At 67.7% G+C, this 56,839-nt stretch carries 52 protein-coding genes (1 of these 52 cut by a window edge); 33 read left to right on the top strand and 19 right to left on the bottom strand.

What is annotated here, in order from left to right:
* The 7 genes from G5A07_RS12000 to G5A07_RS11970 form a co-directional block, all read left to right on the top strand.
* A protein-coding gene (locus G5A07_RS12000; RefSeq protein ID WP_191863355.1) for a hypothetical protein crosses the window boundary here: on the top strand, positions 1-522 show its 3' portion. It extends 141 nt beyond the left edge of the window; the window shows 522 of its 663 coding nt (coding positions 142-663); its start codon lies off the left edge, out of view; it ends in the stop codon at positions 520-522.
* Between the two features lie 221 nt (positions 523-743).
* Positions 744-836, top strand: coding sequence for a potassium-transporting ATPase subunit F (locus G5A07_RS11995; RefSeq protein ID WP_005407770.1), 93 nt, complete (start codon positions 744-746; stop codon positions 834-836).
* A 12-nt stretch (positions 837-848) separates the two neighbouring features.
* A complete protein-coding gene (gene kdpA / locus G5A07_RS11990) occupies positions 849-2,558 on the top strand; it encodes a potassium-transporting ATPase subunit KdpA (RefSeq protein ID WP_191863354.1) in 1,710 nt (569 codons plus the stop codon).
* A gap of 10 nt (positions 2,559-2,568) precedes the next feature.
* Positions 2,569-4,626 carry a potassium-transporting ATPase subunit KdpB gene (gene kdpB / locus G5A07_RS11985; protein WP_049412117.1) on the top strand — a complete coding sequence of 686 codons (2,058 nt, stop codon included), beginning with the start codon at positions 2,569-2,571 and terminating at the stop codon, positions 4,624-4,626.
* The gene (gene kdpC, locus G5A07_RS11980) at positions 4,623-5,273 is read left to right on the top strand and encodes a potassium-transporting ATPase subunit KdpC (protein WP_143994446.1); all 651 of its coding nucleotides are present in this window, start codon (positions 4,623-4,625) and stop codon (positions 5,271-5,273) included. The genes kdpB and kdpC overlap by 4 nt, the downstream gene beginning before the upstream one ends.
* Positions 5,274-5,324: 51 nt before the next feature.
* On the top strand, positions 5,325-7,985 hold the full coding sequence (locus G5A07_RS11975; RefSeq protein WP_191863353.1) for a sensor histidine kinase KdpD: 2,661 nt from the start codon (positions 5,325-5,327) through the stop codon (positions 7,983-7,985).
* Complete coding sequence (locus G5A07_RS11970) at positions 7,966-8,679, top strand: response regulator transcription factor (protein ID WP_019338804.1); 714 nt, start codon at positions 7,966-7,968, stop codon at positions 8,677-8,679. Before G5A07_RS11975 ends, G5A07_RS11970 begins: the two co-directional genes overlap by 20 nt.
* A gap of 223 nt (positions 8,680-8,902) precedes the next feature.
* Here the strand turns inward: G5A07_RS11970 and G5A07_RS11965 are convergent, their stop codons facing one another.
* From G5A07_RS11965 to coaBC, 3 genes are read right to left on the bottom strand one after another with little or no spacing between them, the layout of a single operon-like run.
* On the bottom strand, positions 8,903-11,248 hold the full coding sequence (locus tag G5A07_RS11965; RefSeq protein ID WP_049412124.1) for a phosphomannomutase/phosphoglucomutase: 2,346 nt from the start codon (positions 11,246-11,248) through the stop codon (positions 8,903-8,905).
* A gap of 12 nt (positions 11,249-11,260) precedes the next feature.
* Complete coding sequence (dut, locus tag G5A07_RS11960) at positions 11,261-11,734, bottom strand: dUTP diphosphatase (RefSeq protein WP_191863352.1); 474 nt, start codon at positions 11,732-11,734, stop codon at positions 11,261-11,263.
* Complete coding sequence (gene coaBC / locus G5A07_RS11955; RefSeq protein WP_191863351.1) at positions 11,731-12,993, bottom strand: bifunctional phosphopantothenoylcysteine decarboxylase/phosphopantothenate--cysteine ligase CoaBC; 1,263 nt, start codon at positions 12,991-12,993, stop codon at positions 11,731-11,733. The genes dut and coaBC overlap by 4 nt, the downstream gene beginning before the upstream one ends.
* Positions 12,994-13,221: 228 nt before the next feature.
* On the opposite strand from coaBC, the gene G5A07_RS11950 reads away from it, so the two are divergent.
* The 4 genes from G5A07_RS11950 (at position 13,222) to G5A07_RS11935 (ending at position 17,350) form a co-directional block, all read left to right on the top strand.
* On the top strand, positions 13,222-13,848 hold the full coding sequence (locus G5A07_RS11950; protein WP_019338987.1) for a response regulator transcription factor: 627 nt from the start codon (positions 13,222-13,224) through the stop codon (positions 13,846-13,848).
* A 70-nt stretch (positions 13,849-13,918) separates the two neighbouring features.
* The gene (gene radC, locus G5A07_RS11945; protein WP_029550913.1) at positions 13,919-14,623 is read left to right on the top strand and encodes a DNA repair protein RadC; all 705 of its coding nucleotides are present in this window, start codon (positions 13,919-13,921) and stop codon (positions 14,621-14,623) included.
* Between the two features lie 114 nt (positions 14,624-14,737).
* Entirely contained in the window at positions 14,738-16,426 is a 1,689-nt protein-coding gene (argS, locus tag G5A07_RS11940) for an arginine--tRNA ligase (RefSeq protein ID WP_010486900.1), read from the top strand.
* Between the two features lie 21 nt (positions 16,427-16,447).
* Positions 16,448-17,350: an SPOR domain-containing protein gene (locus G5A07_RS11935; RefSeq protein ID WP_010486901.1), complete on the top strand. Its 903-nt coding sequence runs from the start codon at positions 16,448-16,450 to the stop codon at positions 17,348-17,350.
* Between the two features lie 127 nt (positions 17,351-17,477).
* On the opposite strand, the gene G5A07_RS11930 is transcribed toward G5A07_RS11935, so the two are convergent.
* Both G5A07_RS11930 and G5A07_RS11925 read right to left on the bottom strand, forming a co-directional pair.
* Positions 17,478-18,230 (bottom strand): SDR family NAD(P)-dependent oxidoreductase, encoded by a 753-nt coding sequence (locus G5A07_RS11930; protein ID WP_010486904.1) that lies wholly within the window; start codon positions 18,228-18,230, stop codon positions 17,478-17,480.
* A gap of 101 nt (positions 18,231-18,331) precedes the next feature.
* On the bottom strand, positions 18,332-18,820 hold the full coding sequence (locus G5A07_RS11925) for a hypothetical protein (RefSeq protein ID WP_019337644.1): 489 nt from the start codon (positions 18,818-18,820) through the stop codon (positions 18,332-18,334).
* Positions 18,821-18,904: 84 nt separating this feature from the next.
* On the opposite strand from G5A07_RS11925, the gene G5A07_RS11920 reads away from it, so the two are divergent.
* Positions 18,905-19,372: a DUF1456 family protein gene (locus G5A07_RS11920; protein WP_005411992.1), complete on the top strand. Its 468-nt coding sequence runs from the start codon at positions 18,905-18,907 to the stop codon at positions 19,370-19,372.
* Here G5A07_RS11920 and G5A07_RS11915 read toward each other — a convergent pair.
* Positions 19,341-20,228: a LysR family transcriptional regulator gene (locus tag G5A07_RS11915; RefSeq protein ID WP_191863350.1), complete on the bottom strand. Its 888-nt coding sequence runs from the start codon at positions 20,226-20,228 to the stop codon at positions 19,341-19,343. The two genes, G5A07_RS11920 and G5A07_RS11915, sit on opposite strands and share 32 nt — an antisense overlap.
* A gap of 144 nt (positions 20,229-20,372) precedes the next feature.
* On the opposite strand from G5A07_RS11915, the gene G5A07_RS11910 reads away from it, so the two are divergent.
* Entirely contained in the window at positions 20,373-21,521 is a 1,149-nt protein-coding gene (locus G5A07_RS11910; RefSeq protein ID WP_329763254.1) for an MFS transporter, read from the top strand.
* On the opposite strand, the gene G5A07_RS11905 is transcribed toward G5A07_RS11910, so the two are convergent.
* Positions 21,518-22,216 carry a TorF family putative porin gene (locus G5A07_RS11905; RefSeq protein WP_053443780.1) on the bottom strand — a complete coding sequence of 233 codons (699 nt, stop codon included), beginning with the start codon at positions 22,214-22,216 and terminating at the stop codon, positions 21,518-21,520. The two genes, G5A07_RS11910 and G5A07_RS11905, sit on opposite strands and share 4 nt — an antisense overlap.
* Before the next feature lie 178 nt (positions 22,217-22,394).
* Here G5A07_RS11905 and G5A07_RS11900 point away from each other — a divergent pair, with 178 nt between their 5' ends.
* The gene (locus G5A07_RS11900; RefSeq protein WP_080398841.1) at positions 22,395-22,784 is read left to right on the top strand and encodes a DUF6165 family protein; all 390 of its coding nucleotides are present in this window, start codon (positions 22,395-22,397) and stop codon (positions 22,782-22,784) included.
* A 6-nt stretch (positions 22,785-22,790) separates the two neighbouring features.
* Here G5A07_RS11900 and G5A07_RS11895 read toward each other — a convergent pair whose 3' ends face one another.
* Positions 22,791-23,480 carry a response regulator transcription factor gene (locus tag G5A07_RS11895; protein ID WP_019337639.1) on the bottom strand — a complete coding sequence of 230 codons (690 nt, stop codon included), beginning with the start codon at positions 23,478-23,480 and terminating at the stop codon, positions 22,791-22,793.
* A gap of 190 nt (positions 23,481-23,670) precedes the next feature.
* The gene (locus tag G5A07_RS11890; protein WP_010486919.1) at positions 23,671-24,243 is read right to left on the bottom strand and encodes an Ax21 family protein; all 573 of its coding nucleotides are present in this window, start codon (positions 24,241-24,243) and stop codon (positions 23,671-23,673) included.
* Positions 24,244-24,453: 210 nt separating this feature from the next.
* On the opposite strand from G5A07_RS11890, the gene G5A07_RS11885 reads away from it, so the two are divergent.
* Complete coding sequence (locus G5A07_RS11885; protein ID WP_191863349.1) at positions 24,454-26,856, top strand: DPP IV N-terminal domain-containing protein; 2,403 nt, start codon at positions 24,454-24,456, stop codon at positions 26,854-26,856.
* A 91-nt stretch (positions 26,857-26,947) separates the two neighbouring features.
* A complete protein-coding gene (locus G5A07_RS11880) occupies positions 26,948-27,307 on the top strand; it encodes a DUF1428 domain-containing protein (protein ID WP_049455507.1) in 360 nt (119 codons plus the stop codon).
* Positions 27,308-27,322: 15 nt separating this feature from the next.
* On the opposite strand, the gene G5A07_RS11875 is transcribed toward G5A07_RS11880, so the two are convergent.
* Together G5A07_RS11875 and G5A07_RS11870 are read right to left on the bottom strand one after the other, a co-directional pair.
* On the bottom strand, positions 27,323-28,015 hold the full coding sequence (locus G5A07_RS11875; protein ID WP_010486925.1) for a hypothetical protein: 693 nt from the start codon (positions 28,013-28,015) through the stop codon (positions 27,323-27,325).
* Between the two features lie 107 nt (positions 28,016-28,122).
* Positions 28,123-29,037: a histone gene (locus G5A07_RS11870; protein ID WP_191863348.1), complete on the bottom strand. Its 915-nt coding sequence runs from the start codon at positions 29,035-29,037 to the stop codon at positions 28,123-28,125.
* 491 nt (positions 29,038-29,528) lie between these two features.
* Between G5A07_RS11870 and G5A07_RS11865 the strand changes: the two genes are divergently transcribed.
* The 10 genes from G5A07_RS11865 to G5A07_RS11820 all read left to right on the top strand — a co-directional run bounded on the left by G5A07_RS11865 (position 29,529) and on the right by G5A07_RS11820 (position 38,043).
* Entirely contained in the window at positions 29,529-30,962 is a 1,434-nt protein-coding gene (locus G5A07_RS11865; RefSeq protein ID WP_049455509.1) for a Do family serine endopeptidase, read from the top strand.
* Between the two features lie 101 nt (positions 30,963-31,063).
* Positions 31,064-31,429, top strand: coding sequence for a hypothetical protein (locus tag G5A07_RS11860; RefSeq protein ID WP_010486932.1), 366 nt, complete (start codon positions 31,064-31,066; stop codon positions 31,427-31,429).
* 8 nt (positions 31,430-31,437) lie between these two features.
* Positions 31,438-31,908, top strand: a complete 471-nt coding sequence (locus tag G5A07_RS11855; RefSeq protein WP_010486934.1) for a phage holin family protein — start codon at positions 31,438-31,440, stop codon at positions 31,906-31,908.
* Positions 31,905-32,372: a hypothetical protein gene (locus tag G5A07_RS11850; protein WP_019337636.1), complete on the top strand. Its 468-nt coding sequence runs from the start codon at positions 31,905-31,907 to the stop codon at positions 32,370-32,372. The genes G5A07_RS11855 and G5A07_RS11850 overlap by 4 nt, the downstream gene beginning before the upstream one ends.
* A gap of 67 nt (positions 32,373-32,439) precedes the next feature.
* Entirely contained in the window at positions 32,440-33,549 is a 1,110-nt protein-coding gene (locus tag G5A07_RS11845; RefSeq protein ID WP_010486939.1) for an AI-2E family transporter, read from the top strand.
* Between the two features lie 91 nt (positions 33,550-33,640).
* Complete coding sequence (locus tag G5A07_RS11840; protein WP_010486940.1) at positions 33,641-34,108, top strand: hypothetical protein; 468 nt, start codon at positions 33,641-33,643, stop codon at positions 34,106-34,108.
* 73 nt (positions 34,109-34,181) lie between these two features.
* A complete protein-coding gene (locus G5A07_RS11835) occupies positions 34,182-34,901 on the top strand; it encodes an HAD-IA family hydrolase (RefSeq protein ID WP_049435194.1) in 720 nt (239 codons plus the stop codon).
* A gap of 3 nt (positions 34,902-34,904) precedes the next feature.
* The gene (locus G5A07_RS11830) at positions 34,905-36,272 is read left to right on the top strand and encodes a M17 family metallopeptidase (RefSeq protein ID WP_054170758.1); all 1,368 of its coding nucleotides are present in this window, start codon (positions 34,905-34,907) and stop codon (positions 36,270-36,272) included.
* A gap of 134 nt (positions 36,273-36,406) precedes the next feature.
* Positions 36,407-37,510, top strand: a complete 1,104-nt coding sequence (locus G5A07_RS11825; protein WP_191863347.1) for a catalase family peroxidase — start codon at positions 36,407-36,409, stop codon at positions 37,508-37,510.
* Positions 37,507-38,043, top strand: a complete 537-nt coding sequence (locus tag G5A07_RS11820) for a cytochrome b (protein WP_043401779.1) — start codon at positions 37,507-37,509, stop codon at positions 38,041-38,043. The genes G5A07_RS11825 and G5A07_RS11820 overlap by 4 nt, the downstream gene beginning before the upstream one ends.
* Positions 38,044-38,600: 557 nt before the next feature.
* Here the strand turns inward: G5A07_RS11820 and G5A07_RS11815 are convergent.
* The 4 genes from G5A07_RS11815 to G5A07_RS11800 are packed head-to-tail and all read right to left on the bottom strand — an operon-like array spanning position 38,601 to position 42,096.
* Positions 38,601-39,203 carry a response regulator transcription factor gene (locus tag G5A07_RS11815; RefSeq protein WP_049480028.1) on the bottom strand — a complete coding sequence of 201 codons (603 nt, stop codon included), beginning with the start codon at positions 39,201-39,203 and terminating at the stop codon, positions 38,601-38,603.
* Positions 39,200-40,414 (bottom strand): sensor histidine kinase, encoded by a 1,215-nt coding sequence (locus tag G5A07_RS11810; RefSeq protein ID WP_043401794.1) that lies wholly within the window; start codon positions 40,412-40,414, stop codon positions 39,200-39,202. The genes G5A07_RS11815 and G5A07_RS11810 overlap by 4 nt, the downstream gene beginning before the upstream one ends.
* Positions 40,415-40,420: 6 nt before the next feature.
* The gene (locus G5A07_RS11805; RefSeq protein ID WP_191863346.1) at positions 40,421-41,203 is read right to left on the bottom strand and encodes an ABC transporter permease; all 783 of its coding nucleotides are present in this window, start codon (positions 41,201-41,203) and stop codon (positions 40,421-40,423) included.
* Positions 41,200-42,096: an ABC transporter ATP-binding protein gene (locus G5A07_RS11800; protein ID WP_191863345.1), complete on the bottom strand. Its 897-nt coding sequence runs from the start codon at positions 42,094-42,096 to the stop codon at positions 41,200-41,202. The genes G5A07_RS11805 and G5A07_RS11800 overlap by 4 nt, the downstream gene beginning before the upstream one ends.
* A 202-nt stretch (positions 42,097-42,298) precedes the next feature.
* Between G5A07_RS11800 and G5A07_RS11795 the strand changes: the two genes are divergently transcribed.
* The 5 genes from G5A07_RS11795 (at position 42,299) to G5A07_RS11775 (ending at position 50,070) form a co-directional block, all read left to right on the top strand.
* A complete protein-coding gene (locus tag G5A07_RS11795) occupies positions 42,299-43,552 on the top strand; it encodes an efflux RND transporter periplasmic adaptor subunit (protein ID WP_159359672.1) in 1,254 nt (417 codons plus the stop codon).
* 102 nt (positions 43,553-43,654) lie between these two features.
* Complete coding sequence (locus G5A07_RS11790; RefSeq protein WP_004137569.1) at positions 43,655-44,344, top strand: ABC transporter ATP-binding protein; 690 nt, start codon at positions 43,655-43,657, stop codon at positions 44,342-44,344.
* A 14-nt stretch (positions 44,345-44,358) separates the two neighbouring features.
* Positions 44,359-45,516, top strand: coding sequence for an ABC transporter permease (locus G5A07_RS11785; protein ID WP_019338655.1), 1,158 nt, complete (start codon positions 44,359-44,361; stop codon positions 45,514-45,516).
* Between the two features lie 13 nt (positions 45,517-45,529).
* Positions 45,530-46,852 carry an ABC transporter permease gene (locus G5A07_RS11780; RefSeq protein ID WP_191863344.1) on the top strand — a complete coding sequence of 441 codons (1,323 nt, stop codon included), beginning with the start codon at positions 45,530-45,532 and terminating at the stop codon, positions 46,850-46,852.
* Between the two features lie 359 nt (positions 46,853-47,211).
* Positions 47,212-50,070 carry a TonB-dependent receptor gene (locus G5A07_RS11775; protein WP_109815124.1) on the top strand — a complete coding sequence of 953 codons (2,859 nt, stop codon included), beginning with the start codon at positions 47,212-47,214 and terminating at the stop codon, positions 50,068-50,070.
* Between the two features lie 117 nt (positions 50,071-50,187).
* Here the strand turns inward: G5A07_RS11775 and rarD are convergent, their stop codons facing one another.
* Positions 50,188-51,081 (bottom strand): EamA family transporter RarD, encoded by an 894-nt coding sequence (gene rarD, locus G5A07_RS11770; RefSeq protein ID WP_019338652.1) that lies wholly within the window; start codon positions 51,079-51,081, stop codon positions 50,188-50,190.
* Positions 51,078-51,983, bottom strand: a complete 906-nt coding sequence (yedA, locus tag G5A07_RS11765) for a drug/metabolite exporter YedA (protein WP_019338651.1) — start codon at positions 51,981-51,983, stop codon at positions 51,078-51,080. Before yedA ends, rarD begins: the two co-directional genes overlap by 4 nt.
* 223 nt (positions 51,984-52,206) lie before the next feature.
* On the opposite strand from yedA, the gene G5A07_RS11760 reads away from it, so the two are divergent.
* Together G5A07_RS11760 and G5A07_RS11755 are read left to right on the top strand one after the other, a co-directional pair.
* Positions 52,207-53,541, top strand: a complete 1,335-nt coding sequence (locus G5A07_RS11760; protein ID WP_019338650.1) for an MFS transporter — start codon at positions 52,207-52,209, stop codon at positions 53,539-53,541.
* Between the two features lie 67 nt (positions 53,542-53,608).
* Positions 53,609-53,905: a hypothetical protein gene (locus G5A07_RS11755; protein WP_010486965.1), complete on the top strand. Its 297-nt coding sequence runs from the start codon at positions 53,609-53,611 to the stop codon at positions 53,903-53,905.
* Positions 53,906-53,943: 38 nt separating this feature from the next.
* On the opposite strand, the gene G5A07_RS11750 is transcribed toward G5A07_RS11755, so the two are convergent.
* Together G5A07_RS11750 and G5A07_RS11745 are read right to left on the bottom strand one after the other, a co-directional pair.
* Positions 53,944-55,596: a M28 family metallopeptidase gene (locus tag G5A07_RS11750; protein WP_191863358.1), complete on the bottom strand. Its 1,653-nt coding sequence runs from the start codon at positions 55,594-55,596 to the stop codon at positions 53,944-53,946.
* A gap of 105 nt (positions 55,597-55,701) precedes the next feature.
* Entirely contained in the window at positions 55,702-56,634 is a 933-nt protein-coding gene (locus tag G5A07_RS11745; protein WP_049409946.1) for an MBL fold metallo-hydrolase, read from the bottom strand.
* Between the last annotated feature and the right edge of the window lie 205 nt (positions 56,635-56,839).

Below are 56,839 nucleotides of genomic sequence, written 5' to 3'. Positions count from 1 at the left end.
TCGCTACCGGCCGATGCGGTCAACCATGCCCGCGAGGAATTCAACGCGAAAAGTGGCCTGCGCAATGCGCAGGTCCAGCGCGCGTTGACCGACGAAGAGCGTGCCGCCGCCAGCACGGTGGCCGCGCAACAGCAGCTGGACCTGATGGCCGAGCAGACCCGCCAGCGCACCGAGCAGGCGATGCTGACCACCTATGGCAGCGAGGACGACCTGCGCCGGGTGTTCGCCGAGCGCCAGGAAGTGCTGGACAACAACCTGAAGACGGCCGAGTACAACGTCACCAGCCTGCGTGAGTCGCTGGTAGCCCTGTTGTCAGCGGCCGGTGACCGCGAACTGGCCGGTGCCAAGGTGGCCGACAAGCAGGCCGAGGCGATCCGCCAGCGGCACGTGCAGCTGCAGGCGCAGCAGCGCCTGCAGGCCGGGTTCCTGCAGCAGCAGCAGGCGTTGAAGGCCGAAATTGAAAGCACCCTGCAGCGCTATCGCGAGCTGAAGGGCGTGGCACCAGCGAGCCAGGCCCCGTGATTCGCTTGTAGAGCCGAGCCCATGCTCGGCTCCGCGTGACCTTGGGAAAGAGCAGCCGAGCATGGGCTCGGCTCTACGGTAGTCGGCGCCTGGTTACGGCCTGGCTCACGAAATTTATGCACTCTTTACGCGTCGGCCCGGTCCGGCGCGTAGTGCGTTTATGGGCGGCAGGGCGACGATGACGACCTGAGGTGGAGGGGTTCCACCAGGACGCTATTGCAATGTCCCCCTGGCTGTCGTTGTTGTGTGGCGTGCTGGTGCTGGTCGCCGCCGCCTATCTTCTTTATGTCGTGCTGCGGCCCGAGTCGTTCTGAGCGGAGCCGGCCATGACTGAGATGCTTGTGATTATTGCCGCCAGCCTGCTGCTGGCGTGGCCGCTGGGCCTGTACCTGGCCCGCGTGATGCGTGGCACGCCGATGAAGGTCGACGTGCTGTTCCACTGGATCGAGAAGCCGCTGTACCGGATGTTCGGTGTTGATCCGGCACGTTCGATGTCCTGGCGCGGCTACGTGCTGGCCTTCGTCCTGAGCAACGTGGTGGTCGCGGTGCTGACCCAGGCGGTGTTCATGACCCAGGCCTGGCTGCCGCTGAATCCGGATCAGATCCCGAACATGCGCTGGGACACCGCGCTGCACACGATGATCTCGTTCCTGACCAACACCAACCAGCAGCACTATTCGGGCCAGGCGCAGCTATCCTACCTCTCGCAGATGACCGGCATCACCGGCCTGCAGGTGGTGACGCCGATGATGGGCCTGGCGCTGGCGGTGGCGACACTGCGCGCGCTGTTCTCGCGTGCGCCGCAGGCTGCGGCCGCCACCGGTAGCGGCGATGACCGCCAAGTGGCGGTGGGCAACTACTACGTGGACGTGGTGCGCCTGTGCGTGCGCTTCCTGTTGCCGCTGTGCCTGGTGTGGACACTGGTGCTGACCAGCCAGGGCGTGCCGTCGACGATGGCCGGTGGGCCACAGGCCACGCCGATCGATGCCAGCGCCGGCATGGCCGGACAGAAGCTGCCGTTGGGCCCGGTGGCGGCAATGGTCGCGGCCAAGCAGCTGGGTGCCAACGGTGGCGGCTGGTACGGCCCGAACAGCAGCTTCCCGCTGGAGAACCCGACCCCGCTGTCGAACGCGCTGGAGATCGTCGGCATCCTGCTGGTGCCGATGGCGGTGATCTTCATGATCGGCGCGTTCACCGGCCGGCGCCGCTTCGGCGCCCTGGTGTTCAGTTGCATGCTGGGCATGTCGCTGCTGTCCACCGGCGCGATGATGTGGAGCGAAGGGCATAGCGCCAGCGCCGCCACGCCGTTGCTGATGGAAGGCAAAGAGGTGCGCTTCGGTGCCGACGGCACTGCGCTGTGGGCGGCGGTGACCACCCAGGTCTCGAACGGCTCGGTCAACGGCATGCACGATTCGCTGGCGCCGCTCAGTGGCGGCATCGCGATGGTCAACATGCTGGTCAGCGCGATCTGGGGCGGCATTGGCTGTGGCCTGCAGCAGTTCATCGTGTACCTGCTGCTGGGCGTGTTCCTGGCCGGGTTGATGACCGGGCGCACGCCGGAAATGTTCGGCCGCAAGCTGGAGACGCCACAGGTCCGCCTGTTGGCCCTGCTGGTGCTGCTGCAGCCGATCACCCTGCTGGTGTTCACCGCGATCACCCTGGCCGTACCCGGCCTGGCGGGCACGTCCAACCCCGGTTTCCATGGCATCAGCCAGGTCTTCTACGAATACGTCTCGGCCTATGCCAACAACGGTTCGGGCTTCGAAGGGCTGGGTGACGCCACGCTGTGGTGGAACCTGAGCTGCTCGCTGGTGCTGCTGCTGGGCCGCTTCCCACTGCTGATCATCCCGCTGGTGGTGGCCGCACAGCTGGCCGCCAAGCGCCAGGCGCCGGAGTCTGCCGGCAGCCTGCAGATCGAAACCCCGACCTTCGCCCTGACCCTGGTCTCGGTGATCGTCATCCTGACCGTGCTGCAGTTCATGCCGGCGCTGGTACTCGGCCCGATTGCCGACCACCTGAGCCTGGGACTGCACTGAGGACACCCCCATGAGTAGTCATGCAAGTTCAACCCGTAGTTCCCATGCGCCGCGCCCTGCCCTGCTCGATGCCGCCGGCCTGCGCCGTGCGCTGATCGAGGCGGTGCGCAAGCTGTCGCCGATGCATCTGGTGCGCAGCCCGGTGATGGCGGTGGTGATGGCCGGCACGATCGTGGCAGCGATCGTCACCCTGACCGGCAATGCGCCGCTGGGCTTCGGCCTGGCGGTGACCGCGATCCTGCTGGTGACCGTGCTGTTCGGCAACTTCGCCGAGGCCGTGGCCGAAGCCCGCGGCCGTGGCCAGGCCGCCTCGCTGCGCCGTGCCCGCCAGGATCTGGTGGCGCGCCGGCTGGCTGCGCCGCAGCCGGGCGCGGCCGAAACCCAGGTACCCGCCGCCGAACTGCGCCCGGGCGACCATGTGATCGTCAGTGCCGGTGAGCTGGTGCCGGCCGACGGCGAGATCGTGCAGGGCCTGGCCACCATCAACGAAGCGGCGGTGACCGGCGAATCGGCACCGGTGCTGCGCGAGGCTGGCACCGACCGTTCCGGTGTGATCGGCGGCACCAAGGTGCTGTCCGACCAGATCATCGTGCGGGTGACCGCCGAGCCGGGCCACAGCTTCCTGGACCGGATGATTGCCCTGGTGGAGGGTGCCAACCGCCAGAAGACCCCGAACGAGATCGCGCTGACCCTCCTGCTGGCGGCGATGACGCTGACCTTCCTGGTGGTGGTGGCGACGCTGCCTGCGATCGGTGCCTCCGTGGGCGTCAAGGTCGACCCGCTGTTGCTGATCGCGCTGCTGGTGTGCCTGATCCCGACCACCATCGGCGGGCTGCTGCCGGCCATCGGCATCGCCGGCATGAACCGTGCGCTGGCCGCCAATGTGCTGGCCAAGTCGGGCAAGGCGGTGGAGGTGGCCGGCGACGTCGACGTGCTGCTGCTGGACAAGACCGGCACCATCACCTACGGCGACCGCCAGGCCAGCCACTTCCATCCGTTGGCCGGTATCGATGCCAGCCAGCTGCGTGAAGCGGCGCTGCTGTCTTCGCTGGCCGACCCGACCCCGGAAGGCAAGTCGATCGTGCGCCTGGCGCGCGAACAGGGCTGCGCCACCGCCGAACCGGACCATGCCGACTACCTGGCCTTCACTGCCCAGACCCGCATGTCCGGCGTGGACCTGGAACATGGGCGGCAGATCCGCAAGGGTGCCGCCGATGCGATCCGCGCCCACGTGCAGGTGCTGGGCGGCAACGTGCCGGCCGAGCTGGCCGGTCGTGTCGAGCAGGTCGCGCGCAACGGCGCCACCCCGCTGGTGGTGGCCGAGGGCCGCCACGTGCTGGGCGTGATCGAGCTGTCGGACGTGGTCAAGCACGGCATGCGCGAGAAGTTCGCGCAGCTGCGGGCGATGGGCATCCGCACGGTGATGATCACCGGTGACAACCCGCTGACCGCCGCCGCCATCGCTGCCGAGGCCGGTGTGGACGACTACATCGCCGAAGCGCGGCCGGAAGACAAGCTGGCGCGCATCCGCCAGGAGCAGGCCGGTGGCCGCCTGGTGGCGATGGTGGGCGACGGTACCAACGACGCCCCGGCGCTGGCCCAGGCCGACATCGGCCTGGCGATGAACTCCGGCACGCAGGCGGCGAAAGAGGCCGGCAACATGGTCGACCTGGATTCGGACCCGGCCAAGCTGCTGGCGGTGGTGGAAGTGGGCAAGCAGCAGCTGATCACCCGCGGCGCGCTGACCACCTTCTCGCTGGCCAACGACGTCTCCAAGTACTTCGCGATCCTGCCGGCGCTGTTCGCCGCTGCCGTTCCGACCATGGCCGCACTGAACGTGATGCAGCTGTCGAGCCCGCGCAACGCGGTGCTGGCGGCGCTGATCTTCAACGCCCTGGTGATTCCCGCCCTGATTCCGCTCGCCCTGCGTGGCGTGCGCTTCCGCCCGGCCACCGCAACGGCGCTGCTGCGCCGGAACATGCTGGTGTACGGCCTCGGCGGCGTGCTGCTGCCGTTCGCGGCAATCAAGGCGATCGACCTCCTTCTTGTCCTGGTATTCGGCGCATGAACCGTACTGTTTCCACTTCGTCTTCCCTTCCCCGCGAACAGAAAGCCGAGGCCCGCGTGGCCAGCCTGCAGGAGGGCGCAAGCTGGCGCCCGGCGATCGGCCTGGGCCTGGCCACGCTGCTGCTGGCCGGCGCGGTCTACGCCGGTATCGCCACCGGTTTCGCCGGCCTGGCCTACCCGACCCAGGCCGAGGGCAGCCTGCTGCGCGATGGCAACGGCCAGGTACGCGGCTCGGCATGGCTGTCGCAGCCGTTCACCGGTGACGGCTACTTCCAGGCGCGCCCGTCGGCCGCCAACTACGACCCGATGGCCGCGGCCGGTTCCAACATGGCGCGCAGCAACCCGGCACTGGCCGAGCGCGTGGCTGCCAGCACGGCTGCGGTAGCCGCACGCGAAGGTGTCGCGCCGGCGCAGGTGCCTGCGGATCTGGTCACCCAGTCCGCAGGCGGCCTGGATCCGCAGCTGTCGCCGGCGGCGGCTCAGCTGCAGGTGGCACGCGTAGCGCGTGCCCGTGGCCTGCCGGTGGCGCGCGTACAAGCGCTGGTGCAGGCGCATACCGAAGGCCGCCAGTGGGGCCTGTTCGGCCAGCCGCGGGTGAACGTGGTGACGCTGAACTTCGCGCTGGACCACGCGGCCAAGGCGCCGTGATGCCGGCCTGCACCGGCTGCGCGCACAATGGCGGGCATGACAGCGGCACCCATGACTGATGCGCGTACCCGCCAGGCCGATGCCCTGGTCGAAGGCCTGCAACGCGAAGCCGGCGGCAAGCTGACCGTGTTCCTCGGCGCGGCGCCGGGCGTGGGCAAGACCTACACCATGCTGACCCGCGCGCAGGAACAGCTGCGCCGCGGCGTTGACCTGGTGGTCGGGCTGGTGGAAACCCACGGCCGCGCCGATACCCAGGCGCTGCTGGAGGGCCTGCCGCAGCTGTCGCTGAAAGCGGTGGCCTACCACGGCCACACCCTGCAGGAGATGGACCTGGATGCCGTGCTCGCGCGGCACCCAGCGCTGGTACTGGTGGATGAACTGGCCCATCGCAACGCGCCAGGCAGCCGCCATGAGCGCCGCTGGCAGGACGTGATGGAGCTGCTGGACGCCGGCATTGACGTCTGGACCACGGTCAACATCCAGCATCTGGAAAGCCTCAACGATGTGGTGATGCGCATCACCGGCGTACGCGTCAGCGAGACCGTGCCGGACGGTGTGCTCGACCGACTGCACGACATCGTGCTGGTGGACCTGCCGCCGCGCGAACTGATCGCGCGCCTGCAGCAGGGCAAGGTCTATGTGCCCGAACAGGCCGCACAGGCACTGCAGGCGTTCTTCTCACCGGCCAACCTGACCGCGCTGCGCGAACTGGCGATGCAGGAGGCCGCCGACCGCGTCGACAGCAGCCTGCGCGAAACCCGCGCCGCGCGTGGCGAAGGCAATCTGCCCCTGCGTCGCGGCGTGCTGGTGGCCATTGATGGCGGCGGCCAGAGCGAATACCTGGTGCGTGTGGCGCGGCGCATCGCAGAGCGCCGTGACGCGCCGTGGACGGTAGTGACCGTGCAGGGCCGGCGCCAGGACGAGGCGACCCGGCGCGAGATCGATGCGGCCTTTGCGCTGGCAAGGCGGCTGGGCGGCGACGCCGAACTGCTGCATGGATCGAGCATCGCCGATGCCCTGCTCGACCATGCCGCACACAACGGCGTGTCGACCCTGGTGCTGGGCCGGACCCGCGAACGTCCACTGGCACGGATGTTCAACCGCACCCTGACCCAGCAGCTGATCCAGCGTGGCGCGCATTACGAGATCACCATCATCAGCACACCGCAGGCACGCGCACGCTCGCGCCGCGAGAGCCTGCTGCCGCCAATGCGCGGTATCAGTCATGAACCGGCACAAGCCCTGATCGCTACCGCGCTGGCCTGTGCGGTGGCGTGGCTGGCCGAACACTGGGTGGGCATGGCCGACCTGTCGATGGTGTTCATCGTCGCGGTGGTGCTGGTGGCGGCGCGCACCCGCGCCAGCGTGGCGGTGATGGCGGCGATCCTGTGCTTCCTGGCCTACAACTTCCTGTTCATCGCGCCACGCTTCACCTTCGCCATCGGCGCGCGCCAGGGCGTGATCACCGTGTTCCTGTTCCTGGCCGCCGCGCTGGTGGCCGGACGCCTGGCCTCGCGCCTGCGCATGCAGGTGATCGCGCTGCGTGCCGCCAACCGCCATGCGCGTGCGCGCCAGCAGTTGGGCCGCCAGCTGGCCAGTGCCGCCGGCAACGGAGAGGTGGCGCAGGCGGGTCGGCATGCACTGGAACAGGCCATGGACGTGCCGGCGTGGCTGCGGATCGGCGCCGATACCGCAACCGGTGGCCGCAGCCAGCCTGGCGATACCGATCTGGCCGCCGCCGACTGGGCGCTGCGCCACGGCCAGCCCAGCGGCCGCTTCACCGACACGCTGGCCGGCGCGCAATGGTGGTTCCTGCCGCTGCTGGATGGCGAAGACCGCGCGATCGGCGTGGCCGGCCTGTACCTGCCCGGCGCGCAGGCGCGCCTGCTGCCCGAGCAGCGGCAGCTGGCCGAAGCGATGGTGGATGACATCGCGCAGGCCGCGCTGCGCACGCGGCTGGTGGCCGAACTGGAACAGGCCCACGTCAGCAACGAGACCGAGCGATTGCGCTCGGCCCTGCTCTCTTCGGTATCGCACGATCTGCGCTCGCCGCTGGCGGCGATGATCGGTTCGGCCGACAGCCTGGCCAGCTACGGTGCGGCGATGGATACAGCCGATCGCCGTGCCCTGCTGGACACGATCCTGGTCGAGGGCGAACGGCTGGACCGCTACATCCAGAACCTGCTGGACATGACCCGCCTCGGCCACGAAGGATTGAAGATCAACCGCGACTGGATCGGCGTGGACGAACTGATCGGCTCGGCGGCGCGGCGACTGCAGCGCTACCAGCCCAAGGTGCGGCTGGAGCTGGATATTCCCTCCACGCTGGCGCCGATCTGGGTGCACCCGGCGCTGGTCGAACAGGCCGTGTTCAACGTGATGGAAAACGCGGCCAAGTTCTCGCCGCCCGATGCCGCCGTGCAGGTGCAGGCGCGCGAGCTGGACGGCCAGCTGCGCATCGACGTGATCGATGCCGGCCCCGGCATTCCCGACGACGAGCGTGCGCGCATCTTCGACATGTTCTACAGCGTCGAGCGCGGCGACCGCGGCCGCCACGGCACCGGTCTGGGCCTGACCATCTGCCAGGGCATGATCGGCGCGCATGGCGGCAGCGTGCAGGCGCTGCCCGGACGCGACGGTCGCGGTACCCTGATCCGCATCACCCTGCCCCTGCTCAAGCCAGCCTCCCACGATGAGCCCGACCCCGATTGATGCCAGCGTGCCGGCCGCGCGCGTGCTGGTGATCGATGATGAAACCCAGATCCGCCGGTTCCTGGATATCAGCCTGCGCGCGCAGGGCTACCAGGTACGGCAGGCCGCGACCGGCCAGGAAGGCCTGGAGATGGCCGCCAGCGAAGACATGGACCTGGTGATCCTGGACATCGGCCTGCCGGACATGGAAGGCCACGAGGTGCTGGAGCAGCTGCGGCAATGGAGCCAGGTGCCGGTGATCATGCTGACCGTGCGCGCCGGCGAAACCGAGAAGGTGCGGGCGCTGGACAACGGCGCCAACGACTACGTGACCAAACCCTTCGGTACCCAGGAGCTGATGGCGCGGGTACGGGCGCTGCTGCGCACGCGCAGCGTGCCCAGCGACGGCACCCCGCCGGTGTTCGACGATGGCCATCTGCATGTGGACCTGGTGCGCCGTGAAGTGGCACTCGATGGTGAACCGGTGGCGCTGACCCGCAAGGAATACGCGCTGCTGTCGCTGCTGCTGCGCAATGCCGGGCGCGTGGTGACCCAGCCGCAGATCCTGCAGGAGATCTGGGGGCCGACCCACCAGCACGACACCCATTACCTGCGCATCCTGGTCGGCAAGCTGCGGCACAAGCTGGGTGATTCGGCGCTGGATTCGCGCTACCTGTTCACCGAACCGGGCGTGGGGCTGCGGTTCAAGGGGTGAGGGTGTGTCGACCAAGGTCGACACCTACCAACAGCTCCAGGACATTGTCAGGGGTGGGGCGGTGTCGGAGTGCGGGGTGTCAGCCGCATGGATGCGGCTGCCAAGCTTACAGGGACGTACTTGCAGCGTCCCCGCACTCCGACACCGCCCCGCCATCCCACGGATAGCCGGCCTTTGACGTTGACGTTGATTCGGCGGGTGCCGGGCGCAGCCCGGCCCCACCTCAGAACCCCAGCGGGGTCTCGCCCAGCACCGGTTGCAGCTGGCTGCGGAACAGCGCCTGGATGCGTTCCAGTGCCGCCTCGTCGTTGCCCTCGAAGCGCAGCACCAGCACCGGCGTGGTATTGGAGGCACGCACCAGGCCCCAGCCATCGGGGAAGTCCACACGCAGGCCGTCGATGGTCGACAGGCGGCCGCCCACATACGGGTTGTCCGGCGACTGCGCCGCCGCCACCAGCATCGCCACCAACGCATGTGGCGTACCGTCGGCCACCGGCACCTTCAGTTCCGGCGTGGCCACCATCTCCGGCAGCTCTGCCAGTACCTCATCCGGGGTCTCCTCGCGCTGGGCCAGGATCTCCAGCAGGCGCGCCGCCGCATACAGGCCATCGTCGAAACCGAACCAGCGCTCCTTGAAGAAGAAGTGGCCGCTCATCTCGCCGGCCAGCTCGGCGTCGGTCTCGCGCATCTTCGCCTTCATCAGCGAATGCCCGGTCTTCCACATCAGCGGACTGCCACCATTGCGCAGCACGTGGTCGGACAGCTTGCCGGTGCACTTCACGTCGTAGATCACCATCGCGCCGGGGTTGCGCATCAGCACATCGGCGGCAAACAGCATCAGCAGGCGGTCGGCATAGATGATCCTGCCTTCGCCGGTGACCACGCCCAGCCGGTCGCCATCGCCATCGAAGGCGACGCCGAGGTCGGCGCCGAAGCGCTTGACCGTCTGCACCAGGTCTTCCAGGTTAGCCGGTTCGCTCGGGTCGGGATGATGGTTGGGGAAGGTACCGTCGACATCGCAGTACAGCGGAATGACTTCAGCACCGATCGCTTCCAGCAGCTGCGGTGCGAGCGCACCGGCGACGCCGTTGCCGGCATCGGCCACGACCTTCAACGGGCGGTCCAGCTGCACGTCGTCGGCGATGCGCTGGATGTAGTCGGCACTGACATCGCGCTGCTGGTAATCGCCCGGCTCGGCGGCCTGTACCAGGCGGCCTTCGATGATGCGCTGGTAGAGATCGGTGATGGCGTCGCCGGACAGCGTCTCGCCGCCGATGACCACCTTGAAGCCGTTGTACTCGGGCGGGTTATGACTGCCAGTGACCGCCACGCAGGTGCCGGTGCGCAGATGGAAGGCGGCGTAGTACACGACCGGGGTCGGTGCCAGGCCGATGTCGATCACCGCGCAACCGGCGCGCCTCAGACCCTCGGCCAACCCTGCGGCCAGTTCCGGGCCGGACAGGCGGCCGTCGCGGCCGATCACCACCTCGCGCAGCCCCTGCTCCAGTGCCACGGTACCGATGGCCTGGCCGATCAGCGCCGCCGTCTTCGGCGTCAGTTGGCTGCCCACCACACCGCGAATGTCGTAGGCGCGGAAGATACCGGCCGCCAGTTCCTCGGCCGGAACCGGCGGCGGGGGCGGCGGTGCACTTTCAGTTGTGCTGGCCTCGGCCACCGGCGGCGGCGCCATCTGCAGGCTCTCGCTCAGGGTCGGGCCATGATCCGCTTCCGCCACGGCCGCACGGCGCGGCAGCGGCAGCGTCTTCGGCAGGCGGCCGCGACCCACCACCAGCAGCACGGCGATGAACGCCAGCAGCAGCGCGACGATGGCGCTGGCCAGCGAACCCAGGCCCAGCGGACCGGGTTCGACATTGGGTACCGCCGCCACCAGCCGCAACGGCGTACCCGGAATCGGCCGCGCCAATGCTTCGGCACTTTCGGCCAGGCTGGCATCGCCCTGGGCGACGAGGTCATGCGCGCCTTGGCGCAGGCCAAGGAAACCGGCCGATGGCGCACTCACCTGGTCCAGCGGCGAGGTCAGTCGCAGCAATGGCTGGCGCACGTAGAGCACTGCCGGGCCCAGGCTGCCCAGCGGCACCGGTGCCGCCAGGCCAAGACGATTGCCGCCCCCATCGCGGACCACGCGCAGGCTGGGGCCGGTCTCGGCCAATGCGGCTTCCAGCAGCGCCAACCGGGCATAGCCGAAGGTCGCCGGGTCGGCATAGGCGTTGGCCAGATCGGCGGTCAGCACTTCGGCGTGCTCGACGCCGGTCCAGCTCTCGCGGACCGCGAGTGCCGCCGCAGCGGCATCGCCGGCCTGCAGCGCCTGCTGCACGCGCTCGTTCTTCAGCTGCTGCTGCAGCTGCTTCAGCTGGCCGGCAGCGGCCTCCTGCAGGCCTTGCACGGCCTGGTCACGCGCAGCTTCCAGCGCCTGGCCGTTGGCCTCCTGGCGCCATTGCTGCACCGCGCTCCATCCGAACCAGCCAGCCAGCAGGACCAGCAGCACCCCCAGTAGTGGCGCACTGCGTCCCAACGACCGTCCCCGCTGTCCTTCCCCAATGCCGCTCATCGATGTCCCCTGTCAACGCACCCCGGTATGGCCGAATCCACCCGTTCCCCGCACGCTGTCGGTGAAAGTATCCACCACCTGCAGGCTGACGCGGGCAATCGGCACGACCACCAGCTGCGCGATGCGATCGCCCGGCTCGATGGCGAAGGCCTCGCGGCCACGGTTCCAGACGCTGATCAGCAGCGGGCCCTGGTAATCGGCGTCGATCAGGCCGGTGCCGTTGCCGAGCACGATGCCGTGGCGGTGGCCCAGCCCGGAACGCGGCAGGATCACCGCGCACAGGTTCGGATCGGCGATATGGATGGCCAGGCCGCTGGGCACCAGCGCGGTGTCGCCCGGCTGCAGGGTCAGCGCGGTATCCAGCGCCGCGCGCAGGTCCATGCCGGCGCTGGCTTCGGTGGCGTAGGCGGGCAGCGGCCAGCTGTCGCCGAAGCGCGGATCGAGCAGCTTGACCTGCAGCGGTTGGGAAGTGAAAGCCTGGGTCATGCCTGGAGTCTCCGCGCGATCAGCGCCAGCAGTTGTTCGGCCAGCTCGCGCTTGGAGGTGGCCGGGAATACCTGTTCACCGTCCTGCCAGTACGCAGTGGCGGCATTGTTGTCGCTCTCGAAACCACCGCCGCTGATGCCGACCTGGTTGGCGATCACCAGGTCCAGGCGCTTGTCGACCAGCTTGCCACGCGCGTACTTCTCCACGTCGTGGGTTTCGGCGGCAAAGCCGACCACCAGCTTCAGCGACTGCGTCTGCGCGGCGACTTCGGCCAGGATGTCCGGCGTGCGGACCAGCTCGATCACCAGCGACTGGCTGTCGGCGGTCTTCTTCAGCTTCTGCGCAGCCACCTGGCGCGGTGTGTAGTCGGACACTGCGGCGGCACCGATATAGATGTCAGCCGGCAGCGACTTCAGCACGGCATCACGCATCTGCGCGGCCGAGCGCACGTCGACGCGCTGCACGCCGGGCGGCGTCGGCAGCTGCACCGGGCCGCTGACCAGCACCACCTGCGCCCCCATCGTCGCGGCGGCCGCGGCCAGGGCAAAGCCCATCTTGCCGCTGCTGCGGTTGCCGACGTAGCGCACCGGATCGATGTCTTCATAGGTCGGGCCGGCACTGATCAGCAGGCGCAGGCCCTGCAGCGCGCGGGTTTCCGGTGCGGCAGCCGCCGCCGTGGTACTGCCATTGACGGCCAGCGCGGCGACGATGTCGCCCGGTTCGGCCAGGCGACCCGGACCGGACTCGCCTTCGGCCAGCGGACCGTCGACCGGGCCGATCACCTGCGCGCCGCGCTGGCGCAGCAGGGCGATGTTGGCCTGGGTGGCAGGATGCAGCCACATGCGATGGTTCATTGCCGGGCAGATCGTCAGCGGCGCGGTGCTGGCCAGGCACAGCGTGCTGACCAGGTCATCGGCATGGCCCTGCGCCAGCCGGGCCAGCAGATCGGCGGTTCCCGGCGCGACCACGATGCGGTCGGCCCAGCGGGCCAGCTCGATGTGGCCCATGGCCTGTTCGGCGGCGCTGTCCCACAGCGTGGTGCGGGTCGGCTGCCCGGACAGGGCCTGGAAACTGAGCGGAGTGACGAACTGCTGGGCACCGGCGGTCATCGCCACCTGCACCTGGGCACCCGCGTCGCGCAGGCGCCGCACCAGTTCCAGTGCCTTGTACGCCGCGATCCCGCCTCCGACACACAACAGCAGTTTCTGACCTTCCAGCGCGCGCGCCGGCGCGGGGGAAGCGTTGGGGGAGTCAGCCACCTGGAATTCCTGTGCAAACGAGGGCGCTAGCTTACCCGATGGCCGGTAATGTCCCGGTACAGGGCGCACATAGCGGGCGGCTATCAGCAGATGGAATCCGCCTGCGTTGACCCGGGATTCACCCGGTAACAGTTTCGGACCTTTCCTATACCCCTACGTCTCTGTGCTTTTGCAGAATCAGGCATTGGCTGCCGCCCGCCGTGGCCTGTTCGACCTTCGAGGAGCCTCGTGCATCCACGCATCATCATCGCCGACGACCATCCCGTGGTCCTGCATGGCATCCGTGTCGTGCTGCAGACCCACCTGATGGACATCGTCGGCAGTGCGCGTGACGGCGCCCAGCTGCTGGAGCTGGTGGACCAGCACGACTGCGATGCGGTGCTGACCGACCTCTCGATGCCGGGTGCCGGCCCGGACGGTCCGGAGCTGATCGACGCGCTGCGCATGCGCCGCCCTGGCCTGCCGGTGGTGGTGCTGACCGGCGCCCGTCATCCCGGCCTGCTGGACGGACTGCTGCGGGAGGGCATCAGTGGCCTGGTCGACAAGTGCGCCGATTTCGCCGAACTGCCCCAGGCGCTGAACGCCGCGATGGCGGGGCAGGTATTCGTCTCCCAGCAGCTGCGCCACCACCTGCAGGCACGCGACCTGCTGTTTCCGCGCGAGCCGGCGCCGCTGTCGGCACGCGAGCAGGAAGTGCTGGAGCTGCTGGCGGCCGGTCTCAACGTGAACCAGGTCGCCGAGCGCTGTGGGCGCAGCCCGAAGACCATCAGCCGGCAGAAGGCCGAAGCCAAGCGCAAGCTGGGCCTGCAGAACAACCAGGAACTGTTCGACTACCTGCAGACCCGGCGCGACTGAGGCATCGACCGACCCGGGCCCGCGGCAAGCCCCGATGGGAGATGCCGCCGAAGCTGGCGATGATGCAGGCATGCCCATCCACGACTGGCCCGAACAGGAACGCCCCCGCGAGAAGCTGATCGCGCGCGGGCCCACGTCACTTTCCGACGCCGAGCTGCTGGCCCTGTTTCTCGGCTCCGGGTTCGGTGGCCGCGATGCCGTGCAGACCGCGCGCGACCTGCTGCAGGCGCATGGCCCGTTACGGGTGCTGCTCGATCGCCCCGCGCGGGAGCTGGCGCGCCTGCCCGGGCTGGGTCCGGCGCGCAGCTGTACCCTGGTTGCTGGGCTGGAACTGGCCCACCGCTACCTGGCCGCCGAGCTGGAACACGGCGAAGCGGTCGGCAACAACCCGGCCGCGGTCGGACGCTATCTGCAGCACCGCCTGCGGGGGCAGGCACGGGAGATCTTCATGGCCCTGTTCCTGGACAATCGCCACCGCCTGATCGCCTGCGAGGAACTGTTCCACGGCACCATCAACGCCGCACCGGTCTACCCCCGCGAAGTGGTGCGGCGCGCCCTGCTGCACAACGCAGCGGCGGTGATCCTCAGCCACAACCACCCTTCCGGCGACCCGGAACCCTCCAGCGCCGATACCCGCATCACCGACGAACTGCAGCAGGCGCTGGCGATGGTGGACGTGCGCCTGCTGGACCACTTCGTGGTGGGCGAGGGCCGTCCCGTTTCATTTGCTGAACGGGGACTTCTGTCCGCGCCCCAGCCGCGCCTGTTCGGCTGAGCACGGCCCCTTCAGGCGCCATCGGCCGCCCCCACAGGCATGTTCTGGTCAGCGTGGGCGCGGGTATCTGCGCTAAAATGGGCGATTCCGCCGCTCATTCTCACAGCAGGCCTCGTGAAAAATCTCCTCCGCGCCCTGATCAGCCAAGGCATCGAAGCCTTGCGCGCCAATGGCACCCTGCCCGCCGACTCCCTGCCGCCGGACTTCGTGGTCGAGCGCCCGAAGACCCGCGACCACGGCGACTTCGCCACCAACGCCGCGATGCTGCTGGCCAAGGCCGCGCGCAGCAATCCGCGCGCACTGGCACAGGCATTGGTCGAGGCGCTGCCGCGCAGCGAGGACGTCAGCAAGGTCGAGATCGCCGGCCCCGGCTTCATCAACTTCCACCTGGCCCCGGCCGCGTACCAGCGCGAAGCCGCCTCGGTCATCAAGGAAGCCCACGACTACGGCCGCAATCTGTCCGGCAATGGCCGCACGGTGGGCGTGGAGTACGTGTCAGCCAACCCGACCGGCCCGCTGCATGTCGGCCATGGCCGCGCGGCGGCGATCGGCGACTGCGTGGCGCGCGTGCTCGACGCCAACGGCTGGAACGCCAAGCGTGAGTTCTACTACAACGACGCCGGCGTGCAGATCGAGAACCTGGCGCTGTCCACCCAGGCGCGGATCAAGGGCATCGCGCCGGACCAGGACGGCTGGCCGGAAGGTGGCTACCGCGGCGAATACATCGCCGACGTCGCCCGCGCCTACATGGCCGGCGCCAGCGTCGACCTGGAAGGCAGCACCGTGGTCGGCGCCAAGGACCCGGACGACATGCAGGCGATCCGCCGGTTTGCGGTGGCCTACCTGCGCAACGAGCAGAACCTGGACCTGGCCGCGTTCGGAGTCGACTTCGACATCTATTTCCTGGAAAGCTCGCTGTACGCCGACGGCAAGGTAGCCGAAGCGGTGGCCAAGCTGCAGGCGTCGGGTCATACCTATGAAGAAGGTGGCGCGCTGTGGCTGCGCAGCACCGACTTCGGTGACGACAAGGACCGCGTGATGCGCAAGTCCGACGGCACCTTCACCTACTTCGTGCCGGACGTGGCCTACCACCTGTCCAAGTGGCAGCGCGGCTACGAGCGCGCGATCACCGAACTGGGTGCCGACCACCACGGCTCGCTGGCGCGCGTGCGCGCCGGCCTGCAGGCGATGGAAGTGGGCATTCCGCAGGGCTGGCCGGAATACGTGCTGCACCAGATGGTCACCGTCATGCGTGGCGGCGAGGAAGTGAAGCTGTCCAAGCGTGCCGGCAGCTACTTCACCCTGCGCGACCTGATCGAGGAAGCCGGCCGCGATGCCACCCGCTGGTTCCTGATCGCGCGCAAGCCCGATTCGCAGCTGACCTTCGACATCGACCTGGCCCGCCAGCAGAGCAACGACAACCCGGTGTTCTACGTGCAGTACGCGCACGCCCGCGTCTGCAGCCTGCTGCGCCAGGCGCAGGAGAAGGGCCTGGTGTACGAACAGGGCAACGGCCTGGCCAACCTCGGCCGCCTGGCCGACGACGCTTCGCTGCTGCTGATGAACGAGATCTCGCGGTACCCGGAAGTGGTGGAGGCGGCCGGCGTGGCGCTGGAACCGCATCTGGTGGCGCAGTACCTGCGTGAATTGGCGCACGCGTTCCACACGTGGTATCACGGGACGCCGGTGCTGGTGGATGACGCCGCCGACCGCAACGCCAAGCTGACCCTGGCCTGCGCCGCGCGCCAGGTGCTGGCCAACGGCCTCGAACTCCTGGGCGTCAGCGCCCCGGAAAAAATGTAAGCATCAGGAGACGCAGTACACATGGCAGCACGACGCGGCAAAAACCAGGCACGACGCAACAGCAGCAGCCAGGGAACACCCGGATGGGTGTGGCTGGTCGCTGGCGTGGCGATTGCAGCCGTGGTGTTCCTGGCGGCGCCGAACCTGTTCAAGGGCGAAGGCGATGGCTTCCTTCGCGCCGGTCCGCAGCCGAACCCGAACGCGCAGCCGGCCCCGGTCGCGGATGCCGACAGCGATGTTGGCGCCCAGCCGGCCGCGCAGCCGGCCACGCCGAAGCCGGCCGAACCGGAGAAGCCGGCCGCCACCCAGTACGACTTCTACACCCTGCTGCCGGGCAAGGAAGTTGAAATGTCCGACGCCGAACTGGCCGCCAGCGCGCGTGCCGAAGACCAGCGCCGGGCCAAGGCCGAAGCGCAGCGCGCGCAGGCGGCTTTGGAAGGCAAGCCGGTTCCGGCCGCCGCCGCTGCACCGGCACCGACAGCAACCGCCAGCGTGGCCAGCACCGCACCGGTAACCGCCACCAGCCGTCCGCTGCCGGCACCGCTGAGCGAACGCCCGGCTGCGGCAACGCCTCCGGCCAGCACGCCGACGGCGTCGACCAGCGCCGCCGCCGCCACTCCGGCAGCGCGCGCGGAAACCCCGCCGACCGCGGCCAGTACCCCGGCCGCTGCTGCGCCGGCCGCCGCCGACAACGCCCGCTACATCCTGCAGGCGGGTGCGTTCGGTGCCTCCGGCGATGCCGAAGCGACCAAGGCCAAGCTGGCGATGATGGGCCTGGCGGCACGCGTGGAATCGGCGCAGATCAACGGCAAGACCGTGTACCGCGTGCGCATGGGGCCGTATGGCAGTGCCGGCGAGTTGTCCGAAGCCAAGCAGAAGCTGGACGGCACCGGCCTGCAGGCGATGGCGATCAAGGCGCAGTAAGCCTGCCGCTGTGAACGAAAAAGCCGGGCATTGCCCGGCTTTTTCGTTTCTGTAGAGCCGAGCCATGCTCGGCTGAATCCAGACGAAGCCGAGCATAGGCTCGGCTCTACAGGACCCGCGAAGCAGGTCAGCCTTCGCGGGCGACCTGGAAACCGGCGAAGGACTGGCTGACCGGCATCAGTTCAAGGCGATTGATGTTCAGGTGCGGCGGCAGGCTGGCTACCCAGAAGATCTGTTCGGCGATGTCTTCGGCGGTCATCGGGTTGGCGCCGGTATAGAGCTTGTCCGACGCCGCCTGGTCGCCATGGGTACGCACCACCGTGAACTCGGTTTCGGCCATGCCCGGCTCGATCGTGGTCACGCGCACGCCGGTGCCATGCAGGTCCGAACGCAGGCCCAGCGAGAACTGGCTGACGAAGGCCTTGGTACCACCGTAGGCGTTGCCGCCCGGATACGGGTAGACGCCGGCCACCGAGGAAATGTTGATGATCGCGCCCTTGCGCTCCACCAGCTGCGGCAGCAGGCGATGGGTCAGGGTCACCAGCGCGGTGATGTTGGTGTCGATCATCGTGATCCAGTCCGACAGCCTGGCGCTCTGTGCCGGCGCGGTGCCCTGCGCCAGGCCGGCATTGTTGACCAGCAGATCGATCTCGCCGAAGGCCGGCGGCAGTGCCAGCAACGCGGCTTCCATCGCCACCGGATCGCGGATGTCGAAGGCAGCCGCGTGCACCACGTCCTTGCCGTAGCGCTCGACCAGCGGCTGCAGGCGTTCACCGCGGCGGCCGGTGGCGATCACCTTCCAGCCCGCCTGGGCGAAGCGGTGGACGGCGGCGGCGCCGAAGCCGGACGTGGCGCCGGTAATCAGGACAGTGCGGGTCATCAGGCAACTCCAGGGGGGGGAAAACCGGACGCCCATTCTGTCACCGTCGGCCGGCCCCTGCGTTGCCGATGCCGGCTGACCACGCCCGAGGCGTGCGCGGCTCAGCGCACGCGGAATACCCGGGCCTTGGGCAGGTCTTCGTCGACCTGCAAGAACCAGCGCCCGGAAATTCCTGGAACAACGGCGATCTGCGGCGACTGCAGCACCTTGCGCAGCTTCATCTGCCCCTTCATCACCTGCCATTGCTGGCCGTTATCAAGGGTGAACAGCGTGCCGGGCTGCCAGCCTGCGACCTCTCCGACCACGCGTGCATTGACCGGTCCTTCTTCCAGGCCCAAGTGCATTGCTGCCGGTGCCGGCACATTGGCAGGCAGCGGCGCAGCGGCGGGGGCCACCGCTGCCGTCGGCCCGGTGGCCGCGCGCTCGGCCTCGCGCAGTACCCGGTTCAGTGCCTGCAACTGCGCCGGACTGAGCCCGACCTCGGCCAGTTGGGATGCACTGAGGCGCCGCTCGACGGGTACGAAGCGGTCCTGGGCGAAGGCAGCGAAGCTGCTGGCGAGCAGCAGTGCGGAAAACAGATACCGGCGCATGCAAGGGTCCCAGCGAACGAGTGCCCACGATGCTGCAGTTCGATGACAATCCGGTGACACGCCAGGGGCCGCTACAATTGGGCCATGATCAACAACGATGTCCTGCGCAGCGTGCGCTACTCCCTGGACCTGGGCGACCACCACGTGGTGACCCTGTGCCAGATGGCCGACCCGGCCTTCGCCGTGGATCCCGAGCAGGTCAAGGCCTGGCTGCGCCGCGAGGACGAAGCCGGTTTCGAGGCGATGAGCGACAGCGCGCTGGCGCACTTCCTCGATGGCCTGATCGTGCACCTGCGCGGTCGCGACGAGAGCCAGCCGCAGCGTGCGGTGGAAACCCGCATCGACAACAACCTGGTGCTGAAGAAGCTGCGCGTGGCGTTCCAGCTGCGCGACGTCGATCTGATGGAGATCTTCGCCAGCGCCGGTTTCAACGTGTCCAAGTCGGAAGTGGGCGCGCTGTTCCGCCAGCCCGGCCACACCAACTACCGGCGTTGCCTGGACCAGATGCTGCGCAATTTCCTCAAGGGCCTGAGCCTGCGCCTGCGCGGCTGAGCACGGCCTCGACGAACACCCGCGCCGCCGGTGTCGGCAGCCGCTGCCAGACCAGGTGCACGCGGCGGGTCGGGGTCGGCTGCAGCGGAATCTGCACCACGCCCTGGAAGCCTTCGGCAATCAACGTCGGCACGATGCCAACCGCCAGCCCATGGCGGACGAAGCGCTCGATCAGTTCCATCAGATTGACCTCGAAACGCACGGTGTGCGGCAGGCCAGCGGCAGCGAAGGCATCGTCGGTCTGCCGCCGCGCACCGGTGCCGCGCGGGAAGTCGACCAGCGCCTCGTCCTGCAATTCGGTCAATGGCAGCCGCTTGCGCCGGGCCAGGCGGTGCGACGGCGCCAGCACCGCCACCAGGTCTTCTTCCTGCAGCATCTGGTGGCAGACCCCGTCCAGGCCAGCCGAGGGTGACAACCCGACCAGCGCCACATCCAGGTCGCGCGACTGCACCTGCGCGATCAGGTCCTCGCTCTTGTCCACCCGCAATTGGAATTCCACCTGCGGGTGCACCTGCTGGAAGGCGGCCAGCATCGCCACCACGTCGATGCCGGTCAGCGAGGAAATCTGCCCGATCGCCAGCAGCCCACGCACCTCGCCACTCACCGCCGCCACGTCGGCACGCAGATGGCGCAGGCTGGCCAAGGCCTGCCGCGCATGCACCAGCATGGCCTCACCGGCGGCGGTGGCCCGCACCTGGCGCGGCAGGCGTTCAAACAGCGGCGTGCCCAGTTCCTGCTCCAGTGCGGCGATCTGGTGGCTGAGTGCGGACTGCACCACATGGCAGCGTTCGGCGGCGCGGGTGAAGTTGCCTTCCTCGGCCAGGGCGACGGCAAACTCGAGCTGCTTGAGGTTCACCCTGCTATCTCGTTTCCAGATGACAGGGATGATGATGATTCATTTCCATCATCGCTGCAGCAGGCGGACACTGTGCACCCCGCTTCTCTGGAACACCGCGTGAGTCCGTCCCTCCCCCCTCTGCACCGATGGCAGGTGCTGCTGATGTCGGTGGCTACCGGCGTGGCCGTGGCCAGCAACTACTATGCGCAGCCGCTGCTGCACACCATTGCCGATGCCTTCGGTGTGCCGTTCGGCCAGGTTGGCATGGTGGTTACTGCCGCACAGCTGAGCTATGCCGCCGGACTGATCCTGCTGGTGCCGCTGGGAGACCTGTTCGAACGCCGCCGCCTGATCGTGGTAATGAGCCTGCTGTCGGCGGGCGGGTTGGTGATCAGTGCCTGTGCGCCGTCGCTGACCTGGCTGCTGGTGGGCACCGCGATCACCGGCCTGTTCTCGGTGGTGGCCCAGGTGCTGGTGCCGTTCGCCGCCACGCTGGCGGCGCCCGAGCATCGTGGTCGCGTGGTCGGCACGTTGATGAGTGGCCTGCTGCTGGGCATCCTGCTGGCACGTACCGTGGCCGGCCTGCTTTCCAGCCTGGGCGACTGGCGCCTGGTGTACGCGATCGCCGCCGGCACCCTGGTACTGACCGCGCTGGCACTGCAGCGCGGCCTGCCGCGCTTCCACCACAGCGCCGGCCTTGGCTACTTCGCGTTGCTGCGCTCGATCGGTGTGCTGTTCGTACAGGAACCCGTGCTGCGCCAGCGCACGCTGCTTGGCGCCTGCAGCTTCGCCATGTTCGCGATCTTCTGGACGCCACTGGCGTTCCTGCTGGCACAACCGCCCTACGCCTACAGCGACGCCACCATCGGCCTGTTCGGACTGGTCGGCGCCGCCGGCACGCTGGCGGCTGGCCTGGCCGGCCGCATGTCCGACCGCGGGCAGACCGGCCGCGCCACCGCCATCGCGCTGGTGCTGTTGCTGCTCTCGTGGCTGCCGCTGGGGCTGTCGGCACACTCGCTGCTGGCGCTGCTGGTCGGCGTAGTGGTGCTGGACCTGGCCGCGCAGCTGCTGCACGTCAGCAACCAGAACCTGATCTATGCGCTGCAACCAGCCGCACGCAACCGCCTCAATGCAGGCTACATGACCGGCTACTTCATCGGCGGTTCGCTGGGTTCGCTGTTGTCGGCGCAGGTCTACCAGCGCTTCGGCTGGACCGGCGTCTGCGTGGCCGGTGCCACGGTGGCCGTGCTGGCCCTGCTGCTGTGGCTGCCCGGCGCGCTGCGTGCGCGCCAGGCGGTGTCGTCGAACTAGAAGCTGCCCTGCAGCGCCAGCTCCCAACGCCCCCCGGCATTGCCCGGGAACAGGCGCTTGGCCGCGCTGTCAGTGTCATGCACGGTGGCACGCAGCTCCCATGCCTGGGTCAGCGAGGCGATGGCACTGAGCTGGCCATGCAGGTAATCCGGACCCTGCGCGGTGGCCAGCCAATACTGGCCCACCGCCGCCTCCAGGCGGAACCGCTCGTGCAGCGGTACCCGCACGCCCAACTGGGCATAGGTGCCGCGATGGCCGCCGGCCAATGCATCGCTGGAATGGGCGACCTGCAACCAGGCGCGCTGCTTCCAGGTCACGGTGGTATTGAGTTCGGTCCAGTCCAGCGCGCGGCCGGTGCCCGGGTACATATAGCGGGTCAGGTTGGCATCCAGCGTCCAGTCCGGGGCCAGCGCACCGGACCAGCCCGCCACCAGGTCGAACTCGCTGCGCGCGCCGTTGTCCGGCTTGAACGAAACGTTGGAGCCCCACACGCTGGCGTACCAACCCGATGGGATCGAAACCTTCGCGCCCGCCTGCACCGCCGGGTCGCCGTCGCTCTGCGAGCTGCCACGCCACACGTAGTCACTGGTCAACGCCGCACTGCCACTGACCTGTACCTGTGCCTGCGCGCTGCCGATCCCGAGCAGCCCTGCCAGGGCGGCCACCACCGCCGCCATCATCCCCTTGCTGTTCACTGCACTGTGTTCCTCGTCGAAGGCGGTCACGCCGCCGGGAACGCAGTGTCGAGGCGGTGGCCGTAACGGATCGAGGGTGCTGCCGGGCCCGTGGCGCAAATTCGGCGTAAATCCCGTGGATCGGGGCCACATGCCAGCAGCGCGGTATCATGGCGCCCTGTTTCCAGGAACCAACCGCGTGGACGCCATCCTGACCCCGGTATCGATCGGCGAGCTGATCGACAAGATCACCATTCTCGAGATCAAGGCCGAGCGCATCGACGATGCAGCCAAGCTGAGCAACGTGCGCACCGAGCTGGACGGCCTGCTGCCGTTGCTGCAGCAGCAGCTGCAGGCACAGCCGGCGCTGGCCGCGTTGAAGCAGCAGCTGAAGGCGATCAACGAGCGCATGTGGGACATCCAGGACCAGCTGCGCGACAAGGAAGCGGCCCAGGTGTTCGACGATGCCTTCATCCAGCTGGCACGCGGTGTCTATGGCACCAATGGCGAGCGCGTGCAGGTGAAGAACGAGATCAACCGCGTGGCCGGTTCGGCGCTGGTGGAAGAGAAACAGTACCAGGGCGAGTAAGCCCGCTCATCCGCATTCGAGCAGGTGCCGGATGCGGAACAGCTCACCATCGCTGTGGATGCCCAGCTTCTCGTAGGCGGTCCGCTTCTGCGTGCTGACCGTACTGGCCGTGCGCCCGAAGCGCCGCGCCACCTCCCCGGTGGTGCAGCCCTGCAGGACCAGCCGGAGCACCTCGCGCTCGCGTCGGCTCAAGGGCGTGAGCACCGGCGCCGGTGTGCGCCGCATGCGCGATCGGCTCAACTGCGTGCGCAACTCCGGGGGCACGAAGCGGCCGCCACGCGCCAGTACGTCAACTGCGCGCCGCAGCATCTCCGGCGTGGTTCCCTTGGACAGAAAGCCGCGCGCGCCGGCCTGCATCGCCATGGTCACCGTGCTGGCATTGCAGTGCGCAGACAGCACCAGCACCGGCAGCAGCGGCCAGCGCCGCGACAACAGCCGCAACAGGGCCAGGCCCTGTTCGGGTCCGCACGGCGCCAGCAGGTCGATCAGCAACAGGTCGATGCCATCCGGCTGGCGCTGCAGCAGATCGAGCAGATCACCTTCGCGGGTGAAGCTGCCACAGACCTGCACGCCACCGTGCTGGCAAAGCACCACCTCCACCCCCAGGCGCAGCACGGGATGCGGCGCCAGCATTGCCAGGCGGCGGGGCCGATCGAGGGGCCGATCGAGGGGCAGAGCGGGAACGGCAGGCGGCATCACATGGATCCGACGGTACGAAGTGCCCACCGTAGGCCCGCGCCGGGAGCAGCGGAATCCAATTTATTGCAACGCAGCAGTGGCCCCGGAATATGCTCAGCTGCGGTTTCGGGTCGTCAAAACGCAACAGGCCCGGCATAAGCCGGGCCTGTCGAGGCATCGTCAGCGCGCAGGCGCGCCGAGGTAGCTATTACCAGCTGAAACGCGGGCCGACGGTGTATTCCTTGTCGCCGTCGCGGTTCATCTTCAGCTCGCCATTGATGCCCCAGTTCTGGTTCAGCTTGACCTGGCCACCCAGGCGACCGTACCACTGGCCTTCCGGATTGATGCCGTGCTTCTTCGAGAAATCTTCGTAGCCGACCATGCCGTAGACTTCGGCGTGGGCACCGAAGGCGGTGCGGATACCCGCTTCAGCGCTGTAGCCGTTGAAGTCCAGGCCGTGCTTCTGGTCGCGCTTCTGGTAAGCAACGCGGGCAACGAAGTCGGTGGTCGGGGCGATTTCAACGTTGTAGCCGGCGCCGATCTTCCACTGGTCCAGCTTGATGTTGGTGTGGTCGATTTCCTGGCGGCTGTACTCACCGAAAGCGTGGAAGTTCGGCAGGAAGCCGTACGAACCCTTCACGCCCCAGCCGTCGGCCTTGAACGCGTCGATGTCGGTCTTGGCGTAGTCGGCTTCGGCATAGTTGTAGGACAGGTTCTCAGCAGCCGAGGCGGTGAACGGCAGGGCAGCGGCCAGGGCCAGAGCAATCAGCGAATTCTTCATGGGGGTACACCTTTACTTTCTTATGGTGTGCAGCAGCGCCAGGGCGCCATCGCATCGGGAATGTAAATTCTCCGTTATTCGCCACAACGCTCCCTGAAAACAGCGGTCTTCGCATTGCTGAATTTTTTGGCTTGATTCAGGCTGCGTCTGGCATACGCGCGCGGCGCGCGTGCATTTGTGATTCGTTGTCGATTGCAACAGGAGGTTGCCTTGCACGTTTCCGATCCGCTGCTGATGCCTGTTCGCGCCGCCCTCGTGGCCTGCGCTTCCCTGTTTCCGATCCATGCTGCGCACGCGCTGCAGGCGGCTGACTACCAGCGCGCCGAACGCGTGCATGACAGTCATCTGCGCGGTGCGCTGCGCAATGCATCGGTCCTGCCCCAGTGGCTGGCCGATGGGCGCTTCTGGTACGAACGCGAAGACACACAGGGCCGGCGCCAGGCGATACTGGTCGATCCAATCCAGGCTACGCGCCAGATCCTGTTCGAACCCGATGCGCTGGACGCCGCAGTTGCACCTCTGGGTGCCAGCGGGCCACGCCTGCGCTTGAACAACGTGCAGGTACTGGATGATGGCCTGCGCCTGCAGTTCAACGGCGAGGCGGAGATCAACTGCCAATGGCCACGCCTGCAGTGCACGGCCGCACAACAGGCGTTGCCGCCGGCTGATGCACTGCCGTCGCCCGGCGGTGATGCCTGGCTGCAGGTACGCGACCACAACCTGTGGCTGCAGCGCTCTGGAGCGGCGCCGCAGCTACTGACCCAGGGCGGTGAAGCTGGGCATGGCTATGGCGTACTGCCGGACTTCACCCTGCGCGGCATTCCACGCCGTCTGGGCCGGATGCCGGCACGACCGTTTGCGGTGAGCTGGTCACCCGATGGCCGTTACGCAGCCGGCATCCGCTACGACGAGCGCGCGCTGCAGGACTATCCCTATCTGGAAAGCAGCCCGACCCACAGCGCGCGGCCGCGCGTGCATACCGTGAAGCTGGGGGTACTGGGCGATGCACAGCAGGTATGCGACAGCCTGTATGTGATCGATATCCCCAGCGGCAGGCAGCATGACATCGCGCTGCCCGAGGGCTGGAACACGCTCAGTGAGGCCGGCATCCTGGGTTGGGACGGCGATCGGTTGTATGCCGTGATCGCGCACTTCGGCACGCCGCGCAGGCTGCGCCTGGTGGAGATCGATGCCAACAGCGGTGCATTGCGCACGGTTGTGGAAGAAGCCAGCGACACTCGCCTCCAGCTCAACGTGTATTCCTACAACCGGCCAGCGGTGGCCATCCTGCCCGGGCAGGACACCGCCGTGTGGTTCTCGCAGCGCGATGGCTGGGGCCATCTGTACCGGGTGCGCCTGTCCGATGGCAAGGTGCTGCGCCAGCTCACCCGCGGCAAATGGGTGGTGCGCGACCTGCTGGGTGTGGACGCTGCGGGTGGCTGGGCGTACTTCAGCGCCGGTGGCGTCGACGGTGGCGACCCCTACGTGCGCGGCCTGTACCGGGTATCGCTGCAGGGCGGTCCGATCCAGCGCCTGGCCGCCGATGGCAACGACCACATGGCCGATGCCGGTACCGGCGCGCTGTTCGGGGGGCGCGCTCCCCAGGCGCTGTCGCCTGGCGGTGGGTATCTGGTGGATACCGTTTCCCGTCTCGACCAGCCACCACGCACCGTGCTGCGGGCCAGCGATGACGGACGTGAAGTGATGGTGCTGGAAACAGCCGATGACAGCGCGATCGTTGCTGCCGGCTGGCGCGCACCACGGCGCGAACGGCTGCTGGCCGCCGATGGACGCACGCCGATCTTCGCCACCGTCTACCTGCCCCGCGACTATCGCGATGATGGCAGCTTCCCGGTGATCGACGCGATGTACGGTGGTTCCTTCATCAGCAATGCGCCGGTGACCTACGCCGAGGCGGTGTCTGCCCTGAATCCGGTATCCCGCGCCAGCCTGGCCGAACTCGGCTTCATGGTGGTCAGCATCGATGCGCGCGGCACCGGTGGCCGCAACAAGGCGTTCCATGACAGCAGCTTCCTGCGCGCCGCCGATGTGCAGCTGGATGACCATGTGGCTGCGCTGCGCCAGCTGGGCGAACGCTACCCGGGCATCGACCTGGAGCGGGTCGGCATCTACGGGCATTCGTTCGGCGGCTATAGTGCAGCGCGCGCCCTGCTGCGCTATCCCACGTTCTACAAGGTGGGCGTGGCCTCGGCTGGCAGCCACAATTTCCAGGGTATGTACGGCGGCGCCCTGCACGGCATGGACCGGCTGTTCGGTGGGGTGCTGCCGGCCACGCCCACTGCCGAAGGCGTGCCGGCGCCCTTTGCCGGGCTCGACAATGCGGCACTGGCCGGCAACCTGCGCGGGCATCTGCTGCTGGTCTATGGCGAACTGGACGAGAACGCGCCACCGGCGCTGACCCTGCAGCTGGCCGCCGCCCTGAACAAGGCCCAGCGCAGCTACGACCTGCTGTACCTGGCCCGGCAGGACCACGAACTGTTCCGCAACGACGCCACCTACACGCACCGCATGTGGGACTACTTCGTGCGCCACCTGGCCGGCCAGCAGCCACCGGATACGGTGCTGGCGCCGCTGCCCGGTGGCCCGGGCTGAACAGGCGCACACAGGGTGTCGATCCACGACGCCCTGGTTCGTCGGGTACTTGAAGGCCGTGCATGCGGCACGGTCCATCCGGAGGCAGGCAATGAGCTACATCGATGGTTTCGTCCTGGCGGTGCCCACCGCCAACAAGGAGAAGTTCCTCGCCCACGCACGCACAGGAGATCCCGTTTTCATCGAATACGGCGCGCTGCGCGTGGTCGAGTGCTGGGGCGATGACGTGCCGCACGGCAAGACCACCGACTTCTTCGGCGCAGTGAAAGCCACGCCGGACGAGACGGTGGTGTTTTCCTGGATCGAATGGCCGGACAAGCCGACCCGCGACGCCGGCATGAAGAAGATGATGGAAGACCCGCGGTTTGATCCTGCGAAGAATCCGATGCCGTTCGACGGCGCGCGGATGATCTACGGCGGCTTCGTGCCGCTCTACGAGCTGACGCGCTGAACCGGGCGGACGTGCTCAGCGCGCGTCCGTTTCATCGCTGGCAGACGCATGGCCGGCGCCCAGAGCGGCGCCGGCGCCGAGGCCGACACCCCCCATGCCAGCGCCCATTCCGCCACCGCCACCTCCTCCACCCGCACGACCGCCCTTGGCATCGCCCTCGTTGCGGCCCTTGCCGCCGCCACTGGCGCCACCCGGCCGGGTCGGCCCCTGCGGCGGTATCTGCAGGTCGGCCGGAATCGGCGCCAGATCCAGCGCTTCGCGCACGAAGTCGCGCAGCGAGACCACCAGTTCGTGGGTATGTACCGGCCGCCCCTGTGCCAGTTCATTGGCGGCACGCGCGGCCAGCCGCACCTGTTCGTCGGTGCCCAGCAGCAGGATGTCCGACAACGCCGCTTCAACGGCATCACGAATGCGGCGCGCGCGATCCGAACGGGGCTCGGCGATGCCCTCGGCATCCTCGCGCTGGCGCAGGTCACGGCGATGGCTGGGATCCACACCCAGTTCGCCGGTGAACGAACCGCCCAGGGTCTTGTAGGCCGCCATCAGTGTGCGCAGCCGTTCATTGATCTGCCGGTTCTCGCGCTCGCGGCGCTGTTGCAGGGTCTGCATCACCAGCAGGCGGATGCCCACGCCCAGCAGGGTGATCAGGACCAGGCCGGCCAGGGTGGACAGCACGCCCTGCCAGGAACTGAAGTCGATACCACGCATGCCCGGGGCTCCGGCGGGAACAACCTGCATCTTGCCCCAGACCGCGTCCCAGAAACGCGAAAGGCCCCACCACCCCGGGGGTGGCAGGGCCTTCGGTCACGGCGCGATTACTTGCGCTTGGCGACCTTGCGCACGGCCTTCTTGGCCGGAGCCTTCTTGGCGGCGACCTTCTTCAGCGGCGCAGCCTTCTTGGCGACCGTCTTGCGGGTGGCGGCAACCTTCTTGCGGGTGGCGGCAACCTTCTTGCCAACTGCCTTCTTGGCAACGGCGGTCTTCTTGCCGACAACCTTCTTGGCAGCGGCGGTCTTCTTGCCGACGGCCTTCTTGGCGACAGCAGCCTTCTTGCCCACAACCTTCTTGGCGGCAGCGGTCTTCCTGGTGGCGACCTTCTTGGTGGCGGCAACCTTCTTGCCGACAACCTTCTTCGCAGCCACGGCCTTCTTGCCAGCGACCTTCTTGGCGGCGACGGTCTTCTTGGCCACGGCCTTCCTGGCGGTAGCGACCTTCTTGCCGACAACCTTCTTGGCGGCCGCGGTCTTCTTGGCAACGGTCTTCTTCGCGACGGCAGCCTTCTTGGTGGCGGCCTTCTTCACGGTAGCGACCTTCTTGCCGGCAGCCTTGGTGGCGGCCTTGGTGGTCTTCTTGGCAGCGGCGGCCTTCTTGGTCACAGCCTTGCCTGCAGCTGCCTTCTTCTTGGCCACTTCCTTCTTCAGGGCAGCGGCTTCGGCCTTGGCGTTCTTCTTGGCGGCTTCCAGCTTCTTCTTGGCGTTGGCAACAGTCTTGCCCACCGACTTGGCAGCCTTCTCGGCCTTCTTGGCAACGGTCTTCTCGACCTTGGCCACGGCCTTCTTGGCCTTGGCAACGCGGGTACCGGCAGCCTTGGTGGCGCGCTTGACGGTCTTCTTGACCGACTTCACTGCGTCTTCGGCAGCGTGGGCGATGGTCTCGCCAACGTTGGTGGCGGTTTCTTTGACGTTCTCGACGGCGTCGGTCACGACCGACACACCATTACCGTTGCTCATGTTGCCCTCCTGGGGGCCTTAAGTATCAAAACGGGGCGATGCTATACCGACATTGACGATCGTGGAACGGGGCGCGCGCGAGCAATCGCATCTGATGCGACGGCAATGGTGTAGCCGGGCGCCCTCGCGAGCGCAGTGGGTTGACAGGAAACCCCTTTTTTTCAGTGCTGCGCCGCACGATCCGGGTAGCGGCAGGTGCTGCCTGCGTGCACCAGTCCGAATACAGCGAAAGGCGTGCGATATGGCGCATCGCGGCACCAGGATGCGCAGAACTGCGCAAGTATCGGCCTGTATCCACATGCGCTTCGGCAGACGTCGGCACGTTGAGAAGCACGCCCTATGCTGTCGGTACCGCCCCACAGATGGCGATGCCGACCCACGTTCGGGGCGCCGGGTTTTCATGGCGCATTTATCCAGATCGCGACACACTCATTCAGCTTGTTTTACCGTAGGGCCGAACCGCCCCCACCCACGCCAGCGAACCGACTCCCATGCGACCGCTTCCCACCCTGCTCACGCTCGCAATCGCCGCCGCCTTCGGTGGCTTCGTTGCCACCGGCATCAATGCCCACCTGGACAACCGTGCCGATGCCGCGCCGCTGCCAGCGGTGCTGCCGACCACGGCGGCATTGCCCGCCTCGGTAGCCGGACAGGCGGTGCCGTCGCTGGCACCGATGCTGGAGAAGGCGATGCCGGCAGTGGTCAGCGTCAACACCAAGCAGGTGGTGCGCGTGCGCAACCCCTTCTTCAACGACCCGTTCTTCCGCCGCCTGTTCCCGGACATCCCGCAGGAACGCATCAACGAATCGCTGGGCTCGGGCGTGATCATCGACGCCAAGGAGGGCCTGGTACTGACCAACCACCATGTCATCGACAACGCCGATGACGTACAGGTGACACTGGCCGACGGGCGCACGGTCAAGGCCGAATTCCTCGGTTCGGACCGCGATACCGACATCGCGCTGATCCGCATCCCGGCGCAGAACCTGACCGACATCAAGCTCGGCAACAGCGACCAGCTGCGGGTAGGCGACTTCGTGGTGGCCATCGGCAACCCGTTCGGCTTCAGCCAGACGGTCACGTCGGGCATTGTCTCGGCGGTGGGCCGCAGCGGTATCCGCGGGCTGGGCTACCAGAACTTCATCCAGACCGATGCGTCGATCAACCCGGGCAACTCGGGTGGCGCACTGGTCGATCTGCAGGGCCAGCTGATCGGCATCAATACCGCCAGCTTCAACCCGCAGGGCAGCATGGCCGGCAACATCGGCCTGGGCCTGGCGATTCCCTCCAACCTGGCGCGCAGCGTGGTCGACCAGCTGGTCAAGCACGGCGTGGTGGTGCGCGGCACGCTGGGCGTGGAAAGCCAGAACCTGACCGCGCAGATCGCGCAGGGCCTTGGCCTGGGCGAAACCCGTGGTGCACTGATCACCCGCGTGCTGGCCGGCTCGGCCGCCGCCGCCGCCGGCTTGAAGCCGGGCGACGTGGTGGTCTCGGCCAACGGCCAACGTGTAGACAGCGCCGAAGCCCTGCACAACGTGGAAGGCCTGGCCGCGGTCGGCAGCGCATTGACGCTGGACGTGCGCCGCGAGGGCAAGCCGCTGCAGATCAAGGCAACGTTGAAGGAACAGGCGCGCGCGGTCACCGGCGAGAGCCTGGACCCGCGCCTGACCGGGGCCACCTTCGTCGACCTGCCCGAGTCATTGCGCCAGTCCGGTGTCGGCGGCGTGCTGGTCAGCGAGGTCAAGCGCGGCAGCCGCGCGGCCAGCAACGGCCTGCAGCAGGGCGACATCATCACCGATGCCACGGTGGGCGAATTCGCCGACCTGGCCAGCTGGCGCGCCAACTTCCAGCAGCGCCCGCCGACCCTGGTGATACGCGTGCTGCGCAACAATGGCCAGCAGCAGGGCCAGCTCGTGATGCGCTGATCGCCCTGCCGTAACACCCCCTATACCCCGGCAATGCTATTGCTGTCAGTCCAGGTCGGCACCGCCGACACCCGTTCCCCCATCGCAACAGGAGTGATTCGATGAGCCCCACCAATACCGAGAACCTGAAGGAACACCTGGGTGAAGCCGGTTCCCACCTGAAGCAGGCCGCGTCGGCCGCCGGCGGTGCAATCAAGGGTGCAACCGGCGCAGCGACCGACGAGCTTCGCATCGGCAAGGCCAACGTCAAGGCTGAACTGTCCGACAGCGCACTGTCCGGCCTGGCCGCCGCCGAGTTCGGTGGTGCCGCCGCCAAGGAGCAGGTGGATGCGCTGATGGACAAGGGCAAGGACCTGATCGACAGCGCCGCGGAGCTGATCCGTGAACGTCCGCTGGCCTCGTTCGGTGTTGCCTTCGCTGCCGGCTGGATCATCGCCAAGCTGGCCCGCGGCAGCAGCGACAAGTAAGCCGCGGCGTGAGCGAAGACAACGCGCAAGCCCCTGATCCAGCGGCCACCCCGCCGCTGGATGAGAGCATCCGCCAGGTCGGTGCGGCCGGTCGTGCCGCTGCCGATTCGGCCAAGCACACGCTGCGCTCGCTGCGCCGGTTGGCCTCGGCCGACTTCGCGATGGCACGCAGTGCGTTCGGTCGTGCACTGGCCTGGGCCGGCGTGGCGATCGTGTTCGGTGCCTCGGCCTGGCTGCTGATGGCCGCCACCCTCATCGCCCTGCTGCAGAGCTGGGGCCTGAGCTGGCTGCAGGCCCTGCTGATCACCTCGCTGCTGAGCCTGGCCGTCACCGGTTATGCGATCTGGCGGGTGTCCTACTTCTTCCACCACACCGGCATGCACGCTACCCGGCGCCAGCTGTCACGCCTGGGCCTGTTCGACGAACCCAGCGAAGACGATCCCGATGCCGAGGTGCAGCTGCCCGAGGGCAAGCCATGAAGTTCGGCGCGCTGCAACGGCGGGTGAAACGCTGCGAACAGGTGGTGACCGTGCGTCTGGGCGAGACCCAGGACCACTGGTCCACGCTCAGCGACGTCTGGCGAAAAGGCTGGTCGCCGCTGCGCATCGTGGTGGTCGGCCTGGCCGGTGGCTTCATCGCCGGCAAGCTGGAAGTGCCGGGCAAGGTCAACGGTGCCCGCTGGCTGCAGATGGTGGGCTCGGTCTCGAACCTGTTCGCCAGTGCACAGGCGGCGTTCGCCACGGCGATGGCGGCGCAGGCCGCAGCCACCGCCGACGACGCGGCCGAAGAAGCCGACGAGGCCAGCGAACAGGCACAGGCGGCGGCCTCCGCTGCCGAAGCACGTCCGGCACCGGCACCACGCTCCGTGCCGGAGCCAGGACCGGAACCGGACCTGCGCGGACCGCGTCCGGCCGAAGCGGCCACCGAGCTGTCCGAACGTTGAACTATGGAATCCGCCGCGCCGATCGCGGCCGGCGGATAATGCGCTCCCCTTCCCGGTTGGTGCGTCGATGAGCGAGTCCCTCCTGTCCCCGTCACCGGCCGGCCCCGAACAGCCCGACGTTCCGCTGCCGCCCGCATCGCGCCCGCGCGGACCGATGTCGCTGGTGGTGCTGGCCACCCTGGCGGTGGGCTACACCCTGTGGGCGGCACAGGACATCATCCTGCCGGTGCTGCTGGCGATGTTCTTCGCGCTGGTCGGCAATCCGATCCTGCGCCTGCTGCAGAAGCTGTGGATTCCACGCGCACTCGGCGCACTGCTGATCCTCGGCGCCGGCCTGGGCGTGACCGGTTCGCTGGCGGTGCAGCTGATCGGCCCGGCCATGGAATGGGCGCAGGAAGCACCGCAGCAGCTGCGCAAGGTCGCCCGCCAGGTGCAGGACCTGACCAAACCGGTGCAGCAGGCCAACCAGGCGGCGGAAAACTTCGCCCGCGTGGCCGGTGGTGACAGCAACCACAAGGTGCAGGTGATCCGCACCCAGATGGACGACCCCTATCGCATGCTGACCCGCGCGCCGCGGCTGGCCGCCTCGGTGCTGGCGGTGGTGCTGCTCACGCTGTTCTTCATGATCTATGGGCAGAGCCTGCAGCGCGCGGCCATCGCCCTGTTCCCGAACCGCCAGCAGCAGCGATTCACCAGTGACATCCTGCGCTCGATCGAGCGCGAGGTTTCGCGCTATGTGCTGACCATCAGCGTGATCAACACGCTGGTGGGCCTGGTGTTCGCTGGCGTGCTGATGCTGCTCGGCATCGGCCTGCAGGAGGCGTTGCTGTGGGGCACGGTGGCCGCACTGCTGAATTTCGCCCCCTACGTGGGCCCGCTGATCGGCGTGGCGCTGATGCTGCTGATGGGCTTCGTCGAGTTCCGCGACCCACTGCAGGCCCTGCTGCCGGCCGCCGCCTACCTGGGCCTGCACACCCTGGAAGGGCAGATGGTGACCCCGATCGTGCTGGGCCGTCGCATGAAGCTGTCGCCACTGGTACTGATCCTGGCGCTGATGGTGTTCGGCTGGGCCTGGGGCATGATCGGGCTGCTGCTGGCGGTGCCGTTGCTGGTCTGCATCAAGCTGGTGCTGGCACGCCTGGACGGCATGCAGGGCTGGGCACGGCTGCTGGAATAACGGCATCAGTAAATGAAGGACGCCGATGGCGGAACCCGAAACAGGAATGAAGTGGCAGACTATGGCCCCCTTTTCGGATGGATCCGTTCGGATGATCTCTTTCGCCACCCGTTGCGTTGCCCTGGCCTGCCTTGCCGCTCCCGCGCTCGCCGCTGCACCCCCGACTGCCGACCAGGCACGCACCCAGCTTGCCGACGCGGTGACCTGCAAGCGGCACCTCACGCCCAAGCAGTTCGACGCCATGGCCCGGCTGCTGGCACCGGCCCCGGCGCGGGCGCAGAACGGCGAATCCAGCGGCGAGTTCCGGTTGACCACGCCGCTGATGGTGCTGGGCCAGCCGGTGAACCGTCTGCAGTCGTATGACGGCGACAGCGGCGAGGACGGCATCGACAGTTTCACCGCGTACTTCAGCTCGGCCAGCGTCGAACAGATCGCGGCACTGGCGAAGATGTCCGACCCGGTGGCGGGCACCTATACGAAGGAAGTGGGCCGGCACAACCTGGACGTGCAGCAGTTCGACGGCCAGACCACCATCGCCTGCTCGTACAACCTGCGCTGACCTGGCCCTGCCCCAGCGCCCCCCGCCCGCCGCGCCGCATGAAAGCCCGCGCGGGCAGGGGTAGAATGGCGGGGTGAATTTCCCCGTCCAAGCCATCACCCTCGACCTTGACGACACGCTGTGGCCGTTCGCTCCGATCGGCGCCCGCATCGACCTGGTCCTGCACGAGTGGATGCGTGAACACAGCCCCGCCACGGCCGAGATGTATCCGGTGGCGGCAATGCGCGAACTGCGCGAGCGCCTGTACCACGCCCATCCGCACCTTCATCACGACCTGAGCGCACTGCGCCGGCTGACCCTGCACGAAGCGCTGCACACCAGTGGTGCCAGCCTGGATCTGCTGGAGCCGGCGTATGAAGTGTTCTTCGCCGCGCGCAACCAGGTCGAATGCTACCCCGATGCGATCGATGCGCTGGCGCGGATTGCCGCGCGTGTACCGGTCGCAGCGCTGAGCAACGGCAATGCCGATCTGGAGCGGATCGGCCTGGCCCATCATTTCGCCTTCCAGCTGGGCGCGCGCGAACACGGCGCGGCCAAGCCGGAGGCGAGCATCTTCCACGCCGCCTGCACCCGACTGGGTGTTGCGCCGGCACAGGTACTGCACGTCGGCGACCACGCCGAAATGGATGTGGCCGGGGCGATCGCCGCCGGCCTGCGCGGCTGCTGGATCAACCGCGACGCAGCCACCTGGACCCATCCGCAGCTGCAGCCGGACCTGCAGTTCGACACCCTCACCGGCCTGGCCGACTGGTTGGATGCCAACCTCGACGCTGCCGCACCCCGGAGTACCTGACGCATGAGCGAGATCACTGGTTTCACTGCCGACACCGCCGCAGCACTGCCGCTATATGTGCTGGACCGCGAGCAGTTCGCGGCCTGGAAGGACGGCCAGCCGGCTGCCACCCAGGCATGGCTGGCGTCGCAGGGCTTCACCGCCGGTGCCTTCACCACGGCGTTGCTGCCCGGCACCGATGGCCTGGCTGGAGCGGTGATCGGTGTCGGTGATCGTGCCGATGCCTACAGCTATTCGCATGCCCCGCATGCCCTGCCGGAAGGCAGCGTGTGGCAGCTGGCCAGCGAACTGCCGGCCGCCGAACTGGCGCTGCTGCAGCTGGGCTGGGGCCTGGGCAGCTACCGCTTCGACCGCTATCGCAAGCGCCACCGTGCGCCGGCGCGCCTGGTGGCCGAGCCGACCGGCGAAGTGGCTGACCTGATCGCCGCCAGCCTGCGCGTGCGTGACTGGGTCAACACCCCGACCGAAGACATGGGTCCGCAGCAGCTGGAAGACGCCGCGCGCGCGCTGGCCGACGCGCACGGCGCGCAGGTCGAGGCGATTACCGGCGACGAACTGCTGAAGCAGAACTTCCCGGCCATCCACGCGGTGGGCCGCGCCTCGCACCGCGCACCGCGCCTGGTCGTGCTGCGCTGGGGCAAGGACACCGATCCGGCACTGGTGCTGGTCGGCAAGGGCGTGTGCTTCGATACCGGCGGCCTGGACATCAAGCCGGCCGACGGCATGCGCAACATGAAGAAGGACATGGGCGGCGCCGCGCACGCACTGGCCCTGGCCGGCCTGGTGATGGCACGCGGGCTGCCGGTACGCCTGACCCTGCTGGTGCCGGCGGTGGAAAACGCGATCGGCCCGGATGCATTCCGCCCGGGCGAAGTGATCGCCACCCGCAAGGGCCTGAGCGTGGAGATCGACAACACCGACGCCGAAGGCCGCGTGATCCTGTGCGATGCACTGACCTTCGCCAGCGAACAGAAACCCGACCTGGTGCTGGACTTTGCCACCCTCACCGGCGCCGCGCGCATCGCGCTGGGCCCGGATCTGCCGGCGCTCTTCAGCAATGACGACAACGTGGCGCAGCAGTGGCTGCAGGCCGGTGATGCGACCCGCGACCCGGTCTGGCGCATGCCGCTGTGGCGCCCCTACCTGCGTTACCTGACCAGCGGCATCGCCGATCTGGCCAACGCCGGCTCGCGCATGGCCGGCTCGGTCACCGCCGCGCTGTACCTGGAGCGTTTCCTGGAAGACGGCCAGCGCTGGGCGCATCTGGATGTGTATGCCTGGAACGACGGTGAGCGCCCGGGCCGTCCGGCCGGTGGCGAAGCGCTGGCGCTGCGCTCGGCGTGGGCGATGCTGAAGGCGCGTTACAGCTGATCGGGTGGGTGCCGACCTTGGTCGGCACGCCGTCCCGGCAATCTTGACGAAAATTTGAATACCGGGCCTGGAAGGGTTCTGCGAGGATGTGTGGGTCGACCACCCACACGTTCCGTGAAGGCAGGACTCCGACCATGTCGCTCTTCCGCTACACCCGCGCTGGCCAGACGCCGGGCGCACCACGCAAACATTCGCCGCTGCCCTGGATCGCACTGATCGCGCTCATTCTGGGTGCGGTCGCGCTGGCCTTCGCCTGGCTGGCCGGATGGATCGGCGACCGCCTGACCGCGCAACGCTTCACCGACACCATCGAGGCCACCGGCCCGGCCCATCCAGGCTTCCGACGCGCGCACAGCAAGGGCGTCTGCGTGAACGGCTGGTTCGAACCGAGCGCGCAGGCCCCTACCCTGTCCAGCGCCCGCGTGTTCTCGCAGCGCCGCGTACCGGTGATGGGCCGCCTGTCGATCGGCGGCGGCGACCCCTACGGCGCCGACAACACCGCACGCGTGCGCAGCCTGGCGGTGCAGATGGTCAGCGATGACGGCCAGGAATGGCGGATGGCGATGAACAGCTTCCCGTTCTTCGCCGTGCCCGATGCCGAGGCGTTCTACGCGCAGACACGCGCCTCCATTCCGGACCCCGCCACCGGCAAGCCCGACCCGCAGAAGATGGCTGCAGTGCTGGCGAAGTACCCCAGTGCACAGGCGTTCCAGCAGTGGGCCAAGACGGCACCGTGGACCAGCAGCTGGGCCGACACCACCTTCAACAGCGTCAACAGCTTCTGGTTCACCAACGCGCAGGGCCAGAAGCGTGCCGTGCGCTGGCGCTGGCAGCCACAGGCGCCGGTGGTGGAGATGGATGCGGAAACGCGCAAGCAGGCCAGTGTCGATTTCCTCAGCCAGGAACTGCAGCAGCGCCTGGCCAGCGGCCCGGTACGCTGGAACCTGGTCGTGACCACCGCCAAGCCCGGTGATGCCATTGATGATCCGTCGGTGCCGTGGCCCGAGTCGCGTGATCAGGTGGTGGCCGGCGTACTCAGCCTGGACCGCATGCAGTCGCAGGAACAAGGTGCGTGCGGCCAGATCAACTTCGATCCGCTGATCCTGCCCAGTGGCGTGCGCGGCAGTGATGATCCGATCCTGGCCGCCCGCTCGGCGGTGTATTCGCAGTCCTTCAACCGTCGCGAACGCGAGCGCGCCAGCGGCAATGTCGAGCAACCGAAGGAGGCCGCACGATGAACACCGGCAACGGCCACTTCAACCTGCTGGCGCGGGTGCTGCACTGGTCCATGGCACTGATGATCATCGCCATGCTGTTCGTCGGCGTGACCATGGTCGCCTCGTTGCATCTGCGGCCGATGCTGATCGATCTGCACCGCCCACTGGGCATCGCCATCGGCGTACTGGTGCTGCTGCGCCTGTACAACCGCCTGCGCCACCGCCCGCCGCCGCTGCCTTCCGACCTGCCCGCCTGGCAGGTGCTGGCAGCAAAGGCCTCGCACTGGATGTTGTACGCGCTGATGCTGGCGATGCCGCTGATCGGCTGGGCGATGCTGTCGGCCGGCGGCTACCCGATCGTGCTGTGGGGTGGCCTGCACCTGCCGCCGATCGTGCCGCACACTCCGGCGCTGTATGCCGCGTTGCGCAATGCGCACAGCCTGCTGGCGTATGTGTTGTTCGCCACGGTGCTGATGCACGTGGGTGCGGCGCTGTTCCACCTGTGGGTGCGGCGCGATGGGGTGTTCCAGGCGATGGCGCGCGGGAAGGATTGATCGGGTTCGCCGGGCGTTCCCGGCGGATCGTTTCCGCGACTGCGGTGGGGTGTCACTTTTCTTTTCGCGCGAAAAGAAAAGTAACCAAAAGAAACGCGCCGCCAGAGCGCGAGCCGGTGCTGCGCACCGGTGCCCTGTGCTTCTCGGTGAATCAGGGGACGGCGCCGAACTCGCTACGCTCAAACACCGGCGCCTCTTCGCCCCTGATTCCCCTGCGATGCTCGGCTCGCTCAAGGCGGACCCAACATCAAGAGCGACAGCTGCACCCAGTAGATCCACGCCATGCGTGGATGCTGTTGCCGTTGATCTTGACCTTCCAGTCCGCCTTGAGCGAGCCGAGCACCGCAGGTCCGGCGAGGGCGAAGAGGCGCGGGTGTCTGAGCGCAGCGAGTTCCCGCGTCGTCCCTCGACGGACCGAGGAGCGCAGGGCACCGGCGTGCGAAGCACGCCGGCTCGCGGCCGGCGGAGCGTTTCTTTGGTTACTTTCTTTGCGCGCAAAGAAAGTGACACCCCTCCGCGGTCGCGGAAATGACATCTCAGGGAAGGGCAGGACGCAGTTACAACCACCCCTTCTGCCGCGCCAGCCGGTACGCCTCGATCCGGTTGGCCACACCCAGCTTGCCGATGCACTCGGACAGGTAATTGCGCACCGTGCCGTGCGACAGCCCCAGCTGCTCGGCGATCTCGCTGGCGGTACGGCCTTCGCCGGCCAGCCGCAGCACGCGGCGCTCGCGGTCGGTCAGTGGGTCGGCCTGCGACCAGGCATCGAGTGCCAGTTGCGGGTCGATCGCACGGATACCCTGCTTCACCTTGCGCAGTGCATCGGCCAGGTTCTCCGCCGGTGCGTCCTTCAACAGGTACCCCAGCACGCCCGCTTCCAGCGCGCGGCGCAGGAAACCGGCGCGGGCGAAGGTGGTCACGATCACCACCTTGATCGGCAGTTCATGGCGGGCGATGCGCTGTGCCAGCTCCAGCCCGGACAGGCCCGGCATCTCGATGTCGGTCACCAGGATGTCCGGCTGCAGCTGCTGCAGCATGCGCCAGGCAGCCTCACCATCGGCGGCGCTGCCCAGCACCTCGATATCCGGCTCCAGGCTCAGCAGTGCCGACAACGCGCCACGCACCATCGCCTGGTCTTCGGCCAGCAGGATGCGGATCATGCAGCACCATCCTGAGCCAGTGACGCTGGCGACAGCGGCGTGGTCGCGGCCACCAGTGGCACGCGCACGGTCACTACCGTGCCCTCTCCGCGCGGCGACTGCAGTGACAACTGTCCACCCAGCGCCATAGCCCGTTCGCGCATGCCGCACAATCCATTGCCTTCGGCCTGTACGCCGCCACGGCCATCGTCGCGGATCTGCATCGCCAGCATTCGTCCTTCCAGCATGAATTCCACCCGCGCCTGCGTCGCCTGCGCGTGGCGCACGATATTGGTTGCCGCCTCGCGCAGCACCAGCGCCAGTCCGCGCTCCACGTCCACCGGCATCGGCGGTGGAGGCGCGTACTGCAGGTGCACCTGCTGGCATTCCAGCAGCAGGCGCGCCGAGGCCAGTTCGCCGGCCAGGTCACTGGCGCGGATGCCGGTGACCGCACTGCGTACCTGGGCCAGCGCTTCGCGGGCGATGTCCTCGGCTTCGCCGATCTCCTGCCGCGCACGGGCATCGCCACGGTCGTGCAGCTTGCGCGCCAGCTCCAGCTTCAACGTGATCAAAGACAGGGTATGGCCGAGCAGATCATGCAGATCGCGGCCGATGCGCTCGCGCTCGGCGGTGGTGGCCAGCCGCCGTACTTCCTCCTGCGAAAGCTGCAATGCGGCATCCTTTTCCTTGTTCACCGTCTCCACGTTCACCACCATGCCGATGATGAACGACACCGCCGGCACCCAGACCAGGCTCTGCCACGGGTAGTGCGCAAGGTAGGCCACCAGGTAGAACACCGCGTTGAGCACGGCCAGCAGCAACAGATAACGCCACCAGCTGCTGCGACCGCAGACCCGCAGCATCACGCAGCCGAAAATGAAGTAGCTGATGCCCGATGGGTACCAGGGCACCAGCACGATCGCCAGCGCGGTCATCGCCAGTGCATAGCGGGGCGCATGGTGCCGCGGCGACAGCAGCAGGCGCGCATACAACAGCAGGAACAACGGATAGCTGGCCAGGGTGAACCACAGCCAGCGCAGCGTGTACCCCCCTGAAAACAGCGGCGTCATGAACACCCACACCGTCCACAGCAGGTGGATGGCATCGGCCCAGGCCGGCTTGCCGCGGCGCAGGTTGTCGGCCACCGCCGAATCCGGTGCGGGGCGCAGCAGGGACGCAAACCAGCTCGACGACACGGGGTGATCCAGGCGGGGACGATCGCTGCCGATCATGCCAGTTCAGCCGATCCGGCGCAGGCGGCGCCGTGCCAGCAGCAACGCCACGAGGGTCACCGCCAGCAGCACCAGCAGATGGCCGGCGACGCTGCCCGCAGACGGCAACCCGACCACCGGCAGCGCCAGCTGGGCCAGGTGCCAGGTCGGCCACAGCGGTGCCACCATCGAAAACATCTTGGGCAGCGCCGACAGCGGTAGCCACAGGCCCGACAGCAACGCCAGCGGCAGGTAGACCAGGTTGACCATCGCCGGCGCTGCGCTGGCACTGACATGGCTGCCGATCAGCAGGCCGATCGCCCCCAGCGGCAGCGCCGCCAGGCCCGCCACCGCCAGCAGCTGCAGCACCTGCAGGGCGTGCAGCTGCACACCCCCCAGCACAGATGCCACGCCGATCAACAACGAGGCCACCAGCAGCGCGAACAGCACGGCCATCGCAAGTCGCGCCAGCAGCGGCGCCGCCGGCGGCATCGGCAGCGCCCGCTTGAGCGTAAGCAGCCCGCCTTCTCGGTCCAGCGCCAGCTGCACGCCGAAGCCGAACAGCGCCGGGGCCATCGCGCCGAACACGCAGTAGGTGGCCAACAGGTACAGCGGTGCGTGGCCACGGCCCAACAGCACGCCGAACAACAGGTAGAAAAGCACCGGGAACAGCAGCGAAGGTACGGCGAAGGCGGGCGTACGCCAGGCGCGGCGCAGTTCGGCCACCAGCTCAGCGCGGTACGGACGCAGGGCCTGGCGCCAGGCACATGCCGGCGCCGGTGTGGTGCCGGTACGGGTCATCGTGTTCATGCGGCCTCCCGGGTCAGGTCGAGGAAGGCGTCGGCCAGCGCCGCGCCCTGTACTTCCAGCTCACGCAACTGCGCGTCGGCCGCCAGCAGGCGTGCCACCACCGGCTCGGCCGGGCTCGCCAGCAGCTGCAGATGCTCGCCGTCGCGCTGCACCTGCTGTACCCCCGGCCAGTGCTGCACGTCGTCGGCCAACAGCGTGCTGCGGCAACGGATGCGACGCGGCCGGTCGGCCAGGCGCAGTTCGCCCAGCGGCGCGTCGGCCAGCACCCGCCCCTGTTCCAGCACCACCACCTGCTGCGCCAATGCCTCGGCCTCTTCCAGGTAGTGGGTGGTCAGCAACACGCCGCAGCCTTCGGCCACCAGTTGCCGGATCGCCTGCCACATCGTCTGCCGCGCCTGGATGTCCAGCCCGGTGGTGGGCTCGTCCAGGAACAGCACGCGCGGGCGGCCGCACAGCGCGATGGCGAACTGCACGGCACGCTGCTGGCCGCCGGACAGCTGGCCGTAGCGGCGGCGCGCCAGCGCCTGCAGTCCGGCGCGCTGCAGTACCTCCGGCAACGGCGTCGGGTCGGGGTAGCAAGCACTGGCCTGGGCCACCAGCTCGTCCACCTGCAGCATCGGCGGCAGGTTCGTGCTCTGCAGCATCACGCCCAGGCCCAATCGGCTGGCCCGCTGCTGCGGGTCGCCACCGAGCAGCTCGACCAGGCCGGCATCGGCGTGACGCAGGCCCAACAGCACGCTGATCGCGGTACTCTTGCCGGCACCGTTGCGGCCCAGCAATGCCAGCACCTGGCCAGCGCGGACCTGCAGGTCGATGCCATGCAGGGCGGTATGGTCGCGGTAGCGCACCTGCACCTGCTGCAGGCGGGCCAGCGACGGGGCGATCGGATCCATGGGCGGTACCGGTAGCGGGGACGTTGCCATCCTGTACCGGCGTGGTCACATTTCGCAGTTGCCGCCGTCAGTGTCATCGGGTGACAGCTGTCACTGCCGTCATCGCCGTACCTGCCTTCATGCTGTGCCGCACGCTCCACCGCCGGAACCGCCGCCGTCTGCCCTTCCGGCCACACCCGCCCGAACGCCTGTGATGGAACGAATGAACGCTTCTGCCGAGCTGTTGAAGGAACTCCGTATCGACCGCAAATCGCCCCCGCCGGCCTCCGGTGGTGGCAGCAACGGCGGTGGTCGCCGTTGGTTGTGGATCGCGATCATCGTGGCCGTGCTGCTAATCGCCGCCGCCGTCGCCTTTCTGTTCGGCCGTGCGCCGGCCGTGGAGGTGGAAACCGCGCCCGCCGTGGCCATCCAGCAGGGCAATGCCAGCAGTTCGGTGCTCGACGCCAGCGGCTACGTGGTCGCCCGCCGCATGGCCACGGTCTCGGCCAAGATCACCGGCAAGGTGCGCGAGGTGATGATCGAGGAAGGCATGCGGGTCGAAGCCGGCCAGGTGATGGCCACCCTGGACCCGATCGATGCCGATGCGCAGCGCAGCCTGTATGCCTCGCAGCTGCAGGCCGCACTCAGCCAGGTGGCCGGGCTGGAGGCGCAGCAGAAGCAGGCCACCGCCGAAGCCAGCCGCCTGCAGGCACTCGTCGGCCAGCAGCTGGTATCGCGCTCACAGTACGACCAGGCCGTGGCACAGCGCGACAGCCTGCGTGCGCAGCTGGAGACCGCCCAGCGCAACGTCAAGGTCGCCAACGACCAGCTGGCCATCGCCGATCTGGGCGTGGACAACAACATCGTGCGCGCGCCGTTCTCCGGGGTGGTCACCGCCAAGGCCGCGCAGCCCGGCGAAATCGTTTCGCCGCTGTCGGCAGGCGGTGGCTTCACCCGTACCGGCATCGGCACCATCGTCGACATGGACTCGCTGGAGATCGAAGTCGAGGTGGGCGAGGCCTTCATCGGCCGCGTGCAGCCGAAGATGCCGGTGGAAGCCACGCTCAACGCCTATCCGGAGTGGAAGATTCCGGGCGAGGTGATCGCCATCATCCCCACCGCCGACCGCGGCAAGGCCACGGTGAAGGTGCGCGTGGCGCTGAAAGTGAAGGACCCACGCATCGTGCCGGAGATGGGCGTGCGGGTCAGCTTCCTGGAACAGGCCCAGCCGCAGGCCGCCGCCAAGCCGCAGGGCGTGCGCGTGCCGGGCGGCGCCGTGGTGCAGCGTGAGGGCGCATCGGTGGCCTTCGTGCTGGGTGACGAAAACCGGGTACAGCAGCGCAAGGTCGAGGCCGGCCAGGCGATGGGCAAGGACCGCCAGATCCTCAAGGGCGTGAGTGCAGGTGAATCGGTGGTGGTGAACCCGCCGGACACCCTGCGCGATGGCGCCAAGGTGCAACAGAAACAAGCGCAGTAACGGCCTGGCGCCCAGGGGCGCCGCCGGCAACACCGCTCGACGCACGCCCGCAGCCACCGCAGGTGCGCTTCCCCGTTTCCCGCCTTCCGTGGAGAACAACCCATGTCGACCCTGGTTTCACTGCGCAACATCACCAAGACCTATCAGCGTGGCCCCGAGAAAGTACAGGTGCTGCACGGCATCGACCTGGACATCGCCAGCGGCGACTTCGTCGCGCTGATGGGCCCGTCCGGTTCGGGCAAGACCACCCTGCTCAACCTGATCGGTGGGCTGGACAACCCCAGTGGCGGCGAAATCAGCATCGAAGGCGAGCGCATCGACCAGATGAGCGGTGGCCAGCTGTCGACCTGGCGCAGCCACCACGTTGGCTTCGTGTTCCAGTTCTATAACCTGATGCCGATGCTGACCGCGCAGAAGAACGTGGAACTGCCACTGCTGCTGACCCACCTCAATGCGGCGCAGCGCCGCCGCAATGCGGAGATCGCGCTGACCCTGGTGGGCCTGGCCGATCGCCGCAGCCATCGCCCGAATGAACTGTCCGGCGGCCAGCAGCAGCGCGTGGCGATCGCGCGGGCGATCGTCTCCGACCCGACCTTCCTGATCTGCGACGAACCGACCGGCGACCTCGACCGCCAGTCCGCCGAGGAGATCCTCGGCCTGCTGCAGCAGCTCAACCGCGAGCATGGCAAGACCATCATCATGGTCACCCATGACCCGAAGGCGGCCGAGTACGCCACGCACACGGTGCACCTGGACAAGGGCGAGCTGGCCGACGCCCCGCTGGCCCACTGACGGAGGCCACGGCGATGAAATACTTTTCGTTGGTGTGGGCGCAGCTGTTCCGCAGCCGCACGCGCACCCTGCTGACCCTGCTCTCGGTGGTGGCCGCGTTCCTGCTGTTCGGCATGCTCGACTCGGTGCGCGTGGCGTTCTCGTCCGGCGGCAGCGTGGAAGGCGCCAACCGCCTGGTGGTGGCCTCGCGGCTGTCGATCACCCAGTCACTGCCGATCCGCCTGGAAACCCAGATCCGCCAGGTGGCTGGCGTGCGCGACGTGGCCTATGGCATGTGGTTCGGCGGCATCTACCAGGACCCGAAGAACTTCTTCCCGAACTTCTCGGTGTCGCCCAACTACTTCGATGTCTACCGCGAACTGCAGATCGATCCGGCGCAGCTGGAAGACTGGAAGCAGACCCGCACCGGTGCGATCGTCGGCGAAACCCTGGCCAAGCAGTTCGGCTGGAAGATCGGCGACACCATCCCGCTGCAGGCCACGATCTTCCCGCGTGGCGGCAGCAACGACTGGCCGCTGGAGCTGAAGGGCATCTACCGCTCCAAGGACCGTGCGCTGGCCGCCAATGAAGAACGCCAGCTGATGATGAACTGGAAGTACTTCGATGAATCCAACGACTACATCAAGAACCAGGTGAGCTGGTACACGGTGACGCTGGACAACCCGGACCACTCCTCGCGGGTGGCTCAGGCAATCGACGCGATCTCGGCCAACTCCGACCACGAGACCAAGACCCAGACCGAATCGGCGTTCCAGCAGGCCTTCGTCAAGCAGTTCGCCGACATCGGCATGATCGTCACTTCGATCATGGGCGCGGTGTTCTTCACCCTGCTGCTGTTGACCGGCAACACCATGGCACAGGCGGTGCGCGAGCGCGTGCCGGAACTGGCCACGCTGAAAACGCTGGGCTTCAAGGACAGCACCGTGCTGACCCTGGTGATGGTGGAGTCGGTGCTGCTGATCGGCCTCGGCGGGCTAATCGGCATGGGCCTGGCCGCGCTGATCCTGCCGGCGATCGGGCCGAAAAGCATGGGCATGCTGCCGCCGCACGTGCCGACGCCGACCTGGCTGATGGGGCTGGGCCTGATCGTGGTGATCGGCATCATCGTCGGCCTGTTGCCGGCGCTGCGTGCCAAGCGCCTGAAGATCGTCGACGCACTGGCCGGCCGCTGAGGAGAACACCGACATGTTCAAGAGCAAACTCAAGAAGTGGCTGGGCAACGGCGTGACGGTGCTGCTGCTGGTGATCGGCCTGGTGCTGTGGATCAGCCTGCCGTGGATGGGCGTGCTGGCCGTGGCCGTGCTGGTGGCCCTGTGGCTGCTGCTGACCCGCGGCGGACGGTTGGCACTGGCCGCCACCCGCATCGGCGTGGCCAGCCTGCCGCAGCGCTGGGGCGCGTCCTCGGTGATCGTGGTCGGCATCGCCGGCGTGGTCGGCGTGCTGGTGGCGATGCTGGCGATGGGCGAAGGCTTCCAGGCCACGCTCAACAACACCGGCGATGACACCACCGCCATTGTGCTGCGCGGTGGCTCGCAGGCCGAGACCAACTCGGTCATCACCCGCGAGCAGGTTCCCACGCTGTCCACCCTGCCCGGCATCACCCGCGATGCCGAAGGTCGGCCGCTGCTGTCACCAGAGCTGTCGCAGGTGGTCAACCTGGTGTCAAAGTCCGATGGCACCGACGTCAACGCGCAGTTCCGCGGCGTCGGCCCGCAGGCGTGGGCGGTGCACGACAAGGTCAAGATCGTCGAAGGCCGCACGTTCGCCACTGGCCTGCGCGAGATCGTGGTCGGCCAGGGCGCCAAGGGCCAGTTCCGCGATCTGGATGTGGGCAGGACGCTGACCCTGGGCAACCAGACCTGGACCGTGGTGGGCGTCTTCGCCACCGGCGATGCACATGATTCGGAACTGTGGACCGACGCCGATACGCTGGCCACCACCTACCAGCGCAGTGCGTGGCAGTCGATCAGCGTGCGCACCGATGGCAAGGCCGGCTTCGAGCAGTTCAAGGCCGCCGTCGCCGCTGATCCACGCCTGAAGCTGGACGTGGAAACCACCCGTGTCTACTACAGCAAGCAGGGCGGTGGGCTGACCAAGCTGATCGACATCCTCGGCAAGGTAATCGGCACGATCATGGCGGTCGGTGCGGTGTTCGGCGCGCTCAACACCATGTATGCGGCCGTGGCCACGCGTGCGCGCGAGATCGCCACCATGCGCGCGATCGGCTTCCGAGGCCTGCCGGTGGTGACCGCGGTGATGCTGGAGACGATGCTGCTGGCGCTGCTGGGTGGCCTGCTCGGCTGTGCGGTGGCATGGCTGCTGTTCAATGGCTACAGCGTGTCCACCATCGGCAGCAACTTCAGCGCGGTGGTGTTCAAGTTCCACGTGTCGCCGGAACTGCTGTGGACGGGTTTGAAATGGGCGCTGGGCATCGGCCTGGTCGGCGGCCTGTTCCCGGCGCTGCGCGCAGCGCGTTTGCCGATCACCAAGGCGCTGCGCGAAACCTGAGCATTTCCCAGCGATAGATTGCGCATCCTGCAGAGGGACGGAGCGAAGGCTCCGTCCCTTTTTGTTTGCACGTCATCCACGCATGGCGTGGATGGATGCCTGCGCACACGCGCTGCTACAGATCGGCGGAAATCCGCCGCTATCGATGCCTCTGCCCATCGCGCACGCAACGTGCGTGACGCTGCGCACATCGCATCTGTGGATTGTTGGTTGCGATTCATCTTCGCGCACATTCAGCGGCATGGCGACAAACAGTTACGAATGGAAACACTCTAGAATCCCGGCCCCCACGTTGGTTTGCAGCACCCCACGCGCCCACAGAACGGACGCTTGTTTTCCTGAAACACGAGATGTCACGGATGTCCCTGAAAACCACTCCGCTGCGCAACGCGATCGTCATCGCGCTGGCCGCCAGCTGCACCACCCCCGCCTTCGCACAGAGCGCCGGCGATACCCCGACCAACCTCGACCGCATCGAGATCACCGGCTCCCGCATCCGCCAGGCCAGCGTCGAGACCGCACAGCCGGTCGTCGCGCTCAGCCGCGCCGAGATCGAGAAGAAGGGCTACATCAACGTCGCCGACATCCTGCAGGACGTCACCGCCGCCGGTGCTCCGAGCCTGAGCCGCTCGTCGTCGCTGAGTTCTTCGCGCGACTTCGGCGGCACGTACGTCAGCCTGCGCAACCTCGGCCCGGAACGCAGCCTGGTGCTGATCGACGGCCGCCGCATGGGCGTCAGCGCCGGTGGCTACTCCGACCTGGCTTCGATTCCGTCCGCCATCGTCGAGCGCGTGGAAGTGCTGACCGACGGCGCATCCGCGCTGTACGGCTCGGACGCCATCGCCGGTGTGGTCAACATCATCACCCGCAAGAACTTCGACGGCGGCGAAGCCAGCGTCTACGTCGGCCAGTACGGTGAAGGCGACGGCCAGAAGCGCTCCTACAGCGCTACCTTCGGCAAGACCTTCGACCGCGGCTGGTTCAGCGTCGGCGCCGAGCGCACCAAGGAAGACGAGATCCTCGGCAGCGAGCGCGAGTTCAGCCGTTACCCGGGTGGCCCGCGCCACGCCGATGACGTCGACGCGCTGAGCCCGACCACCCAGTGGGGCACCGTCACCGTCGGCGGCAAGCCGCTGACCGTGGGCCCGGGCGGTAATCCGAGCCAGGCTGGCAACTTCCACACCCCGGACCCGGCTGATGGTGCCAACGCCAAGACCAACATGAGCCTGCTGAGCGGTCTGGAGCGCACCTCGGTGTTCGCCAACGGTGGTTTCTCGATCACCGACAACCTGCGCATCGTGGCCGACGCGCTGTACAGCAAGCGCGAGTCGACCAAGCACCTGGCCGGCTACCCGTACTCGGTATCGGCCGCACAGGCCCGCAATGGCACCCGTGCTGCCCTGTCCAAGGACAGCACCTTCAACAAGTGGGGCCAGGACGTCCTGTTCTCGCACCGCACTGAAGAACTTCCGCGCGGCACCGAGAACAACCTGGACACCAAGCGCGCCAGCATCGGCCTGGAAGGCAGCTTCGAAACCGGTTCGCGTTACTGGGACTGGAACGTCAGCTACATGTACAACCGCAATGAAGGCGAGCGCATCGGTACCGGCAGCATGTACCAGCCGCACGTCGACCTGGCGGTCGGCCCGTCCTTCATGGATGGCACCGTGGCACGCTGTGGCACCCCGGGTGCGGTGATCGCCGGCTGCGTGCCGTGGAACCCGGCCGCGCCGATGGGCTATGTGGGCCCGGGCTCGCTGGGCAACCAGGACGTGCAGGACTACCTGTTCACCCGCTTCGTCGACAAGATGAAGAGCACCACCAAGGTCGCCAGCGCCAACATCTCCGGCTCGCTGTTCACTCTGCCTGCCGGTGACATCATGGGTGCGATGGGCTTCGAGCACCGAAGCGAAGAGGCCAGCTACACCCCGGACCTGATGGTGCAAAAGGGCCAGATCGCCGGCACCACCGGCCAGCCGACCCGTGGCGATTACTCGCTCAACGAGGTCTACCTGGAAATGCAGGTGCCGCTGCTGGCCGACATGCCGTTCGCGCGTGAACTGTCGCTGGACCTGGCCGGTCGTTACACCGACTACAACACCTTCGGTTCGACCACCAACAGCAAGTTCGGCCTGAAGTGGAAGCCGATCGACAGCCTGCTGGTGCGCGCGACCTACGGTACCGGCTTCCGTGCACCCACCGTGGACGATCTCTACGGCGGCGCCGTGTCCAGCCGCGATTCGTTCACCGATCCGTGCGATACGAAGTTCGGCATCGCCGCCAGCAGCCCGACCGTGGCAGCACGCTGCAAGGCGCTGAATGTGCCCGCCAACTTCCGTCAGCAGACCGGTGCGGACGGCAACCTTGCCAACCGCCCGGGCCAGCAGGCCACCTCCGATTTCAACTCGGGTTCCAACCCGGAACTGAAGCCGGAAACCGCCAAGACCTGGACCGTCGGCCTGGTCTACAGCCCGGAATTCGTGCAGGGCCTGGACGTCAGCCTGGACTGGTGGAAGATCCGCATCAACAACGCCATCGTCGGCGAGTCGGCCACCGACATCCTCAACCAGTGCTACGTGCAGGGTGTGGATTCGGCCTGCGGTCGCTTCACCCGTTCCACCGCTGCGGCCACCCGTGGCCAGGTCTCGGCGCTGGATCGTTCGCTGGTCAATGCTGGCTATCGCGAAACCGCCGGCTATGACATCGGCGTGCGTTACCGCCTGCCGGAAACCGCGTACGGCAAGTTTGCCATCAACTGGAACACCACCTACACCGACTACCTGGAGCAGCGCAACGACAGCGCCGCTACCACGCCGGTGGAGCAGAAGACCGGCTGGCAGGGCAACTTCCGCGTGCGTTCGACCTTCAACCTGGATTGGCAATACGGCGATCTGGGCATCGGCTGGACCGCCCGCTACTACTCGGGCATGAAGGAAGCCTGCTCGTATGACCTGGCCGGTGGCCCGGACTGCAACATGGCCGGCTTCGTCTCGCCGTACACCGATGCGCAGCCGAGCCGCAAGGTGGGCTCCAACACCTTCCACGACCTGCAGGTGCGTTACAGCCTGCCGTGGGACGGCACCGTGTCGCTGGGCGTGAACAACGTCTTCGACCACCAGGGTCCGATCATGTACAGCCAGCCGAACAGCAGCTTCACCTACTACGGTGGCTTCGACATCGGTCGTTTCATGTACATGAAGTACCAGCAGCGCTTCTAAGCCTGCAACCGCGTTCCCGCCACCGCCATCTCTCTCCTGGCGGTGGATGGAAGCAGAACGGCGCCCCTCGGGGCGCCGTTCTTTTTTTGCGGAAAGCGTGGCCGGATCCCGGCGCCGCTACCGCTTGCGCATCGTGCGGATGTTGTCGCCGACGAACAGCACCAGGCCGGCCCAGATCGCCGCGAAGCCGATCGCCTTGGCGGTATCGAACGCTTCGTGGAAGAAGAACACGCCCAGCAGCAGCTGCAGGCTCGGCGCGATGTACTGCAGGATGCCGACCAGCGACAGCGGAATGCGCTTCACGCCGTAAGCAAAGCCGATCAGCGGCACGGCCGTCACCGCACCGCCGAAGATCAGCAGCAGGTCGTTGCGCCAGCCCCAGCCATGGAAGAACGCGCCGCCATGGCCGTTCTCGGCCCAGATCGCGAACGCCAGCGCCGGCAGGAACAGGTACATGCTCTCCACGCCCAGCCCGGCCACCGGATCGACCGAAACCAGCTTGCGCAGCAGCCCATACAGGCCGAACGAACAGGCCAGGCCCAACGCGATCCACGGCGGCGTGCCCGCATCGATGGTCAGCCAGGCCACACCCACCGCCGCCATCGCCACCGCCACCCACTGCAGGCGGCGCAGGCGCTCCTTCAGCACCAGCACGCCCAGCAGCACGTTCACCAGCGGGTTGATGAAGTAACCCAGGCTGGTTTCGATCACATGGCCGGCGTTGACCGCCCAGATGTACAGGCCCCAGTTGAACGCGATGGTCAGGCTCGACACCAGCAGGATCGGCAGCGCGCGCGGCTGTGCGGCGATCTTCTGCCACCAGCCCAGGCGCGAACTGAGCAGCAGCCAGCCCAGCACCAGCACGGTGCTCCAGATGATGCGGTGGGCGATGATCTGGAACGAGGGGACCTCGTTGAGCAGGTGCCAGTACACCGGCACCAACCCCCAGATCACGAAGGTGGACGCAGTGACCAGCAGGCCCCGGCGTTGTTCTTTCTCGTCCATGCTCATTTCTTTCGTGTCCTTGCCATTGTCAGCACCACCACACCCAGAAGAATCACCGCCATGGCGAGGAAGTCCCGCCATCCAAAGCGTTCACCATTCAATGCAGCGCCCAGCAGCACCGCAATCACCGGATTGACGTACGCATAGCTGCCCGCCAGCGCCGGGCGCACGTTCTGCAGCAGCCATACGTAGGCGGTGAACGCGACGATGGAGCCGAACACGCACAGGTAGGCCATCGCCAGCAGGCCACCGGTATCGGGCAGCGTGGTCGGGCGTTCGCCCACGGCCAGGCCGATCAGCACCAGCAGCACGCCGCCGCAGATCATCTGACCGGCAGCGGTCATGAACGGGCCCGGCAGGTCCAGGCCACGTGACCACACCGAACCGAACGCCCAGCCGATCGGCGCGATCAGCAGCAGCACCAGCCCGGTCGGCGAGGCGGTCAGGCTGCTGCCGGCATTGAGCCAGACCACGCCGACAAAGCCGACCGCGATGCCCAGCCATTCACCCTTGCTGGCATGTTGGCCGCGCAGCGCCGAGAACAGCGCCATCCACAGCGGCACCGAGGCCACCGCGGTAGCGGCCAGGCCCGAAGACACCTCACGCTCGGCCAGCACCACCATGCCGTTGCCCAGCACCAGCATGGTCACGCCCATCACCACCAGGTTGCGCCACTGCCGCAGGGTCGGGTTCGGCATCGTCCAGAACAGGCGCAAGGCCAGGAACATCAGGCCACCGGCAATGATGAACCGGCTGCCGGAGACCATCGTCAGCGGCAGCGCGCCGCCGTGCAGGGCCTTGGCGATGCCCAGGTAGGTCGAGCCCCAGACCACGTAGACCAGCAGCAATGCCAGCGCGACAAGGCCACCCCGGGGGGCAGCCGCAGACGAAGAAGGGGGAGCCGACATGACACACCAGGGAGCCGGGGGAAGGCGGATTCTAGGACGTTTTGAGTATGGTCCGGGACCCCGGACAGTGGCACGCTGTCATCCATCCATGCACCCTGCTCTGGTCTGCTACCCCGTGTTGACGGCCGATGCAGTACCAAGAGGGCTGCCCGGCCGCGCCGCCCCAAGGCCGGGCGCCGTTTTCCCTGCGCACGGACGCGCCGCATCGAGGATTCCCACCCAGATGAGCACCACGTCCCAACCTGCCGTACCCGCAAACGACCGCGCTGCCCTGCGGCGGTCGATCTCCAACACCCTCAAAGGCTCCGCCGGCAACCTGGTGGAGTGGTATGACGTCTACGTGTACTCGGTGTTCGCCGTGTACTTCGAATCGCAGTTCTTCTCGCCGGACGACAAGAACTCCACCCTGTACGTGTGGGCGATCTTCGCCGCGACCTTCTTGATGCGCCCGATCGGTGCCTGGTTCTTCGGCCGCTTCGCCGACCGCCACGGCCGCCGCCTGGCGCTGACGGTCTCGGTCACGCTGATGGCGCTGTGCTCGTTCCTCATCGCCATCACCCCCACCGCCGCCAGCATCGGCATCTGGGCCGCGGTCATCCTGCTGTTCGCACGCCTGCTGCAGGGCTTCGCCACCGGTGGCGAGTACGGTGCCAGCGCCACCTACATGTCCGAGGCGGCCATTCCCGGCCGTCGCGGCTTCCTGTCCTCCTTCCACTACGTCACCCTGGTTGGCGGCCATGTGCTGGCCCAGCTGACCCTGCTGCTGATGCTGACCTTCTGGGGCAAGCCGGAGATCTCCGAGTGGGGCTGGCGCATCGCCTTCGGCATCGGTGGCATCGCCGCGGTGGTGGTGTTCTGGCTGCGCCGCGGCATGGACGAATCGCTGTCGGAGTCGTCCATCGAAGCCGCACGCGAAGGCAAGGCACAGAAGTCCGGCTCGATGTACGAGCTGTTCGTGCACCAGTGGCGCCCGCTGCTGCTGTGCTTCCTGATCACCGCCGGTGGCACCGTGGCCTTCTACACCTACTCGGTGAACGGCCCGAAGATGATCCAGAGCGCCTTCGCCGGCAACGACCCGATGACCGGCACCCTGATCAACCTGGGCGTGCTGGCGTTCCTGATGGTGCTGCAGCCGGTCGGCGGCTGGCTGTCGGACATCATCGGCCGCAAGACCCTGCTGGTGTTCTTCGGTGTGGGCGGTGTGCTGTACAGCTGGTACCTGATCACCCAGCTGCCGCACCAGCATGACGCCACCCTGGCCTTCCTGACCCTGGCCATGGCCTTCGTCATCCTCACCGGCTACACCTCGATCAACGCGGTGGTGAAGGCCGAGCTGTTCCCCACCCACGTGCGTGCACTGGGCGTGGGCCTGGGTTACGCGCTGGCCAACTCGCTGTTCGGTGGCACCGCCCCGCTGCTGTACCAGGGCGCGCTGAAGACCGGCCATGTCGACTGGTTCGCTATCTACGTAACCGCCACGATCGCGGTATCGTTGGTGGTCTATGTGTTCTTCCTTACCAACAAGGGCCCGAACTGGCTCGACGGCACCCGCACGTAAGCGCGTTGCCGTAATTGCGGCCACCGGTGCAATGCCGGTGGCCGCTGCGTCTCCCGCCACGCCACTGATGTGGATCGCGGCGACGCTGGCCGCAGCCACGGCACTGGCCTGGCTGCTGCGCCGCCCCAACGCACAGGCCGCATGGCCACGCATCGGGTTCGGGATCGCCCTGCTGGTGTTCTGCGGCGCGCTGGCGCTGCAGCTGGCGGTGGACCTGGGCAGCGGCCACAGCTCGCTGCAACTGCGCCTGCACCGCGGCATCAACGCAGGATCACCGGTTGGCCTGCGTACGATGGTGGCGTGCTATCTGGCCGCGCTCGCTGCCAGTGGCTGGGGCGCATGGACGCTGTTGCGCCGGCGCTGATGAGCGCGCGATCGTGCCGGCCGCTGGCCGGCACTACTTCAGCGGCGGGCCGCTTCGCTCTTGTCGCGCGCGCCGCGGAACTCCGATTCCTTTTCCCACGTCGGCCAGCGGCGGCTGTTGGCCAGCTCGGCGCCCAGGTCATAGACCAGCAGGGTGTCAGCCGCGTGGCCGCTCGGGTCCCAGCTCGGGGTCCAGGCATCGCAGGCCTGGTGGTAGCAGTCGGCGAAGTACTTCTCGCGCAGCGCGCGGCCGGCTTCTACGCCGCCGTCCAGCTTGTCCAGACCGGGGCCGATGGTGATCGCCGGCACGCCCAGGCGGGCGAAGGCGAAGTGGTCGGCGCGGTAGAAGAAGCCCGCTTCCAGGTTCGGGTCCGGGCTGTAGCTGCGGCCGCGGGCCTTGGCCACGCGTTCCAGATCGCCTTCCAGCGACACCCGGCCCTTGCCCCACGAAGCGATGTCGCGGGTCGGGCCATCCGGGCTGAACATTTCGATGTTCAGCACTGCGGCGGTCTTGTCCAGCGGCGCCAGCGGGTGCGCGGCGTAGTAGCTGGCGCCCAGCAGGCCCTTCTCTTCGGCGGTCAGGGCCACGAAGTACAGCGTGCGCTGCGGCTGCGGGCCGGCGGCGAACACGCGGCCCAGTTCCAGCACCGTGGCCACGCCAGTGGCGTTGTCGATCGCACCACGGCGGATGCGATCGCCCTTGGCATCGGCCTGGCCGATACCGAACGCATCCCAGTGCGCGGAGAAGATCACCGCCTCGTCGCCATGCTCGCCGCCGGGCAGCTTGGCCACCACGTTGCGGGTCACCACCTGCTCGCGCTTGAGCGCGAAATCCACGCTCAGCTTCGCGTTGTCCAGTGCTACCGGGCGGAAGTCTGCACGCATCGCCTTGCGCTTCTCGGCATCGAAGTCGAGGCCGGCGTCGGCGAAGATCGCCTCGGCCAGTTCGCGCTGCATCCAGCCGCGCAGCGGCGTGTGCTGCGCCATCGCCTCGGCCTGGCCGCGCTCGATGTCGAACAGCGGCGAGGTGCCCGAGCTCTTCACCGTGGCCCAGCCATACGCAGCCGGCGCGGTCTCGTGAACGATCAGCACGCCTTCGGCACCACGGCGCGCGGCTTCCTCGAACTTGTAGGTCCAGCGGCCGTAATAGGTCACCGCCTTGCCATCGAACGCGCCCGGCGCATCGGCTTCGAAATCGGCGTCATTGATCAGCACGACGGCGATCTTGCCGTGCAGGTCCACGTCCTTGTAGTCGTTCCAGTGGCGTTCCGGCGCATCGATGCCGTATCCGACGAACACCAGCGGCGCATCCTTGATCTGCACGCGCTTGCGCGGTTGCAGGCTCTGCAGGGTCACGTCCACGCCGTTGGCCAGCGCGCGGCTGCCCTGCTTCAGCGACAGGCTGGCCTTGGCCGGGCCCTCCAGCTGAGCGCGCACCAGTGGCACCGGCTGCACCCAGCTGCCATCCACGCCACCCGGCTGCAGGCCGTAGCTGCGGAACTGCTCGATCAGGTACTGCACCGTGCGCTCTTCGCCCTCGGTGGCCGGCGCGCGGCCCTCGAATTCATCCGACGCCAGCACGCGCACGTGGCGCGACAGTGCCTGCGGATCGATGCCGCCACCGGGAAGGTCATTGGCCGCATGGGCCAGGCCACCGACGAACAGGCAGGACGACAGCAGCAACACGCGCATCGGATTCACGGCAGTACCACGGCTAGCTTGGAAGTCACCAGAGTGTAACGTGGTCGTGACATCACGGCGCAGCCTGGGCCCACGTCATCCACGCATGGCGTGGATCTACCTGCTGATGCGGTCCAGCCAGCAGGCCAGGCCCTGCGCATTGAGTTCGATGTCCATCGCCAGCACCGCAGTCACCGCCGCATCGTCCAGCGCACAGCCATGCAGCTGTGCACGTTCCAGGTACAGCGCCTGCAGTGCAGCCAGCAGGCAGCGGTGACGGTCCGGCCGGCCATCGCACTGGCGGCCGATGGCGGCCATCGCATCGATCTGCTCGAACAGGTCGTCGGCCAGTTTCTCCACCTGTTCCACACGACCGTAGTGGGTCAGGTACATCGCCTGCGGGCCGTAGCCCAGCATGCGCCGGATCGAGGCCTTCATCGCTTCCGGGTCGAACTGCACCGGCGACGAGGTGGGGAAGATGAAAGCGCCCTGCGCACTGTCCAGCTCGCGGTAGGAGATGCCGAAGGTATCGCCTGTGAACCAGCTGCGGCTGCGCGCATCCCACACGCAGTAGTGGTGCAGCGCGTGGCCCGGCGTGTGCAGCAGTACCAGCTCGCGGCCAGCCAGGTCGATGCGGTGGCCGTCTTCGGCCACCACCACTCGGTGCTCCGGAATGGCCTCGATGCGGCCATAGCTGCGCGCGATTTCCTCGGCGCCGTATACCGCCGTGGCACCCGCAATCAGCCGGGTCGGGTCGATCATGTGCGGCGCACCACGCGGGTGCAGCACCGCCTTTGCATTCGGCAGCTGCTGCATCAGCAGGCCCGCACCCCCAGCGTGGTCCAGGTGCACGTGCGTGAGCAGCAGCCAGTCCACCGCGTCCACGCCCAGGCCGGCGTCGGCCAGCGCCTGCAGCATGGCCGGCACGGAAAGGCCGGTGCCGCAGTCGACGAACGCGGCACGGCCGTTCTCAACGATCAGATAGGCCGCGTCGAAGTCGGGACGCTGGAAGCCGGTATCGATGGTGTGGATGCTGGGGTCGGCGGTCATCGGCACGCACCTGGCAGGATCGGGAACAGACACCATGGTAGGCGCGCAGGCGGCCCGGGTTCGATGCGGCTTTGGTCGGAGGGCGCTCTACTGTAGAGCCGAGCCCACGCTCGGCTGCCATTCTGTCAGGCATCAGCCGAGCATAGGCTCGGCTCTACAGCGGCACGCGAAGTCGAGCATGGCTTGTATGTTCCTCCCGGCTCCT

The sequence above is a fragment of the Stenotrophomonas sp. AS012628 genome (assembly GCF_010608305.1).
GTDB classification, from domain to species: domain Bacteria; phylum Pseudomonadota; class Gammaproteobacteria; order Xanthomonadales; family Xanthomonadaceae; genus Stenotrophomonas; species Stenotrophomonas geniculata.
Note: the sequence above shows the minus strand (reverse complement) of the source record. Positions and strands in the feature narration are given on the sequence as shown.

Coding starts and splice junctions, on each gene's coding strand:
- dut (WP_191863352.1), bottom strand. CDS start 11,734: ATGACCCAGGCTTTCACTTCCCAACCGCTGCAGGTCAAGCTGCTCGAT.
- G5A07_RS11820 (WP_043401779.1), top strand. CDS start 37,507: ATGAACACCGGCAACGGCCACTTCAACCTGCTGGCGCGGGTGCTGCAC.
- G5A07_RS11745 (WP_049409946.1), bottom strand. CDS start 56,634: ATGACCGCCGACCCCAGCATCCACACCATCGATACCGGCTTCCAGCGT.
- G5A07_RS11935 (WP_010486901.1), top strand. CDS start 16,448: ATGGCAGCACGACGCGGCAAAAACCAGGCACGACGCAACAGCAGCAGC.
- kdpB (WP_049412117.1), top strand. CDS start 2,569: ATGAGTAGTCATGCAAGTTCAACCCGTAGTTCCCATGCGCCGCGCCCT.
- G5A07_RS11850 (WP_019337636.1), top strand. CDS start 31,905: ATGAAGTTCGGCGCGCTGCAACGGCGGGTGAAACGCTGCGAACAGGTG.
- G5A07_RS11760 (WP_019338650.1), top strand. CDS start 52,207: ATGAGCACCACGTCCCAACCTGCCGTACCCGCAAACGACCGCGCTGCC.
- G5A07_RS11965 (WP_049412124.1), bottom strand. CDS start 11,248: ATGAGCGGCATTGGGGAAGGACAGCGGGGACGGTCGTTGGGACGCAGT.
- G5A07_RS11975 (WP_191863353.1), top strand. CDS start 5,325: ATGACTGATGCGCGTACCCGCCAGGCCGATGCCCTGGTCGAAGGCCTG.
- G5A07_RS11840 (WP_010486940.1), top strand. CDS start 33,641: ATGATCTCTTTCGCCACCCGTTGCGTTGCCCTGGCCTGCCTTGCCGCT.
- G5A07_RS11825 (WP_191863347.1), top strand. CDS start 36,407: ATGTCGCTCTTCCGCTACACCCGCGCTGGCCAGACGCCGGGCGCACCA.
- G5A07_RS11865 (WP_049455509.1), top strand. CDS start 29,529: ATGCGACCGCTTCCCACCCTGCTCACGCTCGCAATCGCCGCCGCCTTC.
- G5A07_RS11755 (WP_010486965.1), top strand. CDS start 53,609: ATGTGGATCGCGGCGACGCTGGCCGCAGCCACGGCACTGGCCTGGCTG.
- G5A07_RS11870 (WP_191863348.1), bottom strand. CDS start 29,037: ATGAGCAACGGTAATGGTGTGTCGGTCGTGACCGACGCCGTCGAGAAC.
- G5A07_RS11805 (WP_191863346.1), bottom strand. CDS start 41,203: ATGAACACGATGACCCGTACCGGCACCACACCGGCGCCGGCATGTGCC.
- G5A07_RS11880 (WP_049455507.1), top strand. CDS start 26,948: ATGAGCTACATCGATGGTTTCGTCCTGGCGGTGCCCACCGCCAACAAG.
- G5A07_RS11800 (WP_191863345.1), bottom strand. CDS start 42,096: ATGGATCCGATCGCCCCGTCGCTGGCCCGCCTGCAGCAGGTGCAGGTG.
- G5A07_RS11780 (WP_191863344.1), top strand. CDS start 45,530: ATGTTCAAGAGCAAACTCAAGAAGTGGCTGGGCAACGGCGTGACGGTG.
- G5A07_RS11910 (WP_329763254.1), top strand. CDS start 20,373: ATGTCGGTGGCTACCGGCGTGGCCGTGGCCAGCAACTACTATGCGCAG.
- G5A07_RS11895 (WP_019337639.1), bottom strand. CDS start 23,480: ATGCCGCCTGCCGTTCCCGCTCTGCCCCTCGATCGGCCCCTCGATCGG.
- yedA (WP_019338651.1), bottom strand. CDS start 51,983: ATGTCGGCTCCCCCTTCTTCGTCTGCGGCTGCCCCCCGGGGTGGCCTT.
- G5A07_RS11810 (WP_043401794.1), bottom strand. CDS start 40,414: ATGATCGGCAGCGATCGTCCCCGCCTGGATCACCCCGTGTCGTCGAGC.
- G5A07_RS11930 (WP_010486904.1), bottom strand. CDS start 18,230: ATGACCCGCACTGTCCTGATTACCGGCGCCACGTCCGGCTTCGGCGCC.
- radC (WP_029550913.1), top strand. CDS start 13,919: ATGCCCATCCACGACTGGCCCGAACAGGAACGCCCCCGCGAGAAGCTG.
- kdpA (WP_191863354.1), top strand. CDS start 849: ATGACTGAGATGCTTGTGATTATTGCCGCCAGCCTGCTGCTGGCGTGG.
- G5A07_RS11925 (WP_019337644.1), bottom strand. CDS start 18,820: ATGCGCCGGTATCTGTTTTCCGCACTGCTGCTCGCCAGCAGCTTCGCT.
- G5A07_RS11815 (WP_049480028.1), bottom strand. CDS start 39,203: ATGATCCGCATCCTGCTGGCCGAAGACCAGGCGATGGTGCGTGGCGCG.
- G5A07_RS11785 (WP_019338655.1), top strand. CDS start 44,359: ATGAAATACTTTTCGTTGGTGTGGGCGCAGCTGTTCCGCAGCCGCACG.
- G5A07_RS11795 (WP_159359672.1), top strand. CDS start 42,299: ATGAACGCTTCTGCCGAGCTGTTGAAGGAACTCCGTATCGACCGCAAA.
- G5A07_RS11790 (WP_004137569.1), top strand. CDS start 43,655: ATGTCGACCCTGGTTTCACTGCGCAACATCACCAAGACCTATCAGCGT.
- G5A07_RS11830 (WP_054170758.1), top strand. CDS start 34,905: ATGAGCGAGATCACTGGTTTCACTGCCGACACCGCCGCAGCACTGCCG.
- G5A07_RS11995 (WP_005407770.1), top strand. CDS start 744: ATGTCCCCCTGGCTGTCGTTGTTGTGTGGCGTGCTGGTGCTGGTCGCC.
- G5A07_RS11890 (WP_010486919.1), bottom strand. CDS start 24,243: ATGAAGAATTCGCTGATTGCTCTGGCCCTGGCCGCTGCCCTGCCGTTC.
- G5A07_RS11845 (WP_010486939.1), top strand. CDS start 32,440: ATGAGCGAGTCCCTCCTGTCCCCGTCACCGGCCGGCCCCGAACAGCCC.
- G5A07_RS11875 (WP_010486925.1), bottom strand. CDS start 28,015: ATGCGTGGTATCGACTTCAGTTCCTGGCAGGGCGTGCTGTCCACCCTG.
- G5A07_RS11920 (WP_005411992.1), top strand. CDS start 18,905: ATGATCAACAACGATGTCCTGCGCAGCGTGCGCTACTCCCTGGACCTG.
- G5A07_RS11775 (WP_109815124.1), top strand. CDS start 47,212: ATGTCCCTGAAAACCACTCCGCTGCGCAACGCGATCGTCATCGCGCTG.
- kdpC (WP_143994446.1), top strand. CDS start 4,623: ATGAACCGTACTGTTTCCACTTCGTCTTCCCTTCCCCGCGAACAGAAA.
- G5A07_RS11860 (WP_010486932.1), top strand. CDS start 31,064: ATGAGCCCCACCAATACCGAGAACCTGAAGGAACACCTGGGTGAAGCC.
- G5A07_RS11970 (WP_019338804.1), top strand. CDS start 7,966: ATGAGCCCGACCCCGATTGATGCCAGCGTGCCGGCCGCGCGCGTGCTG.
- rarD (WP_019338652.1), bottom strand. CDS start 51,081: ATGAGCATGGACGAGAAAGAACAACGCCGGGGCCTGCTGGTCACTGCG.
- G5A07_RS11750 (WP_191863358.1), bottom strand. CDS start 55,596: ATGCGCGTGTTGCTGCTGTCGTCCTGCCTGTTCGTCGGTGGCCTGGCC.